This window comes from Desulfamplus magnetovallimortis, assembly GCF_900170035.1.
Classification (GTDB): domain Bacteria; phylum Desulfobacterota; class Desulfobacteria; order Desulfobacterales; family Desulfobacteraceae; genus Desulfamplus; species Desulfamplus magnetovallimortis.
The window spans coordinates 540,042-597,712 of sequence record NZ_LT828541.1; the positions used below are offsets into that span (position 1 = coordinate 540,042).

At 40.4% G+C, this 57,671-nt stretch carries 44 protein-coding genes (1 of these 44 only partly in view); 17 read left to right on the forward strand and 27 right to left on the reverse strand.

Annotation, left to right across the window (positions count from 1 at the left end; translation table 11 throughout):
- Positions 1 to 159: 159 nt before the first annotated feature.
- Positions 160 to 747, reverse strand: a complete 588-nt coding sequence (locus tag MTBBW1_RS06390; RefSeq protein WP_080800776.1) for a 5-formyltetrahydrofolate cyclo-ligase — start codon at positions 745 to 747, stop codon at positions 160 to 162.
- A 270-nt stretch (positions 748 to 1,017) separates the two neighbouring features.
- On the opposite strand from MTBBW1_RS06390, the gene serS reads away from it, so the two are divergent.
- The 4 genes from serS to MTBBW1_RS06410 all read left to right on the forward strand — a co-directional run bounded on the left by serS (position 1,018) and on the right by MTBBW1_RS06410 (position 6,750).
- A complete protein-coding gene (gene serS / locus MTBBW1_RS06395) occupies positions 1,018 to 2,301 on the forward strand; it encodes a serine--tRNA ligase (protein WP_080800779.1) in 1,284 nt (427 codons plus the stop codon).
- Positions 2,288 to 3,793, forward strand: coding sequence for a threonine synthase (gene thrC, locus MTBBW1_RS06400; protein ID WP_080800781.1), 1,506 nt, complete (start codon positions 2,288 to 2,290; stop codon positions 3,791 to 3,793). Before serS ends, thrC begins: the two co-directional genes overlap by 14 nt.
- A 28-nt stretch (positions 3,794 to 3,821) precedes the next feature.
- On the forward strand, positions 3,822 to 5,711 hold the full coding sequence (locus tag MTBBW1_RS06405; protein ID WP_186441114.1) for a LysM peptidoglycan-binding domain-containing protein: 1,890 nt from the start codon (positions 3,822 to 3,824) through the stop codon (positions 5,709 to 5,711).
- Between the two features lie 274 nt (positions 5,712 to 5,985).
- Entirely contained in the window at positions 5,986 to 6,750 is a 765-nt protein-coding gene (locus MTBBW1_RS06410) for a tetratricopeptide repeat protein (RefSeq protein ID WP_080800787.1), read from the forward strand.
- A 50-nt stretch (positions 6,751 to 6,800) separates the two neighbouring features.
- On the opposite strand, the gene MTBBW1_RS06415 is transcribed toward MTBBW1_RS06410, so the two are convergent.
- The 5 genes from MTBBW1_RS06415 to MTBBW1_RS06440 all read right to left on the reverse strand — a co-directional run bounded on the left by MTBBW1_RS06415 (position 6,801) and on the right by MTBBW1_RS06440 (position 12,777).
- Positions 6,801 to 7,802, reverse strand: a complete 1,002-nt coding sequence (locus MTBBW1_RS06415; RefSeq protein WP_080800791.1) for a dipeptide ABC transporter ATP-binding protein — start codon at positions 7,800 to 7,802, stop codon at positions 6,801 to 6,803.
- The gene (locus MTBBW1_RS06420) at positions 7,795 to 8,766 is read right to left on the reverse strand and encodes an ABC transporter ATP-binding protein (protein ID WP_080800793.1); all 972 of its coding nucleotides are present in this window, start codon (positions 8,764 to 8,766) and stop codon (positions 7,795 to 7,797) included. The genes MTBBW1_RS06415 and MTBBW1_RS06420 overlap by 8 nt, the downstream gene beginning before the upstream one ends.
- Positions 8,767 to 8,778: 12 nt before the next feature.
- Positions 8,779 to 9,678 carry a dipeptide ABC transporter permease DppC gene (gene dppC, locus MTBBW1_RS06425; protein WP_080800796.1) on the reverse strand — a complete coding sequence of 300 codons (900 nt, stop codon included), beginning with the start codon at positions 9,676 to 9,678 and terminating at the stop codon, positions 8,779 to 8,781.
- A 56-nt stretch (positions 9,679 to 9,734) separates the two neighbouring features.
- Positions 9,735 to 10,745, reverse strand: coding sequence for an ABC transporter permease subunit (locus MTBBW1_RS06430; RefSeq protein ID WP_080800799.1), 1,011 nt, complete (start codon positions 10,743 to 10,745; stop codon positions 9,735 to 9,737).
- Positions 10,746 to 11,181: 436 nt separating this feature from the next.
- Positions 11,182 to 12,777: an ABC transporter substrate-binding protein gene (locus tag MTBBW1_RS06440; RefSeq protein ID WP_080800805.1), complete on the reverse strand. Its 1,596-nt coding sequence runs from the start codon at positions 12,775 to 12,777 to the stop codon at positions 11,182 to 11,184.
- Positions 12,778 to 13,057: 280 nt separating this feature from the next.
- Between MTBBW1_RS06440 and MTBBW1_RS06445 the strand changes: the two genes are divergently transcribed.
- The gene (locus MTBBW1_RS06445) at positions 13,058 to 13,513 is read left to right on the forward strand and encodes a ferritin-like domain-containing protein (RefSeq protein WP_080800808.1); all 456 of its coding nucleotides are present in this window, start codon (positions 13,058 to 13,060) and stop codon (positions 13,511 to 13,513) included.
- 4 nt (positions 13,514 to 13,517) lie between these two features.
- A complete protein-coding gene (pylSn, locus tag MTBBW1_RS06450; RefSeq protein WP_080800811.1) occupies positions 13,518 to 13,871 on the forward strand; it encodes a pyrrolysine--tRNA(Pyl) ligase small subunit in 354 nt (117 codons plus the stop codon).
- A gap of 817 nt (positions 13,872 to 14,688) precedes the next feature.
- Here pylSn and MTBBW1_RS06455 read toward each other — a convergent pair.
- Both MTBBW1_RS06455 and MTBBW1_RS27445 read right to left on the reverse strand, forming a co-directional pair.
- Positions 14,689 to 15,102 (reverse strand): type II toxin-antitoxin system HicB family antitoxin, encoded by a 414-nt coding sequence (locus MTBBW1_RS06455; protein WP_080800814.1) that lies wholly within the window; start codon positions 15,100 to 15,102, stop codon positions 14,689 to 14,691.
- A 44-nt stretch (positions 15,103 to 15,146) separates the two neighbouring features.
- Positions 15,147 to 15,320 (reverse strand): type II toxin-antitoxin system HicA family toxin, encoded by a 174-nt coding sequence (locus tag MTBBW1_RS27445; protein ID WP_087881723.1) that lies wholly within the window; start codon positions 15,318 to 15,320, stop codon positions 15,147 to 15,149.
- A 684-nt stretch (positions 15,321 to 16,004) separates the two neighbouring features.
- On the opposite strand from MTBBW1_RS27445, the gene MTBBW1_RS06460 reads away from it, so the two are divergent.
- Positions 16,005 to 16,517, forward strand: coding sequence for a 3'-5' exonuclease (locus MTBBW1_RS06460; protein WP_080801144.1), 513 nt, complete (start codon positions 16,005 to 16,007; stop codon positions 16,515 to 16,517).
- Here MTBBW1_RS06460 and cbiR read toward each other — a convergent pair.
- The 6 genes from cbiR to cobS all read right to left on the reverse strand — a co-directional run bounded on the left by cbiR (position 16,477) and on the right by cobS (position 21,678).
- Positions 16,477 to 17,433, reverse strand: a complete 957-nt coding sequence (cbiR, locus tag MTBBW1_RS06465; RefSeq protein ID WP_080800817.1) for a cobamide remodeling phosphodiesterase CbiR — start codon at positions 17,431 to 17,433, stop codon at positions 16,477 to 16,479. The two genes, MTBBW1_RS06460 and cbiR, sit on opposite strands and share 41 nt — an antisense overlap.
- Before the next feature lie 78 nt (positions 17,434 to 17,511).
- Complete coding sequence (locus tag MTBBW1_RS06470) at positions 17,512 to 17,967, reverse strand: type II toxin-antitoxin system VapC family toxin (protein ID WP_080800820.1); 456 nt, start codon at positions 17,965 to 17,967, stop codon at positions 17,512 to 17,514.
- A gap of 2 nt (positions 17,968 to 17,969) precedes the next feature.
- The gene (locus tag MTBBW1_RS06475) at positions 17,970 to 18,245 is read right to left on the reverse strand and encodes a hypothetical protein (RefSeq protein ID WP_080800822.1); all 276 of its coding nucleotides are present in this window, start codon (positions 18,243 to 18,245) and stop codon (positions 17,970 to 17,972) included.
- 340 nt (positions 18,246 to 18,585) lie between these two features.
- Complete coding sequence (gene cbiB / locus MTBBW1_RS06480) at positions 18,586 to 19,545, reverse strand: adenosylcobinamide-phosphate synthase CbiB (RefSeq protein WP_080800826.1); 960 nt, start codon at positions 19,543 to 19,545, stop codon at positions 18,586 to 18,588.
- Positions 19,542 to 20,795, reverse strand: coding sequence for a pyridoxal phosphate-dependent aminotransferase (locus MTBBW1_RS06485; RefSeq protein WP_080800829.1), 1,254 nt, complete (start codon positions 20,793 to 20,795; stop codon positions 19,542 to 19,544). Before MTBBW1_RS06485 ends, cbiB begins: the two co-directional genes overlap by 4 nt.
- Positions 20,796 to 20,937: 142 nt before the next feature.
- Positions 20,938 to 21,678 (reverse strand): adenosylcobinamide-GDP ribazoletransferase, encoded by a 741-nt coding sequence (gene cobS / locus MTBBW1_RS06490; protein WP_245809282.1) that lies wholly within the window; start codon positions 21,676 to 21,678, stop codon positions 20,938 to 20,940.
- A 6-nt stretch (positions 21,679 to 21,684) separates the two neighbouring features.
- Here cobS and MTBBW1_RS28185 point away from each other — a divergent pair, with 6 nt between their 5' ends.
- Entirely contained in the window at positions 21,685 to 21,882 is a 198-nt protein-coding gene (locus tag MTBBW1_RS28185) for a hypothetical protein (RefSeq protein WP_186441115.1), read from the forward strand.
- Here the strand turns inward: MTBBW1_RS28185 and MTBBW1_RS06495 are convergent.
- The gene (locus tag MTBBW1_RS06495; protein WP_080800835.1) at positions 21,875 to 23,080 is read right to left on the reverse strand and encodes a radical SAM protein; all 1,206 of its coding nucleotides are present in this window, start codon (positions 23,078 to 23,080) and stop codon (positions 21,875 to 21,877) included. The two genes, MTBBW1_RS28185 and MTBBW1_RS06495, sit on opposite strands and share 8 nt — an antisense overlap.
- A 523-nt stretch (positions 23,081 to 23,603) precedes the next feature.
- Between MTBBW1_RS06495 and MTBBW1_RS06505 the strand changes: the two genes are divergently transcribed.
- The 3 genes from MTBBW1_RS06505 to MTBBW1_RS06515 all read left to right on the forward strand — a co-directional run bounded on the left by MTBBW1_RS06505 (position 23,604) and on the right by MTBBW1_RS06515 (position 26,930).
- Entirely contained in the window at positions 23,604 to 24,359 is a 756-nt protein-coding gene (locus tag MTBBW1_RS06505) for a DeoR/GlpR family DNA-binding transcription regulator (protein WP_080800839.1), read from the forward strand.
- Between the two features lie 39 nt (positions 24,360 to 24,398).
- A complete protein-coding gene (locus tag MTBBW1_RS06510; RefSeq protein ID WP_222424000.1) occupies positions 24,399 to 25,718 on the forward strand; it encodes a BaiN/RdsA family NAD(P)/FAD-dependent oxidoreductase in 1,320 nt (439 codons plus the stop codon).
- Positions 25,719 to 25,784: 66 nt separating this feature from the next.
- Positions 25,785 to 26,930: a sensor histidine kinase gene (locus MTBBW1_RS06515; RefSeq protein ID WP_080800842.1), complete on the forward strand. Its 1,146-nt coding sequence runs from the start codon at positions 25,785 to 25,787 to the stop codon at positions 26,928 to 26,930.
- Positions 26,931 to 27,173: 243 nt separating this feature from the next.
- On the opposite strand, the gene MTBBW1_RS06520 is transcribed toward MTBBW1_RS06515, so the two are convergent.
- From MTBBW1_RS06520 to MTBBW1_RS06535, 4 genes are all read right to left on the reverse strand, one after another.
- Positions 27,174 to 28,367, reverse strand: a complete 1,194-nt coding sequence (locus MTBBW1_RS06520; protein WP_080800845.1) for an SO_0444 family Cu/Zn efflux transporter — start codon at positions 28,365 to 28,367, stop codon at positions 27,174 to 27,176.
- 42 nt (positions 28,368 to 28,409) lie between these two features.
- A complete protein-coding gene (locus MTBBW1_RS06525) occupies positions 28,410 to 29,816 on the reverse strand; it encodes a TolB-like translocation protein (RefSeq protein ID WP_080800847.1) in 1,407 nt (468 codons plus the stop codon).
- A 293-nt stretch (positions 29,817 to 30,109) separates the two neighbouring features.
- Positions 30,110 to 30,586: a DUF333 domain-containing protein gene (locus tag MTBBW1_RS06530; RefSeq protein WP_080800850.1), complete on the reverse strand. Its 477-nt coding sequence runs from the start codon at positions 30,584 to 30,586 to the stop codon at positions 30,110 to 30,112.
- A 211-nt stretch (positions 30,587 to 30,797) separates the two neighbouring features.
- On the reverse strand, positions 30,798 to 33,503 hold the full coding sequence (locus tag MTBBW1_RS06535; protein ID WP_080800851.1) for a C1 family peptidase: 2,706 nt from the start codon (positions 33,501 to 33,503) through the stop codon (positions 30,798 to 30,800).
- Between the two features lie 722 nt (positions 33,504 to 34,225).
- Between MTBBW1_RS06535 and MTBBW1_RS06540 the strand changes: the two genes are divergently transcribed.
- Both MTBBW1_RS06540 and MTBBW1_RS06545 read left to right on the forward strand, forming a co-directional pair.
- Positions 34,226 to 36,274, forward strand: a complete 2,049-nt coding sequence (locus MTBBW1_RS06540; RefSeq protein ID WP_186441116.1) for an ASKHA domain-containing protein — start codon at positions 34,226 to 34,228, stop codon at positions 36,272 to 36,274.
- Positions 36,275 to 36,403: 129 nt separating this feature from the next.
- Positions 36,404 to 37,219, forward strand: a complete 816-nt coding sequence (locus tag MTBBW1_RS06545; protein ID WP_080800857.1) for a DUF1638 domain-containing protein — start codon at positions 36,404 to 36,406, stop codon at positions 37,217 to 37,219.
- Between the two features lie 180 nt (positions 37,220 to 37,399).
- Here the strand turns inward: MTBBW1_RS06545 and MTBBW1_RS06550 are convergent, their stop codons facing one another.
- Positions 37,400 to 42,061 carry an InlB B-repeat-containing protein gene (locus tag MTBBW1_RS06550; protein ID WP_186441117.1) on the reverse strand — a complete coding sequence of 1,554 codons (4,662 nt, stop codon included), beginning with the start codon at positions 42,059 to 42,061 and terminating at the stop codon, positions 37,400 to 37,402.
- A gap of 596 nt (positions 42,062 to 42,657) precedes the next feature.
- Between MTBBW1_RS06550 and MTBBW1_RS06555 the strand changes: the two genes are divergently transcribed.
- Positions 42,658 to 44,295: a sigma-54 interaction domain-containing protein gene (locus tag MTBBW1_RS06555; protein WP_080800862.1), complete on the forward strand. Its 1,638-nt coding sequence runs from the start codon at positions 42,658 to 42,660 to the stop codon at positions 44,293 to 44,295.
- 213 nt (positions 44,296 to 44,508) lie between these two features.
- Here the strand turns inward: MTBBW1_RS06555 and MTBBW1_RS06560 are convergent, their stop codons facing one another.
- From MTBBW1_RS06560 to MTBBW1_RS06590, 7 genes are all read right to left on the reverse strand, one after another.
- Entirely contained in the window at positions 44,509 to 44,832 is a 324-nt protein-coding gene (locus MTBBW1_RS06560) for a PilZ domain-containing protein (RefSeq protein WP_080800863.1), read from the reverse strand.
- 193 nt (positions 44,833 to 45,025) lie between these two features.
- Complete coding sequence (locus tag MTBBW1_RS06565) at positions 45,026 to 45,502, reverse strand: PilZ domain-containing protein (RefSeq protein WP_080800866.1); 477 nt, start codon at positions 45,500 to 45,502, stop codon at positions 45,026 to 45,028.
- Between the two features lie 259 nt (positions 45,503 to 45,761).
- Positions 45,762 to 46,694 (reverse strand): agmatinase, encoded by a 933-nt coding sequence (speB, locus tag MTBBW1_RS06570; protein ID WP_080800868.1) that lies wholly within the window; start codon positions 46,692 to 46,694, stop codon positions 45,762 to 45,764.
- A gap of 180 nt (positions 46,695 to 46,874) precedes the next feature.
- The gene (gene nspC / locus MTBBW1_RS06575; RefSeq protein ID WP_245809283.1) at positions 46,875 to 48,089 is read right to left on the reverse strand and encodes a carboxynorspermidine decarboxylase; all 1,215 of its coding nucleotides are present in this window, start codon (positions 48,087 to 48,089) and stop codon (positions 46,875 to 46,877) included.
- Between the two features lie 3 nt (positions 48,090 to 48,092).
- Positions 48,093 to 49,286 carry a saccharopine dehydrogenase family protein gene (locus MTBBW1_RS06580; protein ID WP_080800871.1) on the reverse strand — a complete coding sequence of 398 codons (1,194 nt, stop codon included), beginning with the start codon at positions 49,284 to 49,286 and terminating at the stop codon, positions 48,093 to 48,095.
- 244 nt (positions 49,287 to 49,530) lie between these two features.
- Positions 49,531 to 51,444 carry a biosynthetic arginine decarboxylase gene (gene speA, locus MTBBW1_RS06585; RefSeq protein WP_080800875.1) on the reverse strand — a complete coding sequence of 638 codons (1,914 nt, stop codon included), beginning with the start codon at positions 51,442 to 51,444 and terminating at the stop codon, positions 49,531 to 49,533.
- Positions 51,445 to 51,660: 216 nt separating this feature from the next.
- On the reverse strand, positions 51,661 to 53,814 hold the full coding sequence (locus MTBBW1_RS06590; RefSeq protein ID WP_080800879.1) for a methyl-accepting chemotaxis protein: 2,154 nt from the start codon (positions 53,812 to 53,814) through the stop codon (positions 51,661 to 51,663).
- A 565-nt stretch (positions 53,815 to 54,379) separates the two neighbouring features.
- On the opposite strand from MTBBW1_RS06590, the gene MTBBW1_RS28190 reads away from it, so the two are divergent.
- The 3 genes from MTBBW1_RS28190 to MTBBW1_RS06605 form a co-directional block, all read left to right on the forward strand.
- Entirely contained in the window at positions 54,380 to 54,904 is a 525-nt protein-coding gene (locus MTBBW1_RS28190; protein ID WP_080800883.1) for a hypothetical protein, read from the forward strand.
- A gap of 430 nt (positions 54,905 to 55,334) precedes the next feature.
- Positions 55,335 to 57,233 carry an HDOD domain-containing protein gene (locus MTBBW1_RS06600; RefSeq protein ID WP_080800887.1) on the forward strand — a complete coding sequence of 633 codons (1,899 nt, stop codon included), beginning with the start codon at positions 55,335 to 55,337 and terminating at the stop codon, positions 57,231 to 57,233.
- A gap of 101 nt (positions 57,234 to 57,334) precedes the next feature.
- A protein-coding gene (locus MTBBW1_RS06605; RefSeq protein WP_080800889.1) for an adenylate/guanylate cyclase domain-containing protein crosses the window boundary here: on the forward strand, positions 57,335 to 57,671 show its 5' end (the start). Its footprint extends 1,046 nt past the window's final position; the window shows 337 of its 1,383 coding nt (coding positions 1-337); its start codon is at positions 57,335 to 57,337; its stop codon lies off the right edge, out of view.

The window sequence follows — 57,671 nt, forward strand, 5'->3', positions numbered from 1 at the left end:
CCTGGTTATCCTGGTTCAGACAACTGCAATAACTTCTGAAAAAGCAATCAAATAAGCGGTGGTGTCCCAAATATGTTGATGAGCTCTTCACAAACCTTGATTCAGCAGGGCTTTCACAAAAAGAAATCAACACTTTTATGACACTATCCAAATAAGCTATCAGATTTTGAAAATTGTCCTCTTGTCTGTGATAATGATGTCCACATTGTATTTGCGGGAATCCATCTGTATGGCATCTACTATCTGCTCCTCAAAAGCAATGGATACCTTACGGGTGGTCTCTGGCAGCTTTGTAATAAGTTTGTTGTAAAAACCTTCTCCAAATCCAACCCTTCCACCTTTTTCATCAAAGGCAAGCCCTGGAATCAATGCAATATCAATTAAGTCCAGAGGTATCTTTTTGCATGTGGCAGGGTTTGGTTCAAGCACGCCTGCTTCTGTGGTAAGGAGGTCAGCATCGTAATCAGTAACACGCAGAAGCGTGATTGAATGTTTTGATTCTGAATATGCAGGCAGAACTATTCCTTTACCCACATCCAGGCTTGTGCGTATGATTTTTTCCGTTGGAATTTCACTGTTTCTGTTTATATAAAGCAGTGCCAGTTCAGATTCCAGAAAATTGGCAAAAGTTAAAAGGTTTGATTCAATTGCACTCTGCTTTTCTGCCATCTCTTCTTCTGTAAGAGTGGCAAGCCTCTCCATCACTTCATTTAATACACTTTTTTTGCTGTTTTTTGCATCACTCATAATTTTATATCCCCACTCATAAAATAATTTTTTGAAATATTATACAGCGTAAAACAATTGTCAATCATCAATTTCATTGACTGTTTTAAAATGCCATGATATTTTTTCCAGATTATTAAAATTAATGGCTTGGGAAAAAGCCTTAAATACCAAGGTTTATACTAATGATTTCAGTTAGTTAGGCTTTGATATTGTTAAAACCCGATTTTTGCACATCCATTAAATTTTGAAAAAAACAAATATTTGCATAACGACCAGACAGGGAAAAAAATGCTTGAAATAAAGTATGTTAGAGAAAATATCGACATGGTAAAAAAGGCCCTCGAAAGCAGGGGCGGCAAAGCTGATTTTGACACGTTCATTGAACTTGAAAAAAAACGAAGGGAGTTGCTCCAGGAAATAGAGGGGCTTCGTCATAAGAGAAATACAGTGTCAGATGAGATTGCTCAGATGAAAAAATCCGGAGAAAATGCAGAATCCCGGATTATTGAAATGCGACAGGTTTCAGAGAATATCAAATCTATTGACAGGGTTCTTTCTGAAACTGAGGAGTCCATAAACATATTTATGACAACCCTGCCAAACATTCCACACACTGATGTGCCATATGGATTGAGTGAGGATGATAACAGACTTGAAAAACAGGTCGGTACCCCTGCAACGTTTGATTTTGAAGTAAAGGCGCACTGGGATATTGGAGAAGAGCTTGGAATTCTTGATTTTGCAAGAGCCACAAAGATAACCGGAGCCAGATTTCCTCTCTACATGGGAAGCGGAGCAAGACTTGAAAGGGCTCTTATCAATTTCATGCTTGACATACACATCAACGAGCATGGTTTCACTGAGGTATTGCCTCCTTTTATGGTAAACAGAAAAAGCCTTACAGGTACAGGCCAGCTTCCCAAGTTTGAAGAGGATCTCTTTAAGGTTGAGGGCTGGGACTATTTCATGATTCCCACATCAGAAGTGCCCATGACAAATATTTACGCAGAGGAGATAATCCCTGAAAGCATGCTTCCCATAAGATTTACTGCATATACACCATGTTTTCGCTCGGAGGCAGGTTCCCATGGTCGGGACACAAGGGGGCTTATCCGTCAGCACCAGTTCAACAAGGTTGAAATGGTCAAATATGCCACCCCTGAGACATCATTTGATGAGCTTGAGTCTATGCTTGCAAGTGCTGAAACCATTCTTGAACGCCTTGGACTTCCCTATCAGGTCATTACGCTTTGTACAGGTGATATGGGCTTTTCTGCTACAAAGACATATGACATTGAAGTGTGGATGCCTGCACAGAACAAATACAGAGAGATATCTTCATGTAGTAACTGCGGTGACTTTCAGGCAAGACGGGCTGGGATAAAGTTCAGACGGGAAGGTGCAAAAAAACCTGAATTTGCACATACCTTAAACGGCTCAGGTCTTGCTGTTGGCAGATGCTTTGCCGCCATACTTGAAAACTATCAGCAATCTGACGGTTCCGTAAAGATTCCGGATGCACTTATTCCGTACATGGGGGGGCAAGAGAGTATAAATCATGAAAATAGATGATTTTCCAAATGAGATAGCTCCATTTCTCATACCGGAACCAAAAGGAGATCTTGTTTATGAGTGCCTTGGATGCTCCGGAATATACCCTATAAAGAAGCTTCTTTATGTATGCCCTGACTGTGGTTCTGTGCTGCTTATCACTAACCGGAAATTTGATGAGTTAAAAAAAACAGACGGTGCCACCTGGCAAAAGATTTTTGATTACCGGAGAATGCTCAATATCCCTGCTCTTAAGGGAATATACCGTTATCATGAACTCATAGGCCCCAATATCCCCATTGCATCTGTCATATATCTTGGAGAGGGGCACACACCTGTTGTTGAGGCAAACCAGCAGCTTCAGCAAAAAGCAGGAGCAAGATTCTACTATAAGAACGATGGTCAGAATCCAAGTGCCTCATTCAAGGACAGAGGAATGGCAAGTGCACTTTCATACATCAAGTATCTTATAGACTCAAAACTTGCTGAAAACATAATTGCAGTATGTGCATCAACAGGCGATACATCAGCGGCAGCGGCCCTCTATGCGTCATACCTTGCCCTTGAAATTACATCTGCTGTCCTTCTTCCCCAGGGAAAAGTGACCCCACAGCAGCTCTCCCAGCCACTTGGCAGTGGGGCACGGGTTTTTGAAATTCCCGGGGTTTTTGATGACTGTATGAAAGTTGTGGAAAAGCTTTCTGAAAATTACTCTGTTGCACTTCTTAATTCAAAAAATTCCTGGAGAATTCTTGGACAGGAGTCATTTTCATATGAAATTGCCCAGGATTTTGAATATGATATGAAAGATAAGGTTGTGGTTGTTCCCATAGGCAATGCCGGCAACATATCTGCTGTAATGAACGGTTTTCTAAAATTTCACATGCTTGGTATTATTAATCATCTTCCAAAAATTATAGGGGTGCAGTCAGAACATGCTGATCCTGTGTATCAATACTATCTTGAACCAGATTCAGACAAAAGGGTTTTCAGGCCGGTGAGTGTTAAACCCAGCGTTGCCCAGGCAGCAATGATAGGCAATCCTGTATCCATGCCAAGGGTGGTATCAATTACCAAAAAATATAATGAAACCGCAGGTCAGCAAAGTGTCTTTTTTGTACAGGTTACGGAGCAGGAGATCATGGACTGGGGGCTTTTAGCCAACAGAAACGGACATATTGCCTGCACCCAGGGTGGGGAGTGTCTTGCAGGTCTTGTTGGTGCCGTAAGAGAGGGTATCATAACTGATTCTGAATGTGCTATTCTTGATGCAACTGCACATGCCATAAAATTTTCAGGATTTCAGGATAAATACTACACCAAAACCCTTTCCGATGAATACAGGGTAGTCTCAAAACAGGAGCTTATAAACACCCCAATCCTGATGATGCCCGACAACCCTGAAAAAATTCCGGCCCAGGGCAAGCCTCTTGGTGAAGAGGACTTCAGGGTTTTTGTCGATGATATATGCCGGAAAATTGCAAGGGAGCTTGAACTTTCGGATAGTAAGTAAACCTGAAATAACAGAAACCTCTGGATTGATGATGAAAAAAACGGAAATATTATTCAGTGTATTTTTAATCGCTGCACTGTTAACAATATGTTCTGCTGCTCTTTTTTTCGGGTCAACCGCAACTGTAAACGCAAGCACAACAAAGCCCCGGGCAGAGATAGCTCCACAACTGCTTGAGACAGCCTACAAACGCTACTCCCTCTATCGCTACAAGGATAGTGAAATCCTGTGTGAACGATATACTGTAAAAAAAGGGGACTGGATTTATAAAATTTTCAGAACAAAAGGGGAGTTGTCCAGCGCTGATTTTCCTCTTTTTCTGAATATTTTTAAGGAAATAAACCCGGGCATAAAAAATATGGACAGCATCAATCCCGGACAAAAGATGCTTATTCCCCTGAAAAGAGTTAAAGCAGATGATTTTGTGGAAAGCACTCCGGGAATTGTTGATGTTCCGGTTATAAAACTGTCAAATATTCCAGAAAGTTTTGATCAGTTTATTATCCCCCATGATGTCCGTCAAGGAGACAAGGTATCTGATCTCATTCACAAATCATTTCTGGATAAGCACGGTGCCATATCACAGGAGGGTATATTTGCCTTTAAGCTCCTGAATCCTGCCGTTGAGTCACTTGATATTATCTTTGAAGGCTCTACCATAAATCTTCCCAAGCCCTCCATAGTTGAGCAGCCATGGTTTGTATCGCTTATGAATAGCAATGCACAAAAGGAGAATGGGGCAGTCCCATCTCTTTCAACCATACCACCGGATGTCAGCCAACCAGACCTTTCACTAACTGGAGAATCCTCTTTTGCCTCAATTACTTCTGACAGAAACGATTCAGAAGATAAAAAGTCAGCCGGCAATCCAAAAGAGAACAAAGATAGTCTGCCTGAAAAATCTTCTGAACAATCATCAGAGACTCTTCCTGAACCTGAAAACATCTCATCACAGACAAACAGCAACAAAGATAAGCAGGAACAACTTTCAGACAGTCAGCAGAGACAGTTTTCACCCTCTTTAAAACACCTGAAACGTCTTGCAAATCTTAATAATGGAAAGCTTATGTCAAGGGGGAAATACCACTTTCCAGGTGACGATGGCAAAGATACAGTGCTTGATCTTTCATTGACGCCGGTTATTAGATTGCAAGATGGCACACGCATACTTATTGTACCTGACAAACGACAGTTTGACTCTGTCTCAAAAAGTATTTCTCACTTCTGGCGCAAGGTCAAAATAATGGAGTTCAGTGAGATTGAGCAGGCATTAAAATCATACAACTCATTGAATATTATGTATGGAAACCATGACCGCAAGGCTGAAAATCAACAGGGGAAATCAGAGTCAACAAAGAGTAATAAAAAAGCATCAGACATCTCAAAAGATTTAACTGTCTCTCAATCTTCTCTTCCTTATATCCAGAGGACATACCTTCCCATACAGAATATAATACCGTTTTATCAAAAAGATGCTGTAAAAAAACTTCTTGAAATCACAAATTATAATTATATTCCTGAAACAGAAATTCAGCTTCCGGTGGATTCAATAACTATCAATGTAACAACAGGGCTTGTGTTAAGACCCGGAAAGCCGGATACTGTAATATTCTTCGGAAATGTTTATGGGGCAACCATTGATGCTTTCATGGAAAAAAACAAGGCCATTGTTATAAGTCTTCCCCCAACAGGCAATCTTTTTCAGATTGCAGGAACACTTTTTTCAGGCCTTGGAGCATCCCTGACCAGGAATCCTTCTTTTATTTCTCCATCAACGAGAAAGGCTGTCACAATATCAGGTCTTTATATTAATACTACAAACAGGGATGTTTTTGTCTCAGACACTCCCATGATTCTAAAAGAGGCCTTTGACTATCTGACCAAAAAACAGATTGCAATAGCAACCGTTTCAAAATAAATTCCTTTAACATATTAATTTATGGTATTCCAGATATAGAAGTTAACAAAGTAGAATTACTCAAAATCGACATCTTATTGCTTTTTCAGAAGTTATTGCAGTTGTCTGAACCAGGATAACCAGGATGGATAGGATGCTCAGGATAGATAATCCTGCCTTATCTTGTTAATCTTGGGAATCCTGATTCAGACAGTGTTGACAAGGCTTACAAGATCATAGGTGTCGACTTTGAGGAATTAAGCATGCCTGAAAATCCAATGGAGTTTTAAATACTATGAAAAAAAGCTGTATCCTGATGCTAATGATCTCTCTTATGCTCTCATCATGCTCTACATCTTCATCACCTAAAGTTGACCGTCACCAGAGTAAAATGGCCTCTGCAACCCGGGAACTTGGGGAAGCATATATGGCCCAGGGGAACTATACGGCTGCACTGAAAGAGTTCATAACAGCAGAAAAAGTAATTCCAAATGACCCATACCTTCAAAATGATCTGGGGCTTGCTTATATGGCCAAAAATCGTTTTGACCTTGCAGAAATACACTTCAAGAAGGCAATAGAGTTGAACCCTGAGTATGTGCCAGCAAAAAACAATTTGGGTTCTGCTTACCTGAAAGGTGAAAAATGGGATCTTGCCATAGAGTGTTTCAAGGAGATTTCAGACAATCTTTTATATGCAACTCCACACTATCCTCTTTCAAATCTGGGATGGGCATATCTTGGAAAAGGGGATATGAAGATTGCTGAACATTATTTTCAGAGGTCACTTAAGGAGCAGCCAGATTTTATCAATGCAATCCACGGACTTGCCACGGTATATATCATTGAATCAAATTTCAGCCAGGCTCTTGACCTTCTAAAAGAGGGGATCAAAAGAAACTCTCAAACATCTGCGGTTGCCATACTACATTCAGATATTGCAAAGGTATATGAAAGATATGGTAATTATAAAGAGGCTGACAGACACTGGAGAAAAGTGCTGGAAATTGCCCCCCAGAGCAGTTCCCTGGCCCAGGAGGCAAATAAAAAAATCAAGTAATAATTTTGTAAGAATCGGGCACTTTGTATGTCTCTGTGGTACATAGCGCTTTAGTGACTGTTGTTTATCAGCTTTTCTGCGTTATGGCAGGAGATCATCCTGTTGGCCACTTCCCTTAGATGGGGAGGCTTATGTTTGCAAATGTCTGTCATATAGGCACATCTTCTGTGAAAAGTGCATCCTGGTGGAGGGTTCAGTGGTGAGGGAAGCTCTCCGGAAAGGCGGATTCTTTTCTGCCTTGATTTTACATCCACATGGGGAGTTGCTGCCAGAAGGGCCATTGTGTAAGGATGAAGGGGTTTTTCAAAGATAACATTTTTATCTCCCTGTTCAACCGGCCTTCCAAGATACATCACCATGATATCATCTGAGATAAGCCTTACCACACTTAAATCATGGGAAATAAAAAGATAGGCCAGATTCATCTCATCTTGAAGATCCATCAAAAGATTAAGGGTCTGTGCCTGCACAGAGACATCAAGTGCAGATACAGGTTCATCTGCCACAACAATATCAGGATTTAGCATAAGTGCCCTTGCAACGGCAATCCTCTGCCTCTGCCCCCCTGAAAACATATGTGGATAGCGGTTATACTGCTCCTTGCTCAATCCCACCTTATCCATTATATGCAGGGCCTTTTCCCTCATCTGGGAAGCATTTAGATCAGTATTTATTTTAAGAGGTTCCTCAAGAATTGTTCCCACCTTTTTTCGGGGATTCAATGAACCGTAAGGATCCTGGAACACTATCTGTACCTTGCGTCTCAAAATTTTTTTATCTTTTTTGTTTCCCACTGCATTGATGCCACCTATGTGCAAGTTGCCTTCTGTAGGAGACTCAATCATTGTGATAAGCCTTGCAAGGGTGGATTTTCCGCAGCCTGATTCACCGACAACAGCCAGGGTTTTTCCTTTATTCAGGGTAAAGGATGCGCCGTCAAGGGCCTTAAGAGAGAGAGGCTTTTTTAAAAAACCTTCCTGGCTGACCGGATAGTATTTTTTTAAATTTTCTGCTTTAATAACGGGATATTGAGTAGTATCGACATCAGTCATATTGTGGAACTCCGTTTATCAATGGGAAATGGCACCGGACACCAATTGAATTTTTTTCTGAATACTTTGGCACAACCTCTTTGCACATCTTTTTTGCATGTTTGCAACGTGGATGGAAAAGGCAGCCATCTGGCCTGTCAAACTTGCCGGGAACAAGACCCGGAATTGTGGGAAGTCTCTTTGAGTTGATGTTTCTTTCAGGAAGGGCATTTAAAAGGGCTTCTGTATATGGATGGCAAGGGTTGGTAAAAATACGGTCAGAGCTGTTTTTTTCAACCACCTGACCTGCATACATTACAACTACATCCTCAACTGTCTCTGCAATAACAGCCATGTCATGGGTGATTAAAACCAGAGCCATATTTTTTTTCTGCTGAAGATCCATTATAAGCTCCAAAATCTGAGCCTGAATGGTCACATCAAGTGCAGTTGTGGGTTCATCTGCAATCAAAAGTCTTGGAGAACATGCAATGGCCATGGCAATCATCACCCTCTGGCTCATACCACCGGAGAGCTGATGGGGAAAGGTTCCAAGGCGATCTTCCGGTGCAGGTATTCCCACCTGTGAAAGCAGCTCTATTACCCTTTTGCGTCGCTCCTGCCGGGTTCCTCCCTCGTGTATTTTCAATGCTTCGCTTATCTGGTATTCAACTGTAAAACAAGGGTTCAGGCTTGTCATGGGCTCCTGAAAAATCATGGAGACATCCTTGCCTGTAATGCTTCGTCTCTTTTTTGCAGAAAGGGCCATAAGATCACTGTTGTGAAACATAAGCCTGTCTGCCTTTATTATACCAGGATAGGGTATAAGTCCCATCAGGGCAAGCTGGGTGACACTTTTCCCTGAACCGGACTCTCCAACAATACCTACAACCTTTCCTTCATCAACGCTTAGGTTCACCCCATCCACTGCCTTGAATCCGTCAAATTCAACAGAGAGATTTTCTATTTCCAGTAATTTTGTCATTGTAAGATCCCTTTACCTTTTCATTTTGGGATCAAGGGCATCCCTTAATCCATCTCCGGCAAGATTAAAGGCCAGAACAGTCAGCAGAATTGCAAGTCCCGGAAAGGTCACAACCCACCATGCCCGCTGGACAAACTGGAGAGAATTGGCAAGCATAGCTCCCCATTCCGGAGTTGGAGGCTGTGCTCCCATACCAAGAAAACCAAGAGCTGCGGCATCCAGAATTGCAGATGAAAAGCCAAGGGTTGCCTGTACAATAAGAGGTGCCATGCAATTGGGCAGAATAACCACAAACATCATCCTAAATGGACCTGCTCCGCTCACCCTTGATGATGTGACGTAATCCTTGCTTTTTTCTCCAATTACAGATGCCCTTGTAAGCCTTACGTAGTGGGGAAGCACAACAACTGCAATGGCAAGAATGGCATTCTGAAGGCTTGGCCCCAGAATGGCTACAATGGCCATTGCAAGCAGAAGGCTTGGAAGGGCAAGCATTATATCCATAAGACGCATTACAACTGTTTCGTAGAATCCACCAAAATATCCGGAGGTAATGCCCAGAAAGATACCCACAGCAAGTGAAAGCGTAACAACAATTACGCCCACAAAAAGGCTTAACCTTGCACCAAAGATAAGTCGGGAGAGAATATCTCTGCCAACATCATCTGTACCAAGAATAAACTCTGTTGTTCCTCCATCCATCCAGAATGGAGGTTGAAGGATTGCATCTCTGTATTGGGTAAAAGGGCTGTGTGGTGCAATGAGATTTGCAGAGATTGCAACAAGAATGGCTATACCTATAAACCATAATCCTGCAACAGCACCTTTGTTTTCACTAAAGTATTTCCAGAACTCCTTTAAGGGATGGGGAGGGGAAATGTTATTTTCAGCAATAATAGCAGTTTCATTCATATCTATAGTCTCTTTCCCGCAATTTAAACCTGATTATATCCTGAAGGTAAACATGATCAAGCTGTATGTCGTATTCTTGGGTTTACAATACCATAAAGAATATCAACAATGAGATTGACAAATATTACTAAGGAGGAGATCATTAGAATTCCACCCTGAACAACAGGATAATCACGTCTGTTTATAGCTTCAACAATCCATTTGCCTATGCCTGGCCAGGCAAAGATGGTTTCTGTGAGAATGGCACCTGCAAGGAGTACTCCTATCTGAAGACCAATAACTGTAATAACCGGAATCAGGGCGTTTCTTAAGGCATGTACCATAACAACACGTGATGGAGAAACTCCTTTTGCCCTTGCAGTACGGACATAATCTTCCTGAAGTACCTCAAGCATGGAAGACCTTGTCATCCTTGCAATTACAGCAAGCGGAATGGTGCCAAGTACAATTGAAGGGAGTATCAGGTGACTTAAAGCAGATTTGAATGCCCCAGGCTCATTGGAGCGCAGTGTGTCAATTAGCATAAAACCTGTGTCAGCATCAATCCAGAAAAGCGCTGATAGACGGCCTGACACCGGCGTCCATCCAAGCTGAACTGAGAAAAAGAGAATCAGAAGAAGTCCCCACCAGAAAATGGGCATGGAGTAACCGGTCAGGGAGATGCCCATAACAGAGTGATCAAAAATAGTACCCCTCTTTACACCGGCAATTACACCGGCGGGCAAACCAAAGATGATAGCAAATATTATGGCGCAGAAAGAGAGCTCCATGGTGGCAGGAAAAAGAGTTAAAAATTCTTTTAATACCGGCTTTTTTGTCACAAAGGATTTCCCAAGGTCCCCTTTAAATACGCCTGTAATATAATCAAAATACTGAACAGGAAGTGGTTTGTCCAGCCCCATTGCAGCTTTCATTTCAGCATGGCGCTTTGGATCAATACCGCGTTCACCTGCCCTTAATTCCACAGGATCTCCTGGTATAAGATGAACAAGGGAAAAAGTTAAAAGCGTAACTCCAATAAAAGCTGGTATGATTTGTAATAATCGTTTGGCAAGAAATTGAATCATAATATTGAGGTTCCATCATTTAGATTCTTGTCTCTGATTTTTCGCATATTTGCAAGAAAATCAAAAAATCCGGCATCTTAAAAGTAGTTATCCTAAAAAAAACTACAAGATTAAGATGAAAAGTTGCAAGGCGAAAATGGCGGGATAAAAGCATAAGGCAGGGTTTGCAGACTGCCTTTTTTATATGAAAGTCCCCGCAAATTGCTGTTTTTATAAAGACTTTCAACACTTCGATTGTGACGGTGAACCGCCATGTTGGTTATATGAAAATCTCCGTAACGGCCTGTTTTAAAAAAGACTTTCAACCCTTCGAATGTGGCGGCAATCCGCCATGTTGGTTATCAGAAAGTCCCCGTACTTTAAAGATCTTGGGGACTTTCATGCTTCGCTGTGGCAGATGGGTCTGCCATGGCCGTTATACTAAAAGCTTCTGTGTTTATTTGAGGTCAACCCCATAGAAAATATGACCGCCAAAAGGGTCAATTTTGTAATCAACCACATTTTGACTCATGGGTTCAAATACAACAGAATGTGCAATGGTAACCCAGGGCGCCTGCTCCTTGAAGATCATCTGAGCCTCTTCATAAAGCTTTGTCCTCTCCTCTATATTTGAGGTAAGTTTGGCTTTCTGAAGCAGATCATCAAATGGTTTATAGCACCAGCGTGCGCGGTTTGAACTTCCCACAGCATCACAACTGAGAAGTACAGCCAGGAAGTTATCAGGATCACCATTGTCTCCTGTCCATCCAAGCAATACTGTCTGATGCTCTCCATTCATTGAACGTTTAAGGTACTCTCCCCACTCATATGAAACTATTTTTGCCTTTACCCCAACTTTTGCCCAGTCTTCCTGAATAATTTCAGCCATTCTTCTGGCATTTGGGTTGTATGGACGCTGAACAGGCATTGCCCAGATATCTGTCTCAAAACCATCTGCATACCCTGCTTCAGCAAGAAGAGCCTTGGCTTTTTCCATATTATACTCATAATCTTTTACAGCATCATTATATGACCAGATTGTAGGCGGAATAGGGTTTTTGGCAATTTTTCCAGCACCCTGGAAAACAGCGTCAATGATGGCCTGTTTGTTAATGGCCATGCTCAATGCCTGACGTACCCTTGCATCTTTGAAATGATCCATTGTTACATTAAATGCAAGGTATCCAACATTTAATCCTTCCTGCTCCATAAGGTTTATGGCGGGATCGTTTTTCATCTGCTCAAGATCAGCAGGATTTGGATAAGGCATAAGATGGCACTCTCCTGCCTTGAGTTTTGCATAGCGTACAGATGCATCAGGTGTAATTGTAAAAACAAGCTTGTCTATTTTTGCACGTCCCTGCCAGTAAGTTTCGTTTGCAACATAGCGTATTGATGAATCTTTCTGATAGGATACAAATACAAATGGGCCTGTTCCAACAGGTTTCTGGTCAAACTCGTCAGGAGTAGAAGCCTTAAGCATATTGTCTGCATATTCAGCAGAATGTATGGAAGCAAAATCCATGGCAAGGTTTGCAATAAATGGGGCTTCTGGTTTTGTCAGGGTGAATACAACTGTATAATCATCCTTTTTTTCAATGGATTTAATAAGTTCCTGCATATTCATGCCGGTAAAGTATTCATAGCTTCCGCCTGATATTTTGTGATATGGATGGTTGGGATCCCTTTGACGGTCAAATGAAAAAATAACGTCATCTGCATTGAATTTACGTGTGGGTGTAAAAAAAGAGGTGGTATGAAAATCAACGTTTTCTCTAAGATGAAAAGTGTAAACAGTTCCATCATCAGAGACATCCCAGGAAGTTGCAAGACCAGGAACGATTTTAGTTGTACCTCTCTCAAAGTGCACAAGTTTGTCAAATATCTGTCTTGACGATGCATCAAAGGTTGTGCCAGATGTGTAGAGTGCAGGAGTAAAACCTTCGGGGCTTCCCTCTGAACAGTAAACAAATGTTTTGGCATGTACGGATGCGGTTAGCATGACCAGTGAAATTCCCACAGCCAAAGCGGTAACGCAGTTGCGCAATTTCATCTCAGATTCTCCTTTTTTAATAATTTTTTTTAAAAGAATGGATTTTTTGGCAGATTAACAGTTGCCTGCATGAAATAATGCATATAGAATTAAAACATAAATGTCAATGCTACTTTAATCCATACTTTGAGCATAAAAGTGTATTTCATAGAAGCAATGACACTTATTTGCTCTTTAAATATTACATGTAGATACAAAATTCAACCAATATTAAATAAATACCTTAACAATTTGAGCATCAACAAACATTCCATCAATCAGAAAGCATAAGGAGTAGATCATGAATTCAAATGACTATAAAGAGATAATACAATATGCCATCAACCTTGAAATTGAAGCTGAGATATTCTACACAAAGGTTGCGGAAAAAGTAAGTGATTCATATCTCAAGGAGATGTTCAAAGCCTTTGCCGGAGAGGAAAACAAGCACAGGGAAATTCTCACAAATCTGATGGTCAAGGGTGACGCTGGCGGCTTTTTTGGTAAGAGTAAGGATTACGGCATATCCTCAACAGTTGAAAAGCCAAGAATTACTGAAAAAATGACATTGGCTGATGCATTTGCAATTGCCATGAAAAACGAGGAAAATGCCATGAAAATGTATCATAAAATGGCTGATGACTGCAAGGACGACAAGATTAAAAAAGTATTTATAGATCTTGCAGAGATGGAAAAAGGTCATAAACATAAAATGGAGACATCCTATACTGAAGTGGCTTATCCTGAAGCGTGGTAATCTAATGTCGTCAGCAAAAAATTCTGTAAAAACCAAAACCAGGAAACGATATTACAGAAAACGCATCGAACTTTTCAGGCTTATTGATAAAATAAAATTATGGCCATCCAGAACAGGAGTCCTTCATGGGATTAAAACCATTGAAAAAAAAGGAAATATTGCCATTATAACAACCCATTGCAATAAAACCTTTGAGGTTAATAACTCCCGAAACAGCAGAGCTGCCAGACTCTTGAGAAATAAAATTTTTAATAAAGTCTGCGGAACATGCAAAATACCGGAATGGAAACTTGAGAAGTTTGATGCCACCCGTTTCAGTCGGAAAAGTGGCTCATTTTTAAATCAAACAAATGCTTGATTTGTTTTCAAAAAACTTTTAAATTAAACACTTTTGTATAACGTACATGGCTGATCAACGCCACAATCGAAGGGATGAAAGTCGTTTTAGAAACAGGCTGTTACCGAGACTTTCATATAAAAAACTCAAAGCTGACACCTATGATCTTTTGTGCTTTGTTAATAACTCAAAGTGGACACCTATGATCTTGTAAGCCTTGTCAACACTGTCTGAATCAGGATTCCCAAGATTAACAAGATAAGGCAGGATTATCTATCCTGAGCATCCTATCCATCCTATCCATCCTGGTTATCCTGATTCAGACAACTGCAATAACTTATGCAAAAGCAATAAGATGTCGATTTTGAGTAATAATGTCTGAATCAGGATACCCGAGATTAACAGGATAAGGCAGGATTATCTATCCTGAACATCCTTTCCATCCTGGTTATCCTGATTCAGACAAATAAAATAATTGCTGATAAATCAATACACGATGTCGTTTTTTAGTAATAAACAGGCATGTTGATTACGTATTAATCACCTCCAAATATAAAAACGATAGTCATTTTAACGGTAAAAAAGGAGAATGGATCGGATGTGATCATGCGGACTCTAAATCCGCACAGCCGGGTGCAACTCCCGGATTCTCCGCCACAAACCATTTCATGAGATTCCTGAATATTCCAAGGCTCTTGTGATTTCAAGATTATAATGACTTTTTTGTTTCTGTTTGTTCCAAATATACGCTGCCCAATGTCCCTTGAAATTATCCTTTCTTGTGAACCTCACTTGCTGTTTGGATTTCAGACAGTTCAGATGCTGGAGAAATAATTCATTAATGGGCCTCAACATTTTGCTGCAAATGGCTTTCAACCGCATTACAGATGAACTTTGATCGATCAAGTCCCTTTCGATTTTTAAGAAATTCACCGACTCTATCCAATAAATCAACAGGAATCATAACATTAATCCTTTTTTTGGGTCGATACGCTTCCATTGCCTTTTCTGCTGGCATTACAGGAAAGACAAGCTCACCGTCTTTTGCCTCTGCCTGAATTTCTTCATATCCTCTCGGGTCACCATATTCACGTCCCTTTCTACCAAGTACCATCATGGCACTCAAGGCATCAATCGCCATTTCAATTGCTTCATCGACAGTTTCTCCGCAAGTGTTCACAGACGGTGCATCAGGGAACCTGACACTCCATTGACCATCCTCTTGAAAAAAGATACCGTAATATCGAACCATAACAACTCCCTTTAAATTCTAAGGGGCATTTTGCTCCCCCTCCCTTATTTGTCTGCTTGTTTCAGGATTGTTTTTGCCAATCCTTCACCGATCTTTGAGTGTCTGGGAACTGTGAATCTGTAACCGTTTTTGCTTTCCCAAACTTCATGACCAGAACCTTGACATATGAGGAAAGCCCCTTTTTCCTTGATCTTTTTAATCAGCAGATTCTTTTTCATGTGCATTCCTTCTTTCATAAACAAAATATATACATGTATGAAAATATCGCCAAGTATTTTGTGTGTGTATGTAAAAAATATCTGATCAAAAGATCTTTTTTTTCCTTATATGAGTATGGAAGTTATTATTGCATTACGCTGAAACCACAGTATCAATCATTTTGTCAAAATTCTCACTCACTTTTTTCTCGAAATCCAAGTTCATGGCAAAAATATCTGTGAACTCGGCAAATGTCCATCTGCCATATTGCCCGTTGTTGTGGGTGCTCGAAGAATTTATTGTTCATTTGGCGTTCCCAACAATATAAAATGTTTTAAAGATAGAGATTCTGTTAGTAGAGTTAAAATAATTGGGTCTCTAAAAAATATATGAGCAAAACAAAGACTTTGTTTACATTTAAATTCGAATGACGTAATAAAATACGCATTGACTGTCAAGATTATTCTGCACAAAAGAACATATTCGTTCTATTGTGGAGCGTGAGTGTGTCATTTTTGATAAGAAGAAGGTTGGAAAGCAAGTGTGGGAGCACTACACTGAAACCTACGACTATTTTCAAAAGTTGCATGATGCGGGGTATTTATCAGACACAATATAAAACGTACATGGCGGATGCCCGCCACAATCGAAGAAATGAAAGTTGTTTTAAAAACAGCTATTTATTGAGACTTTCATATAAAATTATGAAAATTATAAGACCAAATATAATTGATGTTGAAGCATCCGGCTTTGGACCGGAAAGTTATCCCATTGAAATAGGTTTTGTCACGACTTCCAGAAAACGCTACTCTACATTGATTATGCCGCATGAAAACTGGAACCACTGGGATCCGGAATCTGCCAGAATTCACAACATAACAAGGGATCTGCTTAATAGACACGGCAGACCGCTGGGTGAGGTTGCAGAGTATCTCAATAAAATTTTCAAGGGTGAAACTGTTTACAGTGACGGATGGGTGGTGGATAAACCCTGGATTGACAGGCTTTTTTATGAGGCAAACGCCCAAAGGCTTTTTTCGGTCAGTCCCTTAGAGCTTATTCTGAAGGAAGATCAAATGGAGATCTGGCACAGAATAAAAATTGAAGTAATAAAGCAGCTTAAAGCTGAAAGGCACAGGGCAAGCATTGATGCCTATGTAATACAGGAGACTTTTGTCAGAAGCCGGAAAATTCTGTCAGATCACCAAGGTATTTAAGGGAAGCAGAAAGATCTTCATAATTGAAAACTTCAAGGGAAACAACCCCTGTAAACTCCTTTAGAACATTCAATGTCTCGGCAATTTTGTTTTGCGGAGTTTTGTCAAGGGCTTGATGATCCTTTGGAAATTTATTTGTAGGTGCTGGCAAATAATCTGTGTCGTCTGGCAAAATTCCGGAAAAGGCTTCTTCTCTATTGGAAAAATCAACACCATGCAGATGAACAAGGGGAATTTTGTCTCTGTATTTTTTAAAAACAGCATCAATGCTGTAACCATATTTTATAAGATGACCTGCATCCACACATACTGACATACCGCAGGCATCAATTATGCCATCCAGATATTCAAAGGGATAATCAAGGGTCTCAATGGATATGGCAGAAGTATCAGTAAGGCTTTTCGCCAGATGCGACAGACTCGCAAAGGCCATTTCCCTCCATCGGACAACAGTTTGGTCATTCACATCATTATAATTGCATTTTTTTTTCCTGCCAGCGTATGAATCTGAATTGAAATCAAGATGAAGTGTGTGGGTGGTGGGAGATAAAAGGGCGCATAGCTCCAGCACACTCCTGATTGTATCAGATGCCTTTCTGCGAAGAGCAAAAGAGCTGTCTGTCATGGAGATATCAACCGGAAGGTGAATGTTGTACGTTATATCAAACTCCATGGACAATTCCGCAAGCTCTTTAATTTCAACAGGGGAGGGGAGAACATCAATTGCCTTGCCATTCAGGATAAATGGTCGGCTTTCAAAAAAAAGAAGCTCTATCTCGTCAAAAAAGGGAGCAAGTTTTATCACATTGGGGATTATTTTGTCAGGATATATAAAAGATGTTGTTGAAAGCCTAAATGGTAATTTTGTTTTTTTTATGGATTGAAGTGGAGTGTGTAAATTTTCATTGAGTCCCATCTTTTTTTCCTTAAGGAAATAAATTAACCATTTATGGCAATATCTTTGTTTGATAGATTGTTTGTATAGATATATATTTTACCACCAACACTCAGTTTGAAGTTCCGGTTTATGTTTGCTGATTTTATGGTATATCTCGTCTCCACTTACAACTATACATCCTTCATAAAGAGCGGTACTGGCAATCATAATATCAATATTGAACTTCTTGATATTCTCCCGACTAATCTTTCCTTTTTGTTTCAAAGTGCATTTTATCTCACCATACAAATAAGCCATATCCTCTCGAATCGGTAGGCTGGAAAAATTTGAACGATACTTGAGGTGTTCAAGCGTATTGCGAAGCTCTTGCTTCTTTAGGAGATCGGAAGTATTGGTAATACTGTATTCTAATTCAAAAAAAGTTAAAACAGAGACAAATAGTTGGTCAGAATCCTGTAATATTCTCAGTTTTTTTAAAATTGAAATCTTTTCAGATCTTTGTTTGTTATGATATAAAAGAGATATAGCGTCGGCATCAAAAAGGTATTTCATAACTATACTTCATTATCATTTTTAAAATGGAAATCTTCTCGGAACTCTTTGGATTGCTTTAAAAAATAGTCCCCCACCCCGTTATCCATGAAATCTATATTTTCCATTTCCTGAGCAAGTTGTTCCCATTTGTTTTGTTTTTTTGATGGTTTGTTTTTGATTTCGGGTTTCACCTTAAGTATAATAGTGAAATTAGTTTCAGGGCTTTCCTTTGATTTCTGTAGCCAAGGGAGAGGAATATCTTTTCCCTTGATATTATCAAGCACAGTCGTCGGCATCTCTTTTTCCTTTTTTTTATATGAAAGTCTCAGTAAGTGGCTGTTTTTAAAATGACTTTCATCTCTTCGATTGTGGCGTGAATCCGCCATGTACGTTTATATGGTTTCAAGCTTCAAGGATATCGTAAGTATAAGGTTATTTACTCAAAATCGACACCTATAATCTCTTGAGCCTTGTCAATAGTGTCTGAATCAGAGAAACCCAAGATTACAAGATAAGCCATGATTATTATCCTGAACATCTTTTTTATCCTGGTTATCCTGATTCAGACAAATTCAAGAGATGGAAAAAAGTAATAAGATGTCGATTTTGAGTATTTATCTGGAAATCTATATTAAATTACATCATAAAAACGCAAGTTAGAAGAGAAATAAGAGAAGAGAGCAGCATAAGATCACAGGCCATCCTTATTTTACCCCTGTCAGGTGAAGGAAACTGGCTGCCAAGGTAAGGTTTTTCAACAAGAGAACCATGATAATAGTTGGGGCCTCCAAGTTTTACAGAAAGTGCTCCTGCAAAAGCTGCCTCCGGAAATCCGGAGTTGGGACTTTTATGAAAACGACCTTCTTTAATAGATGTTTTCCATGCCCTTATACCTCTTGCTCCTCCAGGTAAAGACAAAAGAGATGCAGCAATGGAGATAAAAACAACAGATAAACGGGCAGGAATGAAGTTTGCTAAATCATCAATTTTTGCAGATGCCCTTCCAAAAAGTATATATTTTTCGTTTTTATATCCAACCATTGAATCCAGGGTATTGACCATTTTATAAGCCACAGCCATAGGTACCCCACCTACAATTGCAAAAAAAAGAGGTGATAAAAAACCATCCACAAAGTTTTCGGCAACAGTCTCCACAGTAGCTTTGACAACTCCTGTCTCATCAAGATATTTTACTTCTCTTCCCACAATCATGGATACTTTGAGACGTCCAGCTTCAACTCCTTGTTTTTCAAGGGCATCTCCAACTTCTGATGCAGCTTTTTCAAGGGTTCTTGCAGAGATGCAGAAAAACATCAGAATGACCTGAACAACTCCTCCTGCCACTGGATGAATTAGTGAAAAAAGTAAAATCACAAAATATGCAGCTCCCCATGCAGAAAAGATTAGAAACAGAGCAAAAAGCAATCCGGAGAAAAGCTCCCCGTTGATCCATTTTCTAAATCGTGGTTCAAAAAAAGAGATGGCATTGCCCATCCACACCACAGGATGAGGCAGAACCCGAGGATCTCCAAACAAAATATCCAGAAAACAGGCAGTAACAATAATTATAGAAAAATCATACGAAATATCCATCATGAGGTCACTTTAGAATCCTTTGCACAGCATAATTTTAAAATATCCGCAAGTTTCTGGTTACTATCCCTGTCCCGTAAAGAAAATCTTACAAAACTATCAGACAGACCATCAAAATTTGCACAATCCCGTATAAGAATTTTATGCCTGCCCAACTCGTCGCAAAGCTCATGTGATTTAAGTGTTCCTGTCAGTTTTGCAAGCAAAAAATAGGTTTCTCCAGGATAGATATCAAGTTCCAGACCTGCAACAGCATTAAGGCTATCTGTAAACAACTGTTTCTCCTGTTGTACAAATCGGCGGGTGGTCTCAAGAAATGGAGCTATCAGGGCACTATTTTCAAGTATATGCAGTACTGCTGCCTGGGCAAGGGCATTTACAGACCATGGCTGATAAAATGTCATTATTTGCTCTGTCACAGAAGGGTCAGCGCAGAGAAAGCCGGTTCTCAAACCCGGAATTCTGAATATCTTTGACATGGATGATAGAACAATCAGGTTGGGATATCTGGTTTCAGAAACAAGGGATATATTTTCAGCATCAATGACAAAGGGAAGATAGGACTCATCAATAATGAAAAAGACATCAGGATGCTCTTTTAATAGCGAGATAAGGTCATCATGTTGAATAAGAGCGCCTGTGGGGTTGTTGGGGTTACAGATAAAAACCGTATCAATTTTATGCTCTTTGGCATGGGAATGCAATTGTGTATTTTTATGATTTAGTGTGTCTGATGATGTCAATGACTCTTTTGAAGCACCTATTGAAGTACCTATGGAAGCGTCTATTGAAGAGTCACCTGTGTTTTTTGCAGCTCCTCTGCTTCTTGCTATACGCCTGCTTAGGGCTTCAATATCTGGTTTGAACATATTAGATTCGTCTGCCATTAAAAAATCCAACGGCACATGATGCATTTTGCAACCGTCCCTGTAATCAGCATAGGTAGGCCCTGCAATGAGAACTCCCTTGGAGCCAAGGGCAAGCGGCAGGGTATAAATAAACCATGTGGTGCCGTTTCCGCCAATAACCCTGTTAAAAGGAATATCGTAAACCTTGCTGAATGCTGTAACCATATCCCTTGCATCTGGCTGTGGAAGAGATCTCACAGCAGCAATGTTGTTTGCAATAAAGGCTTCAACACCTTCGGGAGGCCCCAGGGGGTTGATGTTGCTGCTCATGTCTATTATTTCATCAATGGAGCAATGGTTCTGTTTTGCCAAATCCTGAACATTACCCCCGTGACCTGTAATCATTATTTTCAAACTCCTGTGGTTTAAACAGACAATATAACGTACATGGCGGATGCCCGCCACAATCGAAGAAATGAAAGTTGTTTTAAAAACAGCTATTTATTGAGACTTTCATATAGAGGTAAATGGCGGATAACCGCCACAATCAAATAGCCATTCCTGCTGCAAGAAACATTACAGATTCAGTGACTTCTGTCATGGCTCCCAGCATATCTCCGGTAATGCATCCCATTTTTCTGCTGTAAAAAAAAAGAATCAGGGATACACATAGGACAAAACAAATATTCAGGATAATCCCTCTGAATCCCAGAAACAGGGATAAAAAGATCGGAACTGAAATCCAGATAAAATGGGCAAGAGGCAGTCGTTTCTCAAAAAGATCATGGCCTGTTCCTGTTGATTCTCTTCCATATTTAAAATAACGGATGCCAAAAAGCATTCCCGCTCTTGAATAGGCAGGGATCACAAGAAGGAGCAAAGCAACATCAAGGCCGGAACAGAGATCCTTTAAAGAATAGATACCGGCAATTTTTATGGCAAAAGACCAGAAAACAGCAACAAGCCCCATCATGCCGATTCTGCTGTCTTTCATAATTTCAAGTGCCCTCTCTCTGGATCTGTGGCTGAAAAGGCCATCTGCTGCATCTCCAAGGCCGTCAATATGGAAAGCTCCTGTCAATGCCACCAAAACAAGAACATCAATTAGGGCAACAACAGGTGTCTGCCAGAAAATGGATGCAATAAGATCAGCGCACAGCACTATAAAGCCAAGAATCAATCCCACCACAGGGAAAAAACGAATCATTCCTGTTGGGGAAAACTCACCCCCCTTTCCTGCCGGTAAAATGGTTATGAACATTATGGCAGAGCGTAAATCTCTCCACAAAGTTCCATGACGGCTGTGATCAAAAGAATTTTCCGGTTTTTTTATTCTGTTTACAGAAGATATTTTTTGATGCTTGTTGCTGTTGCTGTTGCTGTTGCTGCTGTTGCTGTTGCAGCTGCTGCTACTACTATTACCATTTTTGCCGTTGCTATTGCTGCTACTGCTATTACTACCATTACTACCATTGATGGTATTATTATTTGACTGTATGATAAAAAACCCCTCTCTTCTGCTTTACAGAAGCAATCTCTCCTTTTTGTTCAAGGGTGGAGATATATTTGTTTATTTCAGTTATTCGACTGCCTGTGACTTTTGATAGATCATCTGCGGTGCATGGTCTTCTGTGTATGGTTTCAAGAATTGCTGATTCCATGTCCTCTCTGTATGAGCTGATTTTTTTTCGATCCCTTCCGGCAGCTATTATTTCAACATTGAGACTTTTGTCATTTCCTGGGTTGTCACCATCTGATTCACTCTCCGGTGTTTCATAACTTGAAAGGAATGACTTAATCTGTTCAAGCTCGTTGAAAGAAGCCGGAGTAATTCCTGAGACAGCCCCTGGCCTGTCAAGGGTATTTATCTGTATAACATCAGGAGCTATCTTAATGCAGGCATCTTTTAATGCTGTCAAATCTTCAGGTGAATCATTGATACCATGCAATATTAATATTTCAAGGGCAATTTTTCCATTTCTGACAGAGAAATTCACATCTGAAGATGAGGAAGATGCTTTATCTCCTGAGTTCAATGATAATAATTTATCATTGAATTTCAAAGATGCTGCCTTGTCATCTGATCCCAAAGAGTTTGTTTTGTCATCTGAGTCAGAGCAGGATGCGTTGTTTTCCTGGCATGGGAAAGTTTTATTTTCATCAGATAACGAACTTTTCTTCCTGCGAAATGCTTTGTACATTGAAGTAAAATCCACAAGGCCATTAATGTAATCCTTAATATCTATATTTTTGTGGGGACGATTTACAGCTTTGAAGGTTGAAGAAATGGCTGCATCAAGGGATGGCATTACAAGATCAGCTTTCAGCAGGGAGTTTCGTACCTCTTTTTGATTTAAAAGGGTGCCGTTGGTAAGAACAGCAACAGAGATGTTAGGCTTGCGTTTTTTAATAAAGTCAATCACTCTCCCGATATTAATATTCAGGGTTGGCTCCCCTGAACCTGAAAAGGTTATATAATCGGGATCAGGATGATTGTCAAAATAGTGCCCAAGTTCTTTTATTACCCATTCATGTGGGACATACGCTCTTCTTTCGAGTGTCAGTTCAGTTGTTTTTCCGCACTCGCAATAGATGCAGTCCAGAGAACATATCTTGTGGGTTACAAGATCAACACCAAGTGAAATCCCAAGACGCCTTGATGGAACCGGGCCAAAAAGATATTTATACATTTTCTTTACCCTCCAGGGGGGGTTTTAAGGTTTGATTTTAGGGTAAACCGTCATGACAGTAGAGACAAGGCATGCCTTTTCTTTACCGCTACCCCCGAATATGAAAATTTGTATCCATTTTCACGGTAAACATTCATGGCCAAATGATATTTCTGTCCCCCCGAATATGGAAAATTGTATCCATTTCCACGGTAAACGGTCATGGCTGTCATCCAGCCACCCCCGAATATAGAAATTTGTATCTATTTCCACGGTAAAAAACGGGCTTAAACTAACAATCACCTTCAGCAAAATCAAGTAAAAAGCCTTAAGTTACATGTTAAAAAGAGATGCAACTATTTCAAGTTGCTTTACAATATGCCGGAATATTGATAATGCATTGGGTGTACAAACGACCTGTAAAAAAAGATTTTCGGCATCTTTCATACAATCTCAAAGACTTTGATACTTTTTGGAAAGCCAACCCGAAATTATCTAAAATCATCATTTTTTTTAAGACTTCAAGGAAAAAGCAAAACCCCAAATGAATCAGAACAGGCAAACCAAAATACTTGAGAAAATTCAGGCCCTGGGATTTGTATCCATTGAGGATCTTGCCAGGGAATTCAGAGTAACACCCCAGACAATACGTCGGGACATCAACCAGCTAAGCCAGCAGGGACTTGTAAAGCGATATCATGGTGGAGCAGGACTTGCCACAAGTGTGGAAAATATTGGTTATTCAGCAAGGCAGATTCTATGTCTTGAGGAAAAAAGAGCTATTGCAGTAAAAGTTGCAGAGAGAATTCCCAACAGAGCATCTCTTTTCATCAATATCGGAACAACCACCGAAGAGATTGCAAGGGAACTTCTTAAAAAATCGGGACTGAGAGTAATAACAAATAACCTCAATGTGGCTGTGATGTTAAGCCGCAATCCAGATATTGAAATATTCATGGCAGGAGGTGTGGTCAGAAACCGTGACTGTGGAATTACAGGCCCTGCAACCCTGGACTTTATCCGCCAGTTCAGAGCTGATTTCTGTATTATCGGCATAAGCGGAATTGGTGAAAATGGAGATCTGCTGGACTTTGACTATCGGGAGGTGAGAGTTTCAAGGGCAATAATTGACAATTCTGAAAGGGTGCTTCTTGCTGCTGATCACACCAAGTTTGGCAGAAGTGCAATGGTGCGCCTTGGACACATCTCAGATATCCATGAACTTTTTACAGATAAAAATCCTCCAAAAAAAATGAACAGGCTCTTTAAGGAACATGGAGTACAACTTCATGTTACGTAAAGTTATGGTATGTTCATTGTTTATTGAGAATTTAAGCTCATGAGTCTCAATATAAATAAAGCTGATGTAGTGATTGTCGGAGCCGGTGCTTCAGGTCTTATGTGTGCCGCCGTTGCAGGGCAACGCGGCCGAAAGGTTCTGGTTCTTGATCATGCAAAAAGAGCGGGAACTAAAATTTTGATGTCTGGCGGAAGCAAATGTAACTTTACCAACTATGAAATAAGTGCTAGAAACTATTTTTCCAACAATCCCCATTTTTGTAAGTCAGCCCTTAAACAGTTCAGCCAGTGGGATTTCATTGAGATTATAAACCGCTATAATATCCCCTTTGAAGAGAGAGAGCATGGTCAGCTTTTTTGTATCAACAGCGCTGTGGATATCCTTGATATGCTGCTGGCTGAATGCAAAAAAGGCTTTGTGGAATTCCAGATGAACTGTGCCATCAATGATATTGCACTGTGCTGCAATAATACACAATTTTTTGAATCAATGACCTCAGAGCATGGGAATCAAAATGAAAAATCTCATTGCAAGGGTGTAGATAATGCAATCTCTCATTGCAAGGGTGTGGATAACGCAATTGATAGCATTCACAGTGGTTTTAATATATCAACCGACAAAGGTATATTTTATGCAAAATCCCTTGTTATTTCAACAGGAGGCCTTTCCATACCATCTTCAGGAGCTACTCCATTTGGCCTTAAGACAGCAGAGAAATTTGGAATAAGTATTGTACCTCCACGTGCAGGGCTTGTTCCCTTAACGCTTCAGCCCGGGGACAAAAAGATTTTCTCTGACCTTTCCGGAATAGCTCTTGAAGCATCTGTAATATGCACAAAGCACACATTTAGGGAAAATATTCTTTTTACCCATCGTGGATTAAGCGGACCTGCTATTTTACAGATATCTTCATGCTGGAATCCGGGAGATGAGATCATGATCGACCTGCTTCCGGATCTAAATCTTTTTGAGCTGCTTGTGGAACAGAAAAAAAGAAATCCCAACAAAAAATTAAAAACCGTTTTGTCAAAAATTCTTCCTAAACGTCTTATTTCTGCTTTGCTTCCTGTCTCTCTGGAAGAGAAATCACTTCAGGAAATATCCCTTAAAACGTGTGGGGATGTCTCAAATATGCTTCAAAAATGGAGACTTAAACCTGGTGGCACAGAAGGCTACAGAACCGCTGAAGTGACCCTTGGCGGGGTTGATTGCAATGAAATCTCTTCAAAAACCATGGAGAGTAACAAGATTAAAGGGCTTTTTTTTACAGGCGAAGTTCTTGATATTGCAGGTTGGCTGGGGGGCTATAATCTTCAATGGGCCTGGTCATCAGGATGGTGTGCAGGCCAGACAGTATAGTGGTTCTTCAGGTTTAAACTGTCGGCTTTTTTAAGACCGTATAAGAACAATGGGGGTTAATTGATCATGATTACAGAAGATGAAAAGAAAAATGATACCTTCTTTGCTCCGCCAGGACGTGCAGACAGACGAAAGCTTAAAAACCAGATAAACAGTATAAGTTACAGTCCTGTAATGAGTACTCTTCTGAAATCAACAGGTGGTGTGCTGGTAATTATTAATGAAAACCGGCAACTTGTTGCAATGAACAATTCGTTCCTGGAATCCCTTGGAATAAAAGATCCTGAAGCCGTGATTGGCTTGCGTCTTGGGGAGTCTTTGAACTGTATTCATGCTTTTAAGGAGCCTGATGGGTGCGGCACAACCCCCCATTGCAGCTCCTGCGGTGCTGCAATTGCCATGATGTCAGCGATAAAGGATGAAAAACCAGATGAACAGATATGTACGCTGACCTCTAATAAAAATGGCTTGACAGAGGATATATGTCTTTTGATTCGTGCAGAACCATTGATTGTCGATAATAATAAATGGATACTTATATATGCCCAGGATATCACAAGGCAACAATTCTGGATAAATCTTGAGCGTATATTTTTCCATGACATAAACAACACCCTTGGTGCACTTCAAGGCTACACAAATCTGCTCTTAATGGAGATACCAGATGATGAGATTGTGAAAAAGATAAACTATATAACAGAACGCCTGACAAAAGAGATCTCTCTTCAGAAAAGCCTCTCCTATCATAAAGACACCAGTTTCACTATTCAGAAAAAGCAGATAAAACTCAAGGATATCAAAGATGAAATTAATCTGATTATCAGAGAACACGAATCTGCCATTGGAAAAAAATTCAGTGCAGAGTGGAATTGCCTTGATTTTCGGTTCAGAACCGACCCTATCCTGGTCACAAGGGTATTGGGAAATATGATCATAAATGCGCTGGAAGCAACAGATGAAGGGTGCATAGTTACCCTTAAAACAGAGATTGCACCGTCACATATTGAATGGAAGGTGTGGAACAAACAACATATTCCCCAAAAGATGCATACCAGGATATTCCAGAAACACTACACCACAAAATCATCTCCCGGCAGAGGACTTGGAACCTACTCCATGAAGCTTTTCGGAGAGTCTTACCTTAAAGGAGGCGTGGGATTTCATTCATCTGAGAAAAAAGGCACAACCTTTTTCTTTCGTCTGCCATTATGACTTAAGAATTGATTTTTAATAACGGCATGCTTCATTTTTCAGTTTACACTTTCCGAAGAAAAAACACTGAATGGCGGTAATCCTTCACAAAAAAGTGTAAAGTACTTTTGGTGTCATATGAAGGATGCCTTAATAACTTGCCCATTCACCTCACCCCCCTCTCCATTCTTGAGAGGGGAAGTTTGGGTAAGTTAATTAAACCCTATGACTTAATGGTGGAATTTTAGTCTGAGCCTTTAGTTTTTAATGGTTGCATTGCATATGAATATCTGTGGGGTGGCTATGTCCGCAATTGCAATCATTTTGGTGCCCTCCCTCTTTACTGCCTGCAAGCTTAAAAAACCACGGTTTCAGAATAAGTGCCAGAAGTAGCAGCGCCGCCATTGCATAAATCAATCCATGTTCGTTATGTCCAGAAGAGTGAACCCATTCCTTAATGTTCATACCCAGGGCAAGATAGATATAATTCACCAAAAAACCAAGCATAAGTGAACAAACCATGATGTTTGCAACATAGATTGCTGCTATTTTTTTCCCAAGAATCCGAGATACAACAGTAATTGTGGCCATGTTAGTGGCAGGGCCTGCCAGAAGAAAAACAAGTGCTGCACCAGGAGATATCCCTTTTATTGCAAGTGCGGCTGCAATGGGGGTAGATGCTGTGGCACACACATAAAGAGGAGTTGCCAGAGCAATCATTATCAGCATGGAAAAAAGAGTGTTTCCAAGATAGGATTCTATGAATTCAGGTGATATATAAACTGTGATTAAGCCTGCCAGCAAAATTCCTGCCAAAAGCCATCTTCCGATATCGTTGAGAAGCTCTCCAAAAGCAAAGCTCATTCCGTTTTTAAATTTTGTCCCCCATCCCTTTTGGGATACTGAATTGTTGGAGCAGCATCCACAGGAAGCGTGTTGGGATAATGTTGCTTCTGATGATGACTTTGGCAATGATGAGCTGGATGACAAACCATTCTCAAATGATGTAGCTTCCATTGGAGCCGGATGTGATGATCTCTCAAGGATATTGACCATAAGACCTGTCAGGGATGCTGTGAAAAATGCTGACAGAGGACGAATAATTGTCATAAGTGGATCAAGGAGAGCATAGCTTACAGCCATGGAGTCAACACCTGTTTCCGGAGTGGAGATCATGAAGGCTGTGACTGCACCTTTGCTTGCGCCCTGTTTTCTCAGGCCAGCAGCAGCAGGAATAACGCCGCAACTGCAAAGGGGAAGAGGGACACCAAAAAGAGATGCCTTGAAAACATTTGCCGTGCTTTCCCTGCCAAGATGCCTGTAAATGAAATCATCTGGAATAAAGCCCTTAAGTAAACCTGCGACAAAAAAGCCAAACAGAATAAAAATTGATGAATCAAGGAGTACATCCCACGAGGCAGACAAAATCTTTAAAAGCATATCCAGCAAACTATCCATATTAAAACCTCCATATCCCCATGCCCTGAGAAGCACAGCTTATCACCAGGATGAGCAGCCCAGTATCTCGTCAATAATATCAGTATCAGTTAAAAGCATGAAATATTTTGTTCCATCCTTTTCCATGATTTTTAGCTCATGAATTCCATCTGAACCCTCTCTGTTAAGCCAGAGGCTTGCAATACGGCCATCTCCAAGGACACAAGGGGAGTTATCATTGGAAAACTCAAGGTTTATAGGAGATATCTGTCCTGTAACCGGTGAAATTCTGAAAATTGATTCTCCATATTCAACAGAGTCAAGCTCCGCAACAACAGTTCCATCGGGTGAGTAATCCGGTGTTCTGGCAGCCAGATACTCTTTATCTGGTGCAAAAATAACCCTGAAACCACTTCCATCCAGAGAGACCTCGCATATGGATTTATTTTCATATGGCTCATTGCCACACTCAAAAAGAACCTTTGCACCATCCTGTGAAACAGCCGGAACATTGTTGTAAAGGAAAGGAGAATCTACTGTTATCATAAATGGGGCACTCCAGTTTGTACCTTCACGCTCAACAAGCCACAAATCCCTGATATGTCCATCTTCTCCAGGGTAATCACTTCCAAGAGAAAATACAACTCGTTTTCCTGATGAATCCACGGCAGATGCCCCTTCGTTGTGAACCACAGAACCATCTGCAATAATGACTTCCGGATTTGAAAAATCATTGTCTGACAGCGCAAGGCATGGCCATCCTGCGCAATCATCATGGAAGCGATCAGTGGATATGAGATACCAATCGCCATTGGGAGAGACATTGATACTGTTTTCCTCTCCGGATGCTGAAGCATCCAGCTTTTTTGAAATATTTTCCGGAGAAGCACCCTGAACAGCTTCCACACGGTAAACCTCACCATTGTAAAGGTATGTAATGAAATGACCGGAATAAGCATTCACTTTAAGAGATGTTGAACTGAAAAAAAGCTCTCCAGGCCCAAAGTCAAGACGACCATTTGCAATTGTGTCAACTCCAAAATAGATGGTATAATCACCGGTTCTGGTATAAAAAACAGGTATCTGTACATTATCGAGGGCAAGAAGCTTTCCCTGATAGGTAGGATTCAGGCCTGATACAAACTTCATTGAAAGAAGATCAAAATAGTATAAAGACTCCCCTCTGACAGCAAGAAGCCACAAATCAACAGGAGTATCATCGGAAGTTCCTGGTTGTAAGAAAAGAGAAAAGGTTGCCGTTGAATCCACCATAATTGTACTTTTAATGGCTTTAATCCCGATTTCAGCAACAAAGTCTGGCTCAACTGATCTTGAGTGATTGTCATTCACAACAGTGTCGGCAAACAGGTTGGAAAAAGGCAGCAGAAACAAAAGCATAGCAAACATTGCAGCATAAAAATGTCTTGTGATGCCTGTAACAAAAAAAAGATTCATAATAAGCAATTTCATACTTCCCCCATTTTAAATGTGAAAAAAAACTATACGACCAACTGTTTTTTAGGCAATGTTCGTCTCTTAGGCTGTGGCAGTGAATAGCCATGAATGTTTATATGAAAGTCTCGGTAACAGCCTGTTTTTAAAACGACTTTCATCCCTTCGATTGTGGCAGAAATCTGCCATGTATGTTATATGAAACACTATAGACTCCCAGAAAAATATTTTTTAATCTCAACCTTGAAGGGCAACCACATGGGGTTGCCCCTACATTGTGCTTGCCAATTTAATTATCTGGAATACTATATTTAAGGTTCAATAAAGCACTCCTTGCGAAAGTAAGACCATACTTCACATGACCTGTTTGTTTCAGGATCAATGCACATATGGCCAACAGTAACCCCGTTTTTAATTATAGGCTTTAGTTCATAACCATCTTCAACACATTTTTTTGCAGCAGGATTTGCCATATTACGGCCTTTATAACTATCCTGCTTTTCAACAGATGTGTTCTGTTTTTCAACAGATGTGCTCTGCTTTTCAACAGATGTGCTCTGCTTTTCAACAGATGTGTTCTGCTTTTCAACAGATGTGTTCTGCTTTTCAGCAGATGTCTTCTGATTGGGAGTGACAGTATTATCTATTGTGTGCTCCTTTCCTGAATGATTATTGGCAGTTTGAGTGTGAGTTGCATCAATATGTTTACCTGAGCTGATTTTTCCTTCATCACTACAGGCAAGAAGAAGAAACATTATTGCGGTTGCGGCAATTATTAAAAATCTCATCAAAGCAGAATTTCCTTTTGTTTTCAATATCTTATGTAATGAATACGAGGTTATTTTCACTTTTCAGGAATGGGGACAGATTTGAAACCTGTCCCCCAAATACGCAATTATCATCACACACATCCTGTTGTAAGGATGCAATAAAAAGAACACTTAGTAGTTTGTTTTATATATTGGACAACTTATAACTTGCTCACAAAAATTTCGAATACTACTTCATCATAATTCTGGATTTTGTGGGGAAAATCACCTCAGTCCTTGAAGAGGCACTTTTGCAATTGCCACATGGCGATTCAAGGGTTGCTGATTTCTGACCCTGATTGTCATTAATCACCTCAATTTCTGTTTTGCCGGTTCCATTGCGGCTGATTTCAACTTTTTTCCACAAGATTTCGGAAGTTGGCAGACGTTTGCCGTTATATGCCTTGCCTCCTTTGCCTGAGTCATCTGAAAAACCTGAAAGCTCAGGTGAGTTTGCGATATTTGTTGAACCTTCAACATCCATACTGGTGGTTGCAGATCTTGATATTTTCATTGAAGTCATTGAAGAATCCCCATTTTCCTGACTTGTTTGGCCATCTTCCTGATTATTCTCACTGCCTTCCTGACTGCTCTGTGCAACTCCATATCTTCCGGATATCCTGACTGTTCCCCAGCTATATGATCCATTATTTAGTTCATTGCTTTCAGATTCCATATCAAGATCATCGACCCACAATGCCATGTAGTAGGTACCAGTAGGGACAGGATTGCCTCCATACGAGTAGTAAAGATCAAAATAAGCAGGATTTGTATAATCACGATAGATATATCCTTCGGGTTCCAGGAGAAACTGCGCAGACTCGTAGAAAAGATATATCTCGTTGCCATTGCCAACAATCTGATCCCTGTCAAGAATAAGATTGATATCCCAGTCCATGCTGGTTGTACTTGATGCACCACTGTTTATCACTTCATACGTTAAAATTCCGTTGCCTCTTGAATCCCATTCTGCATACCATGTATTAACGCTGAGATCAGGAAGTGTGTTGCTTATGGTGACTTTGGTGTCAGAAAGAGAAGTATTGTCATCCTCACGGGACTCATCAAGAGCATTCATGGGGTCAACCACTACTGCCATATAATATGTTCCGCTTACAGTATCAGGTAAATTGAAATATATGGGGTTATCCTCGTCTCTGTAGAGGGAGTATCCAGAAGGGAGTTCCGGTATAATTTCATAAACCACTGTGTGGTCACTTGATGAAAAATCAGAATTTCTGGAGAGCATAAGGGCTACCCTTGCCCCTTCCTGTGCAACGCCGGTACCAGTATTTTTTATACTGTACAAAAGATATCCTCTTCCCCTGGGGCTTGGGTCATAGGATGGTATCTTCCAGCTCTCCACAACAAGATTTGGAAGCTCTGAATCATCAGGCTCAGGCTGGGTTGGTTCCACAGGTACAACTGTGTCGGAATTTTCACTGTCCTCAAGAACATAGGCTTCCGACATGACCCCTGATGCAGCAAAATTATAGGGCATCCAGAAATATCCGTTGTCTCCCCAATACTGTCCCCAGGAGTTGATAACCTTGAAGGCTCCACCATAACGATTATCATCATATCCTACAATGGTAATTGCATGACCTCCCTGATTGGCACCTGAGGTTGTATTATAGACAGAGCCTGAGCCGCTAAGATCCATAAGCTGCTGATAGACGGCAATGCCACCCACAACAGGCATTCCGTTTGCAAGAGCGGCCTTTATCTGGGAAGTATCATTTACACGCCTCCAGCTTGCTGCCTTGAATTTTGATGCTTCAGTAAAAGCTGCCTGGGAAGGCTGGGTGCGATAGTCTCTGTCTGAATAGGGCATGGTCGAAAGGGTTGCAAGTCCCTTGTCAACTGCAAGATCAAGAGCCTCATAAATATATGAACCATTGTCCTGGCCATAATTTATCTGGTTGTAAAGAAATGCTGGGCTGAAAAGATGTTCAGGCGTATTGAGTGACCAGCCTATCTCTACTTTTTCCTGATAGGATTTTAAAGCATATGCAGTTGCCCAGCCAACACAACTGTTCTGTTGTCCCTGGTCTCCCGGGGTTGGAAAATTATCACTTAGATCAACAGAAGTCGGTGTTGTGGGTTCTGCTCCCACAAGTCCGAAAAGGTCGCTTCTTAAGGTGCTTAAGGCAAAGCGTGCGTACTCTTCCGGGTCAACATCATTTTTTCCTGTATTTTTTTCATCCTCGGAAAGATAGGTTACTGTAACAGATACCGTTGCAGGGTCACTGAAAAATTTACCATCTGTTACACGGAAAGATATGGAAAAACTATCATTGCCGGAAGGTACATGGGTAAGATAGAGTTTTCCGCTGGAAGGATTAATATATGCATCTTCATAGCCTGTACCTGAAGATGGAGATACAAGTTCATATATAATAACATCATTGTCCGGGTCATGGGCAGAAAGCTGCTGCACGATATAGGGCACAGATGAGTCCACATTAAGTGTTATGGAATCTGCAACAGGTTTGCCGTCTCCTCCATCAGTGACATCACCTGCAAGACCGATATTGACGGTTTTCCAGTAAATCCCGAAAGGGTCTGCACTGTTTTGGTACAACTCAAGCATAAGTGAAAACTTTTGACCCTGAAACTCAACGCAACTTACATTAATATTTAAATAATCGTCAATCACTGCACATGAACTGTCTGAATTTGAGCTGTAAGATCCCTGATATCTGAAAAAAAGCGTGGATGAATCAGAAGGGTTATCATACAGCCCGAGAACAATCCGGTAACGGCTGCCCTGAAATTCAGCGCATGAAATATCCATTGTAATGCCACTGTTCAGTTCAACTGTGGCACAATTTGCTCCTGCAAGTCCGGGCAGCAGCAACAGAATAAAAAAAATAATAAGTAATTGTTTCTTCATGTTCTTTTCTCCCCTTTCATTGTGGCTTGAATAGCAGCCGTTTTATTATTGCATTCCAGACAATTGAAATGTCAAAAATGCTTCATGGACAATGTTTTGAGATATCTGCATCTCGTAATGCAAGATTAGTGCATCATATCAGAACTTAAATGCAATATCATCAGAAATCACAGAACTCTTAAATCATTCCAAAAATTATCCCTGAAACTGTTGCCATTACCACAACAAGAAGCACAAAAAACGCTGTCATTTTGGTACCGATTACGCTCCTTATAACCAGCATGTTTGGAAGGGATAGTGCATGTCCGAGAATCCGGGCTGTCAGAATAATAGAAAGAACACTTATAGCAGTACCTGAATAAAAAATGCAGTTGCCGGGCCAACTCCTGCAGCTCTTTGCTCAAAATCGACATCTTATTGCTTTTTCAGAAGTTATTGCAGTTGTCTGAACCAGGATAACCAGGATAACCAGGATGCTCAGGATAGATAATCCTGCCTTATCTTTGTTAATCTTGGGATTCCTCATTCAGACAGAGTTGACAAGGCTTACAAGATCATAGGTGTGGACTTTGAGTCTTTTTGAAATGTTCCGGCAAAAATAGATATAATGGTGCATGAGCATAAATAACTTCGTGGTAAATAATCGTTGTTTACCATCCCTTAATCGTGTAAAAATATCAGGTTGTTTACATTGGCGCAAAATAGATAATGGGAGAATCCCAATGATTAATATAATTGTTCAACCACTTGGAATTAATGTTCCAATTAATGAAGGCGAGACTCTGCATGATGGACTTGAAAGGTCAGGCATAAGCATTGAGACACCCTGTGGCGGTACAGGTGTATGCGGCGGATGCAGGGTCTGGGCACAGGATCCCTCAAAAATACCGCCAACCCTCCACTCTGACATAAGCACAAGGGAGGAGGCAGAAGGTTTAAGGCTTGCGTGCATGGCTGTCCCCATAGATGATACCACAATTTTACTGGAAGAAAACTATGTTTATGCACATGGTGAATGCAGCGATGGACAGATTCTTTCAGGTAAAAGAGAAGATGAAAAGGAAAGAGAACTGCATCCTGTTGATCTTCCGGCAGTAAGGGTTGCTACCCTTTCGGAAGCATCGGGTACGGAAGAGAATTCTGAAAATACGGCTGAAGTGTTCCAAATGTATCATGACAGGTCCCCTAAGCCAATTGATCTGCATTTATGGAAAGCTTCATATACTCCAAAGGGTGTTGCAATTGACATTGGCACAACAACCATGGTGACAAGCCTTGTAAATCTTGAAACCGGGAAGATTCTTGCATCAGAATCATGCCTTAACCCCCAGGTGATACACGGCCATGATGTTTTGAGCCGTATCCAGTACGCTTCAACGTTGGAGGGGCTTTCTGAAATGGCATCCCTTGTGCAGAACAAGCTCAACGAACTTATTGACAATCTCTGCTCCAACTCCGGCTCATCCACAAAAGAGATTGTGGATATAACCATAGGGGCAAACACCACGATGCTTCAGCTTGCGGCCTCCATCGACCCTTCTCCTCTTGGGCATCTGCCTTTTGATGTTGATATTAAAAGCAGTTGCAATTATCCGGCTGACCGATTTGGATTGCATGTAAATCCACAGGCGCAGGTGTACATTCCTCCGGTAATGCATGCATTTGTCGGCTCAGACATAACTGCCGGCCTCCTTCTATGTCCGGAATTTTTTGATGATACAAAATCTGTGCTTTATCTTGATATGGGAACAAATGGCGAAATATGCCTAAATGTTAAAGGTAATCGCCTTACCACATCAACAGCAGCAGGGCCTGCCTTTGAAGGGATGGGACTATCTTCCGGCATGAGGGCAAAAGATGGTGCAGTTCAAAAGGTAATACTTGATGGCTCAAGCATGATTTTTCATGTCATCGGCCACAAAGAACCAAAGGGAATATGTGGCAGCGGAATAGTTGACTTTGTTGCTGCTCTTTTAGGTGCAGGTTTTATCAATCCTTCAGGACGACTTGCAGCAATAAACAACCGGAATGACTCAACAAGAAGTCAGTTTGGATTATCAAATAGCCAGCAAGGAGCATCAAATAATCAGTTTGGAGCATCAAATAGTCAGTTTGGAGCATCAAATAGTCAGTCTGGAGCATCAAATAGGCAATCTGGAGAATCAAATAGTAAACTTGGAGTATCAAATAGGCAATATGGGTCATCAAATAATCAGTCTGAAGCACTAAATAATCAGTCTGAAGCACCAAATAACAAAAATTATTCTTTTGAATTGCTTCAATTTAAAGGTGATAAAAAGCCCCATGAGACAATTGTATGTAACAGAGAAACACCTTCTCCTGTTTCAGAACTTGATGGTCAGCCTGTTTTCTATTTTGGAAAAAAGGCACATCTTAGCCAGAAGGATATACGTCAGATTCAGCTTGCTAAAGGTGCTGTAAGAACCGGAATTGACCTGATGCTTGAAACAGCCGGTATCTCCTGCCGTGATCTTGACTGCATCTACATTGCCGGTGGATTTGGATATCACCTGAGTCCTGTCAACATGGAGAAAATTGGCCTTCTTCCGGAACATGCGGCTGAAAAGGTTATATTCTGCGGTAATGCTTCAATTGACGGAAGTCTTCAGCTTTTGAGGAATGGAAGTAAACGTATTTTCATTGAAGGGGCTTTGAAAAATATGGAACACCTTCAACTGGCAGATTCTCCTCGTTTTATGGAAATGTTTGTAACAAACCTCAATTTCCCAAATATGGATCAACCATCATGATATGCTCTAATCTTAACTTTCCAAATATGGATCAACCATCATGATATGCTCTAATCTTAACTTTCCAAATGTGGAGCAACCATCAATGATATGCTTTAATCTCAACTTTCCAAATATGGAGCAATTATCATGATATGCTCTCATAACCCTGATACTTCAGGAGCAGCAAAGGCATTCACCCCAAACAATATAATTGCCTGCGGCTCACTTTACCATGAACTTGAATCCGTGAAGAGAGATGATCAACAGGTTACAATACACTATCTTGATACAGATCTTCACCGAACACCAGCCAAAATACCGGCAATTCTTCAGAAGAATATTGACATCATTGAACACTCTTTGAAAGATATTTCTACTATTTCTGACAAATCCAAAATTATTCTGGGGTATGGTCTATGCTCCAATGCGGTTGTGGGCGTCACAACAAAAAAAAGCTCTCTTGTTGTGCCAAGGGTTCACGACTGTCTTGATCTTTTTCTGGGCTTTGTGGGAAAAGGTGTCTCCAGATCAGGAGTTGACATTGACTATAATAATAGTGGTAATAACCACAATGTTGATAGCAGCATTGAGGTAGAAAATGCCAGAGATACAGGGAAAACACACCATTACTTTTTGACACCTGGCACACTTTTGAACCATAAAGACCCATACAGTATAATGGTTAATGAATATACTCCCAAAATGGGAGAAAAGATTGCCCAATGGGGCATGAAAGAGGAGTTAAAGCACTACACACACTTTGACCTTATCGCCACTTTAAGGGAAGATATGGATGAAATCAGGCAACAGGCTTTAAAAAATGCGGATTTTTTCAATATGGAACTTGTTGAAATTCAAAGTGATCTGAAATTTTTTGACAGGCTCGTTAATGGCCCCCATGATGAAGATTATTTCATACATATTCAACCAGGAGAAATTGTTGAACAGGCTATGTTTTTTTAATGGCCCAATCAAATTCAAAATTGTAAAGTCGTAAATGAAATGTTCTAAAAAATACAGGGATTCAGTTTGATACCCTGAATCCCTGCATCTTCTCCTCTGCCTACGCTAAATCAATCAAGGATTTTTTGTGATCATTAAAACATCAGCATAAACTAAACTTTTTCAGATGGTTAAATGAATTTACATCTCCAGCCTTAATGACTGTATCATGTGAGGCATAAATCCTGAGGGAGTAATCACAATACGGTTACCTGTTTTGCTAATCGTTGTTTGCAAAATAGTTATCAATCCAAACTCATCAACTGTTACTTCTCCGCTTTCAATGATTGTGTTTGTTGCTGAATCAATATTGATGAAACTTACCGTTTCGCCAGATTCAACATAAAACTCTTGCAAACGCCTTGGCGTTATATCAACCTTGCAGTTATCTTCAGGAGCTGTATCCATAAGGGCAACACTTATCCCCCAGCTATCCACTGTATCTGACAGATCATCTGTCTCCCAGTAAAGATATCGGTTTACCTGTCCTGATGCATCACCATCATTTGGATCGCCGTTGCCATAAACATCATCGAGAGTACAGCCTGTAAATGCCGGCAGGGACTGATCTACCCTAACATCAATGACCATGTGACGCTCACTTCCGTTTTTGGGCAGATAAGTTCTCTGGGAGTGGCCGGCCTGTCCCCATATGAACAGATGAGGCTGACGGGTCTCCTGAAGGGCATTTATAAAGTCCACTGCCTGTTCCCATCCAATTGCATTGTCATTTTTTCCGTTGCAGAAGCTCAAGAATCCAATGCTTTTTTCCACATGATTTTTCAGGTACCACACATCATTGTAGTAGTCCCAGACAGGGGTGCCGTTATCTGGATTGTCAGGGTCAAAGCTTTCAAAAAGAACGCCATATTCAGGTTTTCCAAAGACTCCCTGATATGAGCTTTTAAAATTGGGAGATTTTTCAGGAACATGCACACCAACCCATGAACGGCTCCAGGAGAAGAGTTCCGGATATCTGATGGCCATCATCAAAGTGCCGGATCCGCCCATTGAACTGCCTGCGGTGAATGTTCTGCTTCTATCAATATTCCATCCTCCGCCTGTCTCCATCCAGTCAAGAAAAGAGATCATGCGTGTGGTGCTGTACGGTCTTACAACGCCGTTGTCTGCCCATGAGCTGGAGTTAATGCTCTTGTCGTAGTATTTTTCATGATATCCTGTCCACCAGTCATATGGATATTGATTTGATGCAAGAATCAAGGCTCCATCCTCGGCATCATTCCACCAGCCGTATCCGCCGTAAAGATTGCCTCCCCAGCAGTGAAGATGAATGCCAACAGGTGCAGGATTTGCCATGTTTGAGGGTTTTCCCACAAGATAGTCATAAGGCTTACCCATCACAGAAGAGTTAGGGGGAGCTTCCCAGCGGGTGTAAAGATAGAGTTCCACATCATAGACCCACTGGAAATTGTCATCAAATTCGACCCGCTGAAGTACTGGTGTACCCTGTCCAACGGTTTCGTTATATACGACAGCCATGTTTTCGTTTTCAACAACGGTACGATTCTCAACGCCTTCCACAACAGCAGTAACTGCATACCATGAAAGCCCGGGCTGTGGTGGATTATATACAAAAAGCCCCTGGGAAAGGCCAAGTTGTGCACCATTATCCTCAATTACATATCTAATTGCCTTTGCATGCTTGTTGTAGGTTCCGATTCCCCACAGTTCAAGGTTCCATCCAGAAAGAATATTTACGCTTCCTACAGGTTCAAGGGTTGCTATCATCTCTTCTGTTATTGGTTCATCTGATGAATATATCCTGTACTCAATAGACCTTGGATATGAATCCACAAGGTCATAGAGCTCATCATAATAGATATTTTCATCATCAACAATGGCTACAATCTCCTCAAATGTGATGAATGTCTGGCCGTCCCGATGCATAAGAGAAATATTACTTGCCTGTACCTGCGTCAGGTTCTCCTCAACCACATTCACAACAACGCTGGTTCCTGAAACATCCTGGGCAGAGGAGACAATGGTATATTCTCCTGTGACAAAACTTGTGAATGTTGTTGATGAAAGGGTTCGGGAGTTGCCGTTGCTGTCTGTAACAACAATGGTATCGGCATTTATATAAGCCTCGGAGCCATCTTCATAAACAGCTCTGGTTGATATCTCTGCCACATCTTTTCCATTGGAGAGTATCTCGGTTTTGCTTGCCTCTGTGAAAATCTCAACAATGGTTTTAAGCTCAAATGATACTTCATCTGCGCCTATATCTATTTTGCCACTCTCCCTTGAGTCACCATCAATATCATGGGTAAGACCATCAATATCCATTCCCTGGTCAATAATTACATATACAGCCTCTGCAAGATGAAGATCTCCGGCATATGGATCAACAAACCATGAATCAACAGCATAATCCACGTTGTTTGATATTGTGGCAATTCCGCCATTTCTTGAGGCAATTGCCTTATTTGTAAGGTTGTTGGATATCTGTACATCTGTTTCTTCAAACCGATACTCAATGGCATTGATATAATTTGAATCCAAAAATATTGTATTATTGTATATTTGTGTATTATGAGCATTGGCCATGTATATTCCAACATCGCGATTTACATGGATAAAATTATTACGGACAACTCCACCATGATGGTGACTGCTATCAAGGCCGAACATTATGCCTCTGTCACAATTAATAATAAGATTGTTTTCAACAATGGTATCAGTTGAATCTGACCAGAAATGAACAGCTCCTTCAGACAGGGCTGATGATGGAGATATGATATCCTGAAAGAGGTTGTTTCTGATTATCCATCCCTTTGACTTGTGTCCATCCACTCCGCCTATATAGTACTGAGGGCCTGTGCCTGCTGTATAAATGAAACTGCACCCCTCAACAAGACCATTATCGCTGAATCCTTCTTGACTTCCGGAGTATGAAATTTTGAGCATCTGTTCATACGTATCCCTGAAATGGACATTTCTTACAACAACGTTATCGGCATCAAGCTCACCATGAACCTGAATACCATGATTTCTCACCCAGCCAAGTGTTATATCCTCAACTGTAAAATTATCACTGTAAACCGAAAATACATGGGGAACATTTCCATCCATCCCTTTTCCACGTACAATAACCTTTGACGCATCACCATTGAGGCTTTTTACAGTAACGTTATCTCCTCTGACCATAAACTGGTCTGACAGAACATACTCTCCATCATCAATCAGGATAAGAAGGTTACCATCCCTTGCAGCAATTTCTGCCTGATTGAGCTCATCAATATTGCGTACAATAATGGTGTCAGGCGCATCAAGCTCCTGAAAAAAAGCTGTAAATGAGACATTCTCAGTTACCTCAAAAGAATAGGGATTTTCTGACACTGTTGCACTTCCCGATCCGGCATTAAGTCCTTCTCCTGTAAACTGAACAAACTCATACCCCTCTGCCGCGTCTGCGCTGATTTCAACAACATCACCATAGTTATAAACATCCTTTTGGGGAGAAACAGAAATTGAACCTCCTCCCTGGGGAGTGACTGTAAAGGAGATATGGTACTCATCATTTACCGGAATCTCTTCAAAGAAAAGGGTAACTGATTTATCTGCGTTCATTGTCAAAGAGTTACCTGTGACTTCGGTTCCGTTGGTTCCGCCATAGGATATAAAACGATATCCTTCAGAAGGTGTGACTGAAAAGGTTATATTCTCTCCATCAGAATAGGAGCTTTTTTCAGGTGATACCACAACTGATCCCCCTGATTCCGGGGAGATGGCCAAATAAAGTGAATATGTTGGTGCAGGTGGAGCAGTGCTTACAAAATTAACAAGAGTACTACCAGCAACCGTGGATTTCTGATCTTCATATTTATTATCAACATACATGCGGAATGTGTAAGTTCCGTCAAGAAGCTCTCTTATGACATTTCCATCGGTTCCTGTTACTCCAAAATCATTCCATGAGGCTCTGCTGTATCTTACCCTGCCTCCTTCAAGGCCGTTTCCTTCTGAATCTTCAAGACGGACTGTCACAGGAGAGGTTTTAAAAAGCACAATTGGATCAGCTCCTATCTCCTGCTTTATATCAACACGACCTTCATCATATGACATCCTGAAGGTATATGTACCTGTCAGAAGTTCACGATAAGCATTTCCTGAAGCATCAGTGAGCCCGTAATCAATCCAGGATGCACGTACATAGATGATACTTCCTCCTTCAAGTCCATTGCCATCACTGTCTTCAAGCCTTACATTTACTTTAATGGTCTGAAAGATTACATTTGGGTTTTCTCCTATGTCCTGTTTTATATCAACACGACCTTCATCATAGGACATACGGAAGGTATATGTAGTTGGAAGAAGCTCCATTGCAGCTTCTCCAGAAGCATTGGTTACACCGAAATCAGCCCATGAGCTGTAAACATACTGCACAAAGCCGCCTTCAAGTGGTACACCTTCACTGTTGACAAGGGAGACAACTGTTTTTACAGTATGAAATTCAATTTCAGGATTTGTTCTTATATCCTGACGGATATCAAGTCGTCCACCATTGTAATGGGCACGAGCTGTAATTGTACTGTATTTTTCTGGAATTGATAAAAATACCTCTCCATTGGAATCGGTATCTCCTGCATCATACCAGGATGATGTCTGATATTTTATCTGAACACCCTTAAGCGGAGCTCCATCACTGTTAAGGACACGGATAACAACATTTTCTTCAAGATTGTCATCTGTGCTATCCACAACTGCATGGGCAGTGCAAACAAATATCTGGAACAAGAACAGTGCCAGAATTAGTACAATATTTTTTTTTGTGCCTATCATATTTTCCTCCATTAATTCATTTTTAGATCAAGGTAGCTTTAAAGAGGGCGTACCCTGTCATTTTTTAATAAACACCAGTATCCACGCTTATTCACAATGTGTGCCTGAACAAAAAAACAATAAAAATCGGTGGAATATCCACACCGGTGATGATATAGTGCAAATGAATCTGTTTTATTTAGTATATTTGATTTTATTTCAGCATGACACACATACAGCAGTGCATTATCAGCGCTTAATTTTGATGGTCTCGTAAAAACTCCATAACACCAAAATAACTAATGATAATTTGGTAGTGTCATAAACGTGTTGATCTCTTCCTCTGAAGGCCTTACTGGATAAGGGTTTGTAGAAAAGTCATCAACAGATTTGGGACACTACCGATAATTTTAGTGGTTTATGGGCATGCTTCATTTACCGGTTTACACTTTCTGGGATACATGTCCATTTATCGGGAATTTCCATCAAAAAAGTGTAAACTACTTTTGGGATGATATGAAGGATGTCGGTTTATGAGTGAAATAATCTCAAAATGGGACTTTTTACAGGCTTCATCAATTTAAGGCTGTTCATTTAAAAACGTCAAGGACGATAACATGACAAAATCATCATTCGATCTTTTTAAATCATTTGCAGGCGAACTTGACCCCCGTACGCTTCAGAAAAAATTTCTGCTCTCCCTTCTGAAGCTCCAGAATGTACACAGAGGCTCTATATGGATTAAAAAAAATAATTCATATCACTGCATTGAAGCTGCCGGAAAAGAGAGTGATTCCATTATAGAGATAGACATTGATGCAGATCAGCCAAGTATCGTTGGCTGGGTAATTGAAAACGGCAAACGCACCGTGGCCGATACAAAAAGTGATGGCCGTCACTTCAGGGAGCTTGAAGATAACATGGCTGTCAAAAGCAGTCTCATCCTCTGTTTTCCTCTGTTCCTTAAGGAGAAGGAGGTTTATGGCGCTGTACAGATAATTGACACCACCCCTGAAAAAAGCTGTGTAAATCTTGATGAAGATTACCTGAATTATCTTCAAAACCTTGTTGACATCGGCTCTGTTGCCCTGAGCAATGCAATTTTGTACAGTCGGCAGGTCAAGGAGGCTGAATCCCTTAAAATCACACTTAAGGAGCTTCAGAAGAGAAGTTCACTGATCGGCCACAGCAAATCCTTTCAGCAGTGCATCAACCTTGCAAGAAACTATGCCAATTCAGATCTCCATGTCTTGATAACAGGAGAAAGCGGAACCGGAAAAGAGCTTATAGCAAATGAAATTCACCGTTTGGGGCATCGAAGCAAAAAGCCTTTTCTTGTGCAAAATTGCAGCGCAATTCCAAAAACACTTCTGGAAAGTGAACTTTTTGGGTATCGGAAAGGAGCTTTTTCCGGAGCTGTCAGGGATAAAAAGGGACTTTTTGAAGCAGCAGACGGCGGAACTGTATTTCTTGATGAAATAGGTGATATGCCTTTTAACATACAGGCAGCAATATTGAGGGTACTTCAAAACAATGAAATAAAACCTGTGGGAGCAAATGAAATAATTCATGTGGATGTCCGAATAATTGCTGCCACAAACAGAGATATTAAAACCATGATTGGAGAAAATCGATTCCGGCAGGATCTTTTCTATCGGCTATCTGTTCTTCCCCTGGAGTTGCCGCCTCTGCGGGAACGCAGGGAGGATATTCCCATTATGGTAAAGCATTTCCTGAAACAGGAGAGTCTTAGAAGTGGTCAGCCAGAAAAAAAGCTAAAGCCCGATGCCATGCAACGTCTTACAACGTGGTCATGGCCTGGAAATGTCAGAGAACTGGAGAACCTTATAAAATATCTTATGGTGGCAATTGACAGTGAATATATTGATGCAGAGGACATCCCCGACCATTTTTTTGAGGGATCGGTTCACGATATTCACGCATCTTCTCCACTTTCTGAATCAGGTGATATGGAAGATAGAGTTCATTCCAGATCCTCTGATTTTCAAAGCTCAAAAGCTTATTACTATAATGGTAACATTAATGTGCCTGAAATAGACAGAAGAAAGGGCGGCATTAATTTTGGAAATTTTTCATGGCAGGAAGTTGAGGAGCAGTATATTCATTTTACGCTTCATAAAAATAACTGGAATGTCACATGGGCAGCAAAAGATGCCGGTGTAAATCGGTCAACATTTGCATCACGAATGAGGCGCCTTGGTATAAGCAGATCAAATCTCCCACAAAAAGCATAGTTGCACCGTCAAGGCTAACAAAAAATTTTTAATTTTTGAAGGTGACGGTATGGAAACTTTTATCGAAATATCGAAATATCGGAATAGGGTAACCAAAAATCAATTGCAGACAAAGCACTACTGTTTCTTCAAGTTTAAATCGTCGGGTGATTTTTTCAGACATTTCAAATATTCAAAGCGTTTTATACCCGACAATCAAACCTGGCAAGAGGACTACCACATATAAAAGCCTATTTCTTTGGCGTAGTTGTCATCCATAAACTCCAGCCCAAGCCATCCATCCATTTTTAAACGGACTGCACATCGTTTTGTAATAAGATTACCTTTTCTGTCATCAAGTTTAAACTCAACAACCACTACATTTCCAAGTTCAAGAGCTTTCATATCCTTTCTGTCCATAATAAAGTAATCCATTCGTATTCCGCTTCTGGAAATATTCCTTACGACAATATCACATTTTTTACCAGTTTTCTCAATCACACAGGTACCATGCAGTTCAACATCTTTCCGAAAATGCTTGCGAAACTCAATGCTCATTTCTGTGGGGGTACCACATCTGCATTTTACGGTAATAGTTTTCTTGGCTTTATTTCTGAATGGAGTAGCATCAAAGTGTTTTTCAAATCCGCAGTGAGGGCAAATAAAACCGATTTATTCTGTTCATCAACATAGACACTAACCATACCATATATTCAAGCCCCCATCTTTTCTGCGTGTCACACCGGCTTTCCTACATGAGGTAAAAACCCAGTCTGTCATTATATTTTCCATCCACAAATTCAGCTCCGATCATATTATCTGATATGGTACGAACAACACAACGTTTTCTTATAAAATCAGCCTTAAGATTGTCTAGTGTAAATTCAATTTCCATAATATCTCCATGCTCAAAAGGTGTGAAATTTTTTTTATTCACAAAGCCCATATCAATGGCAATACCCTTCATGGAGATATTTTTTATAAAAACATCATATTTTGCACCATTTTTTTCAAGGGTACACATTCCAACAAGGGAGACATCTTTTCTAAAACGTTCCCGAAATTCAAAATGAATCTCATAGGGCTGACCGCACCTGCACTTTATTTTAAGATCTTTTTTTTCTCGGCTGAAAAGAGATGGGTCTATTTTTTTTTGGAACCCACACTCTTTGCATACAAACATGGTGTCTTCATGGTCGCTTGCGTATAGTGTAACTGACTTAAGCATAATTTATTAACCTGGAAAATAGAATTCAATAATAGTTTATTAGCTCGTGAGTTGTAAGTTCTCAATTTTAACACTACATATATTAATATAAATTTAAATTAGTCACCATATGTGGTGGCCAATCAGAGAACTTATGACTGACGAGTTTATTAGAATGTCCCTGTTTTTTTTAAAAGCAGCATATGCAATTACATAAAACTTTCATCTGCAACTCAATAATCTTCAAGTAACCATAAATCATGATATACTGAAGGTCAACTTACGATATCAAATCAAGATTCAAAATGCCACTTTTTTCATAATTCCTCTGAACCATCCCCATTACCATGTAAACCAGAAGAGCCGCTGCAAAATCAGATGCCGTATCATTTTCTACCGGTGCAAGCTCAACAATATCGAAACCGATGACGTTTCTACCGTATATACAGCGTTCAAGAAGTGCAATTGTATCATACCAGCCGATACCACCTGGAACAGGTGTTCCTGTTGCACGAATAACAGAAGGATCAAGGCCATCAACATCAATGGTGATGTAAATATTGTCCGGAAAGTCCTGCGGGAGAAGTTGGCGGGGTAAGCCATTCAACCCTTTGAGATATATATCACGGGCATCTATGCAGGAAATTGACTTCTCCTTTCTGAATTTTACCTCCTCAAAACACAATGCCCTTACGCCTATTTGAAACAGGGGTAGGTCAAGATCATCAACTGCTCTTCTCATTACAGATGCATGGCTTAATGGATCACCTTCATATTCATCCCTAAGATCTGCATGGGCATCAATCTGGATAATTCCAAATGGGGACAAAGGTCTTGATGCATAATGAGAATGCAGTGCACGAAGCGCACCCAATGTAACTGTATGTTCTCCGCCAAGAATAACTGGAATTGCATTACAGTCCAGTGATGCATTTACAGAATTTTCGATATGGGAGAGAATTTCTTCTGTATTTCCTGTGCAGTCAACGCATTCAACTGTGTGTATTCCCATGTCAAGGGGAATCGAAAAACCATCCCAGGCCTCAAGCTGTTGAGATGCCTCAAGAATTGCAAAGGGTCCTTGATCTGTGCCTCTGCCATAGGATACAGAGCGCTCCATGGGAACAGGGATTACATGAAACAGTGAATGTTCTTTCCTGTTCTCTGTCACTTCTGATGCTAAAAAGTCAGAAAATCCTTTAGGTATAACCATAATCTCTTTACCGTGAAAATGACTATCATTTTTATATTTGGGGAGATGATTAATACTCGTCAGTCATAAGTTCTCTAAATGGAGACCGCAGATAGTATTTCTCAAAGTATTGAAAGTACAATATGTGGTAGTGGATTTGAGAAGTTAGGACTCTTGAGATTAATACAATAAAGCATAAAGTTATGAAAGCCGACTTTTGAAATCGTCATAGCTGAATTGCCTGACCATCTCAACGCACTTTTTGCCATGGGGAACAAGGGCAATGTCAGGCAGTTTTACTCCGTTGAAAGTATTGGTTTTAACCATGGAGTAGATTGCCATATCAGTAAATACAAGCCTATCCCCAACCTTGAGTGGCTCATCAAAGGAGTACACTCCTGCAATGTCACCGGCAAGACATGAAAGCCCTCCAATCCGGCAGGTGTATCTCTTTTCCCCTTGTTTTCCGGAACCCATTATATATGGACGGTATGGTGCCTCCATAACATCAGGCATGTGGGCAGGTACGCATGCATCCATTATGGCTATATCCATATCACTGCCTTTTATGATATCAAGAATTGTCACCACAAGAAACCCTGCATTTAAAGCAACAGCCTCACCTGGTTCAAGATATACCTCAACGCCCCATTTTTGTCTGAATTTTTGTATTGTTGTGATGAGAAGTTTCATATTATATCCAGGACGGGTTATATGGTGTCCTCCGCCAAAATTGACATATTTCATTTTTCCTATCAGATCACCAAAACCCTTTTCCACTGCCTTGATTGTTCTTTCAAGGCAGTCGGCATCCTGCTCACAAAGGTTGTGCCAGTGAAGACCTGAAATATCATGGACAAGATCCTCCCTGAAATTGATACGCCTTACACCCAGCCTGGAGCCAGGTGCACATGGGTCATATATTGGCAGTGCCCCTTCAGAATGCTCAGGATTAATTCGGATACCAATCTCAATCATGCGCCCTGATGCAGAGTTGCTTTTATCAATGATGGGTTTGAAGCGTTCCATCTGGTCAAATGAATTGAAAATAAGATGATCCGAGGTATTGCATAGATCAACAATATCAGATTCAGAGTATGCTGCTGCAAATGTATGAACCTCTTTGTTGAAATTCTCACGGCCAAGCCTTGCCTCATGGGGAGAGCTTGCACATATGCCGTCAAGATAGCTGCGAACCAGTGGAAAAACCCGAAACATTGCAAAACATTTCAGGGCAAGCAATATTTTGCAGTTAGTCTGACTGCGAACATGTGAGAGTGTTTCAAGGTTTTGGGCAAGAAGGTTCTCATCAACAACAAAGCAAGGGCTGACAACTTTCTCAGGATTGAAATTGAGCATTTCAATAATCTTTTCGTATGGAGAATCAATGGCTTCATGATTGACAGATTGAGTCATCTTCTAATCAACCTCTACAGCTTTCCAGGGCAGGCCATATAGATTAAGATTATCCATGAAAGGATCTGGATCAAACTCTTCCATATTCCAGACACCTGGCCTGTGCCATTTTTTCTCAAGCATCATTTTGGCTCCTATCATGGCAGGAACACCTGTGGTGTAGGAGATGGCCTGGGAGCCGACCTCTTCATAACATGCCTCATGGCTGCATATATTATAGACATAAAGCTTTTTGGGTTGACCATCTTTTATGCCTTTTAGCAGGCAGCCTATGCAGGTACGCCCCTGGGTAAGAGGGCCTAATGATGCAGGTTCCGGAAGCACTGATTTTAAAAATTTCAGGGGAACCACAGGAGTACCATTGTATTCAACTGTGTCAATCCTGGTCATGCCTACATTTTCAAGCACCCTTAAATGGGTGAGATACTGCTCTGAAAAGGTCATCCAGAATCGTGCACGTTTAAGCCCCTTAAGGTGCATGACCAGAGATTCAAGCTCTTCATGATACATGAGATAACATTTCTTTTTGCCGATCTTTTCAGGAAAATCATATGTCATTGACCATGAAAGGGGATCTGTTTCCACCCACTCTCCATGATCCCAGAATCTTCCCCTCTGTGTAATCTCCCTAATGTTGATTTCAGGATTGAAGTTTGTGGCAAAATGCTGCCCATGATCTCCTGCATTGCAGTCAATTATATCAAGTTCATGGATCTCATCAAAATGGTGCTTTTGTGCCCAGGCACAAAAAACATTGGTAACTCCCGGGTCAAAGCCTGAACCAAGAAGTGCCATAATACCTTTTTCCAGAAATTTTTTCTTATATGCCCACTGCCATTTATATTCAAATTTTGCCTCGTCAGGGGGTTCATAGTTTGCAGTATCAAGATAATCAATTCCTGCATCAAGACATGCGTCCATCAATGGTAGATCCTGATACGGAAGAGCAAGGTTAACCACAATGTCAGGTTTGATCCTGTCAAGGAATGATTTTGTCTCTGATACATTGTCAGCATCAATGGCAAAAGTTGATATTGAGCGGCCGGTACGCTCTTTGATGCTTTGTGCAATGGCATCACATTTATGTATTGTACGACTAGCCAGTATTATTTCAGAAAAAATTTCAGGGAGTTGAGCACATTTATGGGCTGTGACACTTCCCACACCTCCAGCACCTATAATCAAAATTTTTGACATTTTAAGTTACTCCATTATTGTTTTTTTTAAGGTTTGATTGTCGGGTAAAACATATAAACTCAAAAAACCACACCCATAAACTTTTGAACCTTGTCAATACTGTCTGAATCAGGATGCCCAGGATAACCAGGATTTACAGGATAAAAATTTTGATCATCCTGTAAATCCCGGTTATCCTGATTCAGACAAATGTAATAAATATCAAAAAAGCCAACAAGGTATCAGTTTTGAGTATAAAAACAAGTTATCGTTCAAAATATGTGTATCCCCTCAAACCCATCTCATAGGCCTGCATGATTTCTCGCCTCTCCTGTGCTGTAATATTACCCTTCCGGACAGCCCTTTCTGCAGTCTTTCTGAAACGGACAAGCAGGCGTTTAGGATCATACTCCACATAGGATAGTATATCTGAAACACTGTCCCCTTCAAGTTCTCCCACAAATTCGTACTCTCCGTTGTCAAGTACCCTGATCGTGACAACATTTGTGTCTCCAAGCAGATTATGAAGATCTCCAAGTGTCTCTTGATAGGCTCCAACCAGAAATGCTCCAAGATAGTACTCCTGTGAATCATTAAGCTCATGGAGCGGAAGAAATCTTTTGATATCATGGCGGTCAATAAAGTGATCAATCTTTCCGTCGCAGTCACAGGTAATATCGGCTATGATGGCATTTCTGATAGGCTCTTCATTAAGTCGATGGATGGGCATAACAGGAAAAAGCTGATCAATTGCCCATGCATCAGGCAGAGATTGAAATACGCTGAAATTACAGTAGTATATATCTGATAGCGCCCGCTCAATATCAGAGATTTCCGGAGTAACATGCTTGAGTTCCTTGGAGACACGGGCAATCTCGTTGATGGTTGTCCAGAAGATTTTTTCTGCAAGGGATCGTTGTCTAAGGGTTATCTTGCCATGGTTAAAAAGCTGCCTGACTTCATCCCTGTAGTAAATAGTATCATTGAAACACTCCTGAATATTGCGAACAGAGAGAGTATGCAAGGTGTCATACATGTATTTGATTTGAGGCGGACACTTTTCAGGCAGCTCTTCAGGAAGGGGATCCGGTTGAAACTGTGTAACATCAAGCACATTAAAAAGCAGCATTGAGTAGTAGGCAACAAGAGCTCTTCCAGATTCAGTGATAATTGTGGGGTGGGGCACTCCTGTCTCATCTAAGGATGTCATAACAGCTTCAACAATATCTGTGCAGTACTCATTCAGGGTATAGTTTCTGCTGCTCAGAAAATTGGACTGGGAGCCGTCGTAGTCCACAGCAAGGCCTCCGCCCAAATCAAGATATTTAAGCTGTGCCCCCTCCTGCACAAGGCCGGCAAAGACTCTGCAAGCCTCGTTAACTGCTGTGCGGATCTCCCTGATATTGGATATCTGTGAACCAAGGTGATAATGAAGAAGCTGAAGGCTTTCAAGCATGCCTTCTTGTTTAAGATAATCCACGGCCGCAATAATCTGGGTTGTATTAAGGCCAAAAATGCTACGTTCTCCTCCAGATTCTCCCCAGTGTCCCCCGGCCTGGGTTGCAAGTTTTATCCTGACTCCAAGAATCGGTGTGGCATTGAGCTTTCTTGATCTCTCAATTATGAGAGGAAGTTCGCCTGGCATCTCCAGAACCATGATGCATTTATAGCCAATTTTGGTTGCATACAGCGCAAGATCAACAAACTCTTCATCTTTATAGCCATTGCAGATGAGAGGGGCTTTTTTGTCAGTCATCATACCCATGGCTGCAATAAGCTCAGCTTTGCTTCCTGCTTCAAGGCCGTGATGGTATTTGGAACCATAGTGGGTAATCTCTTCTATGACCTGTTGCTGCTGGTTAACCTTGATTGGATATGCACCCTGGAAAGTGCCTTTATAGTCAAGTTCCTGCATTGCTGCAAGAAAGCAGTCATTGAGTGCTGCAATCTGGGAATCTAGTATATTTTCAATGCGAAGCAACACAGGCATTCCAAGGCCCCGGGCTTCAATACCTTCAACAATTTCACGAATACTGACAGCTCGTTTTACACAACCAGGAGATGGCATGACCATGACATCACCGTTGTTGTCAATCTTGAAGTAGCCCCCTCCCCACTCGTTGATTCCATAGAGCTCGGCAGATTTTGTAATGTTCCATCTTTCCAGTGTATGGTTCACAGATAGACTCCTGTAATACTCAAAGTTGACACCTTGGTGCTAAAGTACAAAAGAGTATGAAAGTTGACTCTAAAGTAATATGCATCTTTCTACTCCTTGATTTGCTTATTTTTCTGAAACTCCAAAAAAAGTTTAAACCATGCCTTTTACCAGTTTATGAAAGGGTTTATCAAGAAACTTTTTTGTAGGCTCTCTGAAATATGCCAAAACGAAGTTTTATACTTTGAATTTGTTAACCATGTCACGAAGTGCTGCTGCCAGATGACTCAGTTGCCCGGCATTTTCATTTACCTGACTTGCATGTTTGGAAATTTCCGTAGCAGAGTCGTTTACATCAGATATTTCAATTGAGATCTCGTCTGCTGCTGATGAAGTCCTGGAAAGATTGTCATTGATCTCAAGGATCCCCTGTGAAGAGTTGGCAACATTAATGGATATCTCCTTTGTGGTTGCTGTCTGCTCTTCAACAGCATCTGCAATACCTGCAACAATATTATTGACATCATCAATAACCAGTGAAATGTTATGGATATTTTCTCCGGCAAGTTTACTTGAGTTCTGAATCTCATTTATCTGATCATTGATTTTTAGGGTGGCATCTGCTGTCTGGCGGGCAAGTGCCTTGATTTCGTTGGCAACCACTGCAAATCCCTTTCCTGCTTCACCTGCTCTTGAGGATTCAATGGTGGCATTTAGTGCCAGAAGATTTGTCTGCTCTGAAATTTCAGTGATCACCTCTGTGATTTTACCAATTTCCATTGCAAGCTCCCTTAACCTTCCTACATTTTCAGTTGCCATGGATGACTGATCAACTGCTTTTTGGCTGATCTCTCTTGCATTGATTGTACTGCGGGCAATTTCGTTTATGGTGGAGGTCATCTCCTCTGTGGCACTTGCTATGGTGTTAATGTTTGTGGTGCTTTGTTCCATTGCCGTTGAAACTGACTTTATATTGTCATTCATGTCAAGGGTTGACTTTTTGGCTTCACCAACCTTTAGTGATACTGAGTCTGATACACTATGGGTCACAGATGAGACATCGCTCATCTCTTCAGCACTTTTTTCAAGCAGATGAACATGTTCTTTTATCTGTTGAATCATTTGCTGTAGATTGGCAATAAACTGATTAAACCAGTGGGCAAGTTCCCCTGCCTCATCCTTTGAAATCTCTTTTATTCTTCTGGTCAGATCCCCCTGGCCTTCGGCAATATCCTTAAGAACAAGGCTTGTCTCTATAATAGGTCTGGATATTCTTCGTGAGACATAAAATGTAACTATTAGTATTATCAAACATACAAGAGCAATTACCACTATCTGCTTTACAGAATTACTGATCATCATGTTATTCAGCTCTTCGGTCTTCATGGCAACGGCTTCTTCGATATCATTGATATAGACACCTGTTCCGATAATCCAGCCATAAGGCTCAAAAAGTTTTACAAATGAGACTTTGGCAACAGGCTCTTTTTGCCCGGGTTTTGGCCACATGTACTCCACGAAACCTTCTCCATTTTCCTTACAGACAGAGACCATCTCTCTAAAAAGATATTTGCCGTTGGGGTCTTTAATGCCACTTATATCCTTGCCGTCAAGCTCGGGTTTTATGGGATGCATCACCATTTCAAGGTCTAAATTGTGAATCCAGAAGTAGTCTGACTTATCAGGTCCGTATCTCAGAGAGCCAATCTCTTTTTTACTGCGCTCCTTGAAACCTTTTTCAGCAGATTTAAGTGAGAGGCTGGAGCCAACAATCCAGTTCCATGGCCTGAAGATCTTTGCATATGCGATTCTGGGATCATTGTCATTTGTATCTTTTTTATACCACATGTAATTAAAAAATGCTTCACCTGCTTCAATGTTGTTTCTGAGCAAATCCGGAAACAGATAGTTGCCCTGGGTATCTTTTAGAGCCTTTACATCTTTTCCTATAAGCTCGGGAAATTTTGGGTTTGCAATCATCTTCAAATCAGTGTCAGTTATCCAGAACACTGTATCACCATCATACTTTAAAGATGTTATCTGTTTTATTGCAGTTTGCTGTTTTTTCTGAAGGTCTCCTTCTGTCTCCTTTTCAACAAACCCAATTGTACCGTGGGCAACTTCAACTGCATTTTTCAGTCTCAAGCTGACAGTGTCGCGGATTCTTTCATAATTATTGCCCTCTTTATGAGCTGTTTCAACTATGGCGTAGGCATTTTCGGTTAATAACTTTAAAGCAGCGGTTTTATGACTAAAAAGAGTCTCTTTTGTAGTTTTGATTTCAATATCCCGCTGTTTTTTGATTGATGCTACAGAAATGGCAATGGAGGTTAATCCCAGAATTCCTACTACACTGAAAACCAACAAGATAAGTTTTGCTGTAATTTTCATGATATTTTTCCTTTTTTTTATGAAAGTTTCTATAAAATACTGTTTTTATAATGACTTTCATTTTTTTTGATTTTGACGGGTATCCGCCATGTACGCTATATTAAACTGTAGGGGGAAGAATCAATTTTTGACAGACAGGTAATCCATGTGGTGGCTAAAAAAAGGATTATGAAATCTCCTTTAAGCGGGCATTATGAGTTTTGATGAGAAACCCCGACAGTTGAGGTAATCTTTAAAAAAAGAGATGTATGCAAAAATATTGATATTCAGATTTCACATGAACTATACGATATAAAGGTTATTCCTCAAAGTCGAGACCTATGATCTTTTGAGCTTTGTCAATACTGTCTGAATCAGGATACCCAAGATTAACAAAGATAAGGCAGGATTGTGTATCCTGAACACCTTATCCATCCTGGTTATCCTGATTCAGACAAGTGCAATAACTGATGAAAAAAGCAATAAGATGTCGATTTTGAGGAGTATAACCATATAATTCTGTTACGATGCAGCATATTTTTTTTATTAAATCACACTTATGAAGTCAAGCAGGAAAGGAGAAATTATGGAAATATCAAATGCTTCAAAACATTCAATTCAACAATATAAGGCAGAAAAACACTCTGCTTCTGCCAGCATAGTATCAAATAACATGAAAAATAGCAGTTCTTCTGAATTAAATGTCATGTTTAGTAAGTTTAAGGCAAAAATAACCTTTGAATCTTTTGAAGGTTTCAACAAACAGAATTCTGTTTTTCAGGAAACTCTTTCTGATAAGCTCTTGAAAGCAGGAAAAGACATTTTATCACCTGATTCACAGGAATCCACAAATCTTTTTGGTGATGATGGTTACTGGGGTGTAAATAAGACATCACAGCGTATCAGCGAATTTGTTCTAAAAGGTGCAGGAGAAGATATTGAGCGTTTAAAAGCCGGAAGAGAGGGTATGTTACAGGGCTTTAAAGATGCTGAAAAGGCATGGGGTGGAAAATTACCCGATATCTCATATGAGACAATGGAAAAAAGCCTTGAAGCAATTGATGAAAAAATTCGAGAGCTGGGGGGCAGCGTGGTAGATTTTTCGGCATAGAAAATCGGCATCTTTCTATCATCCTCAAACTATAAACGCTTCCTCTAAATAAGGTTATGATTGGTAAGGTTTATTGTTGCATCCATATATTTTGTGTGTTATGGAAAATCAATTCAAATATGCTGCAATCAAGAATTCTGTCCGGCGTTTTATAACTGTCATTGATCACCCGTCTGTCACAATGAGTCATGAAAGTCTTTATATATCAATATGTTATGGAGGCTTTCCAATAAACCCTAATGATCGTGATGGCATCACAACGAATCATGAAAGTCCTTTAGAGCCTTAAAAGACGGGGACTTTCTTATAACGTACATGGCGGATTACCGCCACAATCGAAGGGATGAAAGTCGTTTTTAAAACAGGCTGTTACGGAGACTTTTATATAAAAAATGTGCAGAAATAGCTATCCAACTTGGAACAGGTAGAGATGGTTCAAACTTTTCACAGAATAATTATCAAAAAATGCCATACAGGAGAAAAACACAATGCTGTTTGTCGTTTTCTTGCAAAGGAATTTGGTATTTCAACAGAAAGAGCTGATTTCATTCTCAGGCATCCTCCTGCGGTTCTTGGTGATCTGAATAATATTGAGAATGTTGACTTTGCAAAGCACTTCCTGCTTCAGCATCAGGTGGAATGTGATGTAAAAAAAGTCATAAAAGACAAAAAGTTGCCATTTGCCATAAATCCCCGCCAGTTAAAGTGGATCTCCAAAGAGTTCAGCAAAACTTTGAGAGCATGTGTTGAAACTGCCCTTTTTTATGTGATGATTGAACCCTCTGATGACTCATATTTCTTAAAATCCCTTCTTGGCAAACAAGAAGAAATTGAGGATGCATTTCGCTACAGTGACTCTGTCTTTGTAATTGATGACAACACTTTTCTTTTACTTGGATTTGCAAGTGACCGTGAAGGTTCTGATGTAGTGTTTGACAAAATTGTTTATTGTATTGAAAATTACATTCATCGGGATGCAATCGTAAATATAGGTCTTTCCGTAATCCCTGAAGATGGAAAATCATTTTATGACCTTATCACAGTTGCCAAAAAGAATCTTATAACTTTTAAAAAAGACATTGTTGGTGTTCAGAAAAAAAGCGAAACCATACAGCCCAATGAAATAATTCCCAAAAGTAACGTCTCTCTCTCTGATCTTCAAATTTTCAGCCTCTGCTTTAATAAAGCAAGGGGAAAGTTTTACAATGAGCTTACAGACTTGCCCCCTGATGTTTTATGGGGAGCCTTGAGTAAAATTTCCGTATCTGACCAGAAAAAATTTTTTCTCAAACTTCCCCATGACTCACCCCTTACCTCATATCTTGCTGAAAAAATAAAAAATCAGTCTGATGAAGTTGATGTTAAGGCCGCAAGAAAAACCGTCCGTAAAGTAATTAGCAAGATGCAGCTTGTGGAAAACCTTAAGGAGAGACAGGAGAACCAGAAAAAAGTAATAACCTTTATGAATCAGGTTGATACTATATTTACCATGCCGTCAATTGCACTTCAGGTGTATCATGTAGCGTCTGATCCTGAATCCGACCTTGATGATGTTGTGAAAAATATACTGTTAGATCCTTCTTTGAGCATAAAAATATTAAAAATTGTCAACTCACCTTTTTATGGCCTCTCAGAGAAGATAGCTTCCATAAAGGATGCAGTGGTAATGCTGGGAATGGACGAAGTTGTTAATATGGCATTTGGTCTTTCACTTTCAAAATCCTTTCTTGATTCAGAACTTAAGGGCCTTATGAATCCTGAAGATCTCTGGCGCCATTCAATGGAAACAGCCATTATTGCCCGTCATCTTTCTGAAGGACTTTCCCAGTTTAAAAAAATGGGAGTCTTTACAGCAGGGCTTCTCCACGATCTCGGGAAGGTTTATCTTATAGAAAATTTCGGAGATATTTATACAAAAGTACTTGAAAGAGCTGAGGAGCATTCAATTTTTATAAGCGCAGTTGAACAGGAAATTATAGGAATTGACCATGGAAACATCGGCAGACGTATCGGAGAAAACTGGAATCTGCCGGATTCACTTGTTCAGGCAGTGGCATTCCACCATCAACCCTCGGCAGCCATAAGTTATTCAGCTTTTGCAGGTCTTATTGGATTTGCTGACTACCTGGCTCACATGATTAATATAAGACAAACTGAAAATAGTACAGACTCAGCAATTTATTTAAAAACCAAGCAACTGTTTAAAGTTGATCATATGATTATAATGAAAAAGTTATTTACAAATTTTAATGGTAATTTTATTGAACGAACCCTGGAAGAATCCATGGGTATTCTGGAAGAAAATCACCATATCCTTAACATCACATAAAAAATGCGGCATGCTTCATTTCCCAGTTTGCACTTTCCGGAGAGAAAACTCTGGGTAGCGAGAATTTCTCACAAAAAAGTGTAAAGAACATTTGGAGTAATATGAAGGATGCCAAAAATTCAAGGATATATTCATTCATGGTTAAAGAGAAAAAACCGGAAGATCAGTTTGACCTGTTCAGAAAAAATTTTCTCTCTCTTCAGAAAAAATATGATGAAAAAATAAAAGAGATCTCCATCATAAAAGAGATGAACAACACCATGCAGCAGATTGATTTTATTGATCAGGACCTTATATGGACACGTCATCTGGAATGTCTGAAAAAATACAAAAGTCTTGCTGCGGCAGCTCTCTATTTCTCATCTGAAAATGAAATAAAAAGAGACCATTTTTTTTATACTGATTTTGAAGAACCATTTGACATTAATATGTTAAAAA

Bases quoted from the DNA above. Each gene is read 5' to 3' on its own strand.
- MTBBW1_RS06390 (WP_080800776.1), bottom strand. From the start codon at position 747: ATGAGTGATGCAAAAAACAGCAAAAAAAGTGTATTAAATGAAGTGATG.
- serS (WP_080800779.1), top strand. From the start codon at position 1,018: ATGCTTGAAATAAAGTATGTTAGAGAAAATATCGACATGGTAAAAAAG.
- thrC (WP_080800781.1), top strand. From the start codon at position 2,288: ATGAAAATAGATGATTTTCCAAATGAGATAGCTCCATTTCTCATACCG.
- MTBBW1_RS06405 (WP_186441114.1), top strand. From the start codon at position 3,822: ATGATGAAAAAAACGGAAATATTATTCAGTGTATTTTTAATCGCTGCA.
- MTBBW1_RS06410 (WP_080800787.1), top strand. From the start codon at position 5,986: ATGAAAAAAAGCTGTATCCTGATGCTAATGATCTCTCTTATGCTCTCA.
- MTBBW1_RS06415 (WP_080800791.1), bottom strand. From the start codon at position 7,802: ATGACTGATGTCGATACTACTCAATATCCCGTTATTAAAGCAGAAAAT.
- MTBBW1_RS06420 (WP_080800793.1), bottom strand. From the start codon at position 8,766: ATGACAAAATTACTGGAAATAGAAAATCTCTCTGTTGAATTTGACGGA.
- dppC (WP_080800796.1), bottom strand. From the start codon at position 9,678: ATGAATGAAACTGCTATTATTGCTGAAAATAACATTTCCCCTCCCCAT.
- MTBBW1_RS06430 (WP_080800799.1), bottom strand. From the start codon at position 10,745: ATGATTCAATTTCTTGCCAAACGATTATTACAAATCATACCAGCTTTT.
- MTBBW1_RS06440 (WP_080800805.1), bottom strand. From the start codon at position 12,777: ATGAAATTGCGCAACTGCGTTACCGCTTTGGCTGTGGGAATTTCACTG.
- MTBBW1_RS06445 (WP_080800808.1), top strand. From the start codon at position 13,058: ATGAATTCAAATGACTATAAAGAGATAATACAATATGCCATCAACCTT.
- pylSn (WP_080800811.1), top strand. From the start codon at position 13,518: ATGTCGTCAGCAAAAAATTCTGTAAAAACCAAAACCAGGAAACGATAT.
- MTBBW1_RS06455 (WP_080800814.1), bottom strand. From the start codon at position 15,102: ATGGTTCGATATTACGGTATCTTTTTTCAAGAGGATGGTCAATGGAGT.
- MTBBW1_RS27445 (WP_087881723.1), bottom strand. From the start codon at position 15,320: ATGAAAAAGAATCTGCTGATTAAAAAGATCAAGGAAAAAGGGGCTTTC.
- MTBBW1_RS06460 (WP_080801144.1), top strand. From the start codon at position 16,005: ATGAAAATTATAAGACCAAATATAATTGATGTTGAAGCATCCGGCTTT.
- cbiR (WP_080800817.1), bottom strand. From the start codon at position 17,433: ATGGGACTCAATGAAAATTTACACACTCCACTTCAATCCATAAAAAAA.
- MTBBW1_RS06470 (WP_080800820.1), bottom strand. From the start codon at position 17,967: ATGAAATACCTTTTTGATGCCGACGCTATATCTCTTTTATATCATAAC.
- MTBBW1_RS06475 (WP_080800822.1), bottom strand. From the start codon at position 18,245: ATGCCGACGACTGTGCTTGATAATATCAAGGGAAAAGATATTCCTCTC.
- cbiB (WP_080800826.1), bottom strand. From the start codon at position 19,545: ATGATGGATATTTCGTATGATTTTTCTATAATTATTGTTACTGCCTGT.
- MTBBW1_RS06485 (WP_080800829.1), bottom strand. From the start codon at position 20,795: ATGATTACAGGTCACGGGGGTAATGTTCAGGATTTGGCAAAACAGAAC.
- MTBBW1_RS28185 (WP_186441115.1), top strand. From the start codon at position 21,685: ATGACGGCTGTGATCAAAAGAATTTTCCGGTTTTTTTATTCTGTTTAC.
- MTBBW1_RS06495 (WP_080800835.1), bottom strand. From the start codon at position 23,080: ATGTATAAATATCTTTTTGGCCCGGTTCCATCAAGGCGTCTTGGGATT.
- MTBBW1_RS06505 (WP_080800839.1), top strand. From the start codon at position 23,604: ATGAATCAGAACAGGCAAACCAAAATACTTGAGAAAATTCAGGCCCTG.
- MTBBW1_RS06510 (WP_222424000.1), top strand. From the start codon at position 24,399: ATGAGTCTCAATATAAATAAAGCTGATGTAGTGATTGTCGGAGCCGGT.
- MTBBW1_RS06515 (WP_080800842.1), top strand. From the start codon at position 25,785: ATGATTACAGAAGATGAAAAGAAAAATGATACCTTCTTTGCTCCGCCA.
- MTBBW1_RS06520 (WP_080800845.1), bottom strand. From the start codon at position 28,367: ATGGATAGTTTGCTGGATATGCTTTTAAAGATTTTGTCTGCCTCGTGG.
- MTBBW1_RS06525 (WP_080800847.1), bottom strand. From the start codon at position 29,816: ATGAAATTGCTTATTATGAATCTTTTTTTTGTTACAGGCATCACAAGA.
- MTBBW1_RS06530 (WP_080800850.1), bottom strand. From the start codon at position 30,586: ATGAGATTTTTAATAATTGCCGCAACCGCAATAATGTTTCTTCTTCTT.
- MTBBW1_RS06535 (WP_080800851.1), bottom strand. From the start codon at position 33,503: ATGAAGAAACAATTACTTATTATTTTTTTTATTCTGTTGCTGCTGCCC.
- MTBBW1_RS06540 (WP_186441116.1), top strand. From the start codon at position 34,226: ATGATTAATATAATTGTTCAACCACTTGGAATTAATGTTCCAATTAAT.
- MTBBW1_RS06545 (WP_080800857.1), top strand. From the start codon at position 36,404: ATGATATGCTCTCATAACCCTGATACTTCAGGAGCAGCAAAGGCATTC.
- MTBBW1_RS06550 (WP_186441117.1), bottom strand. From the start codon at position 42,061: ATGATAGGCACAAAAAAAAATATTGTACTAATTCTGGCACTGTTCTTG.
- MTBBW1_RS06555 (WP_080800862.1), top strand. From the start codon at position 42,658: ATGACAAAATCATCATTCGATCTTTTTAAATCATTTGCAGGCGAACTT.
- MTBBW1_RS06560 (WP_080800863.1), bottom strand. From the start codon at position 44,832: ATGAGCATTGAGTTTCGCAAGCATTTTCGGAAAGATGTTGAACTGCAT.
- MTBBW1_RS06565 (WP_080800866.1), bottom strand. From the start codon at position 45,502: ATGCTTAAGTCAGTTACACTATACGCAAGCGACCATGAAGACACCATG.
- speB (WP_080800868.1), bottom strand. From the start codon at position 46,694: ATGGTTATACCTAAAGGATTTTCTGACTTTTTAGCATCAGAAGTGACA.
- nspC (WP_245809283.1), bottom strand. From the start codon at position 48,089: ATGACTCAATCTGTCAATCATGAAGCCATTGATTCTCCATACGAAAAG.
- MTBBW1_RS06580 (WP_080800871.1), bottom strand. From the start codon at position 49,286: ATGTCAAAAATTTTGATTATAGGTGCTGGAGGTGTGGGAAGTGTCACA.
- MTBBW1_RS06590 (WP_080800879.1), bottom strand. From the start codon at position 53,814: ATGAAAATTACAGCAAAACTTATCTTGTTGGTTTTCAGTGTAGTAGGA.
- MTBBW1_RS28190 (WP_080800883.1), top strand. From the start codon at position 54,380: ATGGAAATATCAAATGCTTCAAAACATTCAATTCAACAATATAAGGCA.
- MTBBW1_RS06600 (WP_080800887.1), top strand. From the start codon at position 55,335: ATGGTTCAAACTTTTCACAGAATAATTATCAAAAAATGCCATACAGGA.